This window comes from Microbacterium sp. Leaf159, from assembly GCF_001423615.1.
Lineage (GTDB): Bacteria > Actinomycetota > Actinomycetes > Actinomycetales > Microbacteriaceae > Microbacterium.
Window position 1 is genome coordinate 573328 of record NZ_LMOU01000001.1, and the last position, 56621, is coordinate 629948.

General features: G+C 67.7%; 54 protein-coding genes and 3 tRNA genes (1 of these 57 running past the window's edge). 25 read left to right on the top strand and 32 right to left on the bottom strand.

The window, feature by feature from the left end:
• Both ASF80_RS19215 and ASF80_RS02800 read right to left on the bottom strand, forming a co-directional pair.
• Nucleotides 1-517 (bottom strand): biotin carboxylase N-terminal domain-containing protein (locus tag ASF80_RS19215; protein WP_321163952.1); only part of this gene is annotated, 517 nt, incomplete at its 3' end.
• Between the two features lie 5 nt (nt 518-522).
• Nucleotides 523-2076, bottom strand: coding sequence for a carboxyl transferase domain-containing protein (locus tag ASF80_RS02800; protein ID WP_056311686.1), 1554 nt, complete (start codon nt 2074-2076; stop codon nt 523-525).
• Nucleotides 2077-2189: 113 nt separating this feature from the next.
• On the opposite strand from ASF80_RS02800, the gene ASF80_RS02805 reads away from it, so the two are divergent.
• Nucleotides 2190-2783 carry a TetR/AcrR family transcriptional regulator gene (locus ASF80_RS02805; protein ID WP_056307808.1) on the top strand — a complete coding sequence of 198 codons (594 nt, stop codon included), beginning with the start codon at nt 2190-2192 and terminating at the stop codon, nt 2781-2783.
• On the opposite strand, the gene ASF80_RS02810 is transcribed toward ASF80_RS02805, so the two are convergent.
• Genes ASF80_RS02810 through pdhA form a run of 3 tightly spaced genes read right to left on the bottom strand, consistent with a single transcriptional unit; the run spans nt 2776 to nt 6253 of the window.
• Nucleotides 2776-4128: a dihydrolipoamide acetyltransferase family protein gene (locus ASF80_RS02810; protein ID WP_056307809.1), complete on the bottom strand. Its 1353-nt coding sequence runs from the start codon at nt 4126-4128 to the stop codon at nt 2776-2778. The genes ASF80_RS02805 and ASF80_RS02810 overlap by 8 nt on opposite strands.
• On the bottom strand, nt 4125-5135 hold the full coding sequence (locus ASF80_RS02815) for an alpha-ketoacid dehydrogenase subunit beta (RefSeq protein WP_056307811.1): 1011 nt from the start codon (nt 5133-5135) through the stop codon (nt 4125-4127). Before ASF80_RS02815 ends, ASF80_RS02810 begins: the two co-directional genes overlap by 4 nt.
• Before the next feature lie 2 nt (nt 5136-5137).
• Nucleotides 5138-6253: a pyruvate dehydrogenase (acetyl-transferring) E1 component subunit alpha gene (pdhA, locus tag ASF80_RS02820; protein WP_056311689.1), complete on the bottom strand. Its 1116-nt coding sequence runs from the start codon at nt 6251-6253 to the stop codon at nt 5138-5140.
• 168 nt (nt 6254-6421) lie between these two features.
• Here pdhA and ASF80_RS02825 point away from each other — a divergent pair, with 168 nt between their 5' ends.
• Complete coding sequence (locus tag ASF80_RS02825; protein ID WP_056307813.1) at nt 6422-6895, top strand: Lrp/AsnC family transcriptional regulator; 474 nt, start codon at nt 6422-6424, stop codon at nt 6893-6895.
• On the opposite strand, the gene ASF80_RS02830 is transcribed toward ASF80_RS02825, so the two are convergent.
• Nucleotides 6867-7766, bottom strand: a complete 900-nt coding sequence (locus tag ASF80_RS02830) for an alpha/beta fold hydrolase (RefSeq protein WP_056307815.1) — start codon at nt 7764-7766, stop codon at nt 6867-6869. The two genes, ASF80_RS02825 and ASF80_RS02830, sit on opposite strands and share 29 nt — an antisense overlap.
• A gap of 80 nt (nt 7767-7846) precedes the next feature.
• On the opposite strand from ASF80_RS02830, the gene ASF80_RS02835 reads away from it, so the two are divergent.
• The 3 genes from ASF80_RS02835 (at nt 7847) to ASF80_RS02845 (ending at nt 9934) form a co-directional block, all read left to right on the top strand.
• Nucleotides 7847-8599 carry an exonuclease domain-containing protein gene (locus tag ASF80_RS02835; RefSeq protein WP_056311691.1) on the top strand — a complete coding sequence of 251 codons (753 nt, stop codon included), beginning with the start codon at nt 7847-7849 and terminating at the stop codon, nt 8597-8599.
• Complete coding sequence (locus ASF80_RS02840) at nt 8580-9515, top strand: helix-turn-helix transcriptional regulator (protein WP_056311693.1); 936 nt, start codon at nt 8580-8582, stop codon at nt 9513-9515. Before ASF80_RS02835 ends, ASF80_RS02840 begins: the two co-directional genes overlap by 20 nt.
• An 86-nt stretch (nt 9516-9601) precedes the next feature.
• Complete coding sequence (locus ASF80_RS02845) at nt 9602-9934, top strand: hypothetical protein (RefSeq protein WP_056307818.1); 333 nt, start codon at nt 9602-9604, stop codon at nt 9932-9934.
• A gap of 21 nt (nt 9935-9955) precedes the next feature.
• Here the strand turns inward: ASF80_RS02845 and ASF80_RS02850 are convergent, their stop codons facing one another.
• From ASF80_RS02850 to ASF80_RS02860, 3 genes are all read right to left on the bottom strand, one after another.
• Complete coding sequence (locus tag ASF80_RS02850) at nt 9956-10159, bottom strand: DUF6458 family protein (RefSeq protein ID WP_056307820.1); 204 nt, start codon at nt 10157-10159, stop codon at nt 9956-9958.
• Nucleotides 10160-10286: 127 nt separating this feature from the next.
• Nucleotides 10287-10360: transfer RNA gene (locus ASF80_RS02855), tRNA-Ile, on the bottom strand.
• 29 nt (nt 10361-10389) lie between these two features.
• Nucleotides 10390-10926 (bottom strand): gamma carbonic anhydrase family protein, encoded by a 537-nt coding sequence (locus ASF80_RS02860; RefSeq protein WP_056307822.1) that lies wholly within the window; start codon nt 10924-10926, stop codon nt 10390-10392.
• 141 nt (nt 10927-11067) lie between these two features.
• Here ASF80_RS02860 and ASF80_RS02865 point away from each other — a divergent pair, with 141 nt between their 5' ends.
• Nucleotides 11068-11553, top strand: coding sequence for a Dps family protein (locus tag ASF80_RS02865; protein ID WP_056307824.1), 486 nt, complete (start codon nt 11068-11070; stop codon nt 11551-11553).
• A gap of 62 nt (nt 11554-11615) precedes the next feature.
• Here the strand turns inward: ASF80_RS02865 and ASF80_RS02870 are convergent, their stop codons facing one another.
• Genes ASF80_RS02870 through ASF80_RS02890 form a run of 5 tightly spaced genes read right to left on the bottom strand, consistent with a single transcriptional unit; the run spans nt 11616 to nt 16481 of the window.
• Complete coding sequence (locus ASF80_RS02870; RefSeq protein WP_056307825.1) at nt 11616-13112, bottom strand: amidohydrolase; 1497 nt, start codon at nt 13110-13112, stop codon at nt 11616-11618.
• The gene (locus ASF80_RS02875) at nt 13109-13750 is read right to left on the bottom strand and encodes an FMN-binding negative transcriptional regulator (RefSeq protein ID WP_056307828.1); all 642 of its coding nucleotides are present in this window, start codon (nt 13748-13750) and stop codon (nt 13109-13111) included. The genes ASF80_RS02870 and ASF80_RS02875 overlap by 4 nt, the downstream gene beginning before the upstream one ends.
• A gap of 23 nt (nt 13751-13773) precedes the next feature.
• Nucleotides 13774-14772 (bottom strand): Fpg/Nei family DNA glycosylase, encoded by a 999-nt coding sequence (locus ASF80_RS02880; RefSeq protein WP_056307830.1) that lies wholly within the window; start codon nt 14770-14772, stop codon nt 13774-13776.
• Nucleotide 14773: 1 nt separating this feature from the next.
• Nucleotides 14774-15259: a ribose-5-phosphate isomerase gene (locus ASF80_RS02885; protein WP_056307832.1), complete on the bottom strand. Its 486-nt coding sequence runs from the start codon at nt 15257-15259 to the stop codon at nt 14774-14776.
• A 37-nt stretch (nt 15260-15296) separates the two neighbouring features.
• On the bottom strand, nt 15297-16481 hold the full coding sequence (locus ASF80_RS02890; RefSeq protein WP_056307834.1) for a ferrochelatase: 1185 nt from the start codon (nt 16479-16481) through the stop codon (nt 15297-15299).
• Between the two features lie 124 nt (nt 16482-16605).
• Between ASF80_RS02890 and pepN the strand changes: the two genes are divergently transcribed.
• The 4 genes from pepN (at nt 16606) to ASF80_RS02910 (ending at nt 22406) form a co-directional block, all read left to right on the top strand.
• Complete coding sequence (gene pepN / locus ASF80_RS02895; RefSeq protein ID WP_056307836.1) at nt 16606-19158, top strand: aminopeptidase N; 2553 nt, start codon at nt 16606-16608, stop codon at nt 19156-19158.
• A 73-nt stretch (nt 19159-19231) separates the two neighbouring features.
• Nucleotides 19232-20305 (top strand): mechanosensitive ion channel family protein, encoded by a 1074-nt coding sequence (locus ASF80_RS02900; RefSeq protein ID WP_056307838.1) that lies wholly within the window; start codon nt 19232-19234, stop codon nt 20303-20305.
• A complete protein-coding gene (locus ASF80_RS02905; protein WP_056307840.1) occupies nt 20302-20751 on the top strand; it encodes a globin in 450 nt (149 codons plus the stop codon). The genes ASF80_RS02900 and ASF80_RS02905 overlap by 4 nt, the downstream gene beginning before the upstream one ends.
• A complete protein-coding gene (locus tag ASF80_RS02910; RefSeq protein ID WP_056307842.1) occupies nt 20748-22406 on the top strand; it encodes an FAD-binding dehydrogenase in 1659 nt (552 codons plus the stop codon). Before ASF80_RS02905 ends, ASF80_RS02910 begins: the two co-directional genes overlap by 4 nt.
• A 31-nt stretch (nt 22407-22437) precedes the next feature.
• Here ASF80_RS02910 and ASF80_RS02915 read toward each other — a convergent pair whose 3' ends face one another.
• On the bottom strand, nt 22438-23103 hold the full coding sequence (locus ASF80_RS02915; protein ID WP_056307844.1) for a hypothetical protein: 666 nt from the start codon (nt 23101-23103) through the stop codon (nt 22438-22440).
• A gap of 51 nt (nt 23104-23154) precedes the next feature.
• On the opposite strand from ASF80_RS02915, the gene ASF80_RS02920 reads away from it, so the two are divergent.
• On the top strand, nt 23155-24042 hold the full coding sequence (locus ASF80_RS02920; protein ID WP_056307846.1) for an acyl-CoA thioesterase: 888 nt from the start codon (nt 23155-23157) through the stop codon (nt 24040-24042).
• Between the two features lie 112 nt (nt 24043-24154).
• Here ASF80_RS02920 and ASF80_RS02925 read toward each other — a convergent pair whose 3' ends face one another.
• From ASF80_RS02925 to ASF80_RS19220, 4 genes are all read right to left on the bottom strand, one after another.
• The gene (locus ASF80_RS02925) at nt 24155-24643 is read right to left on the bottom strand and encodes an acyl-CoA thioesterase (RefSeq protein WP_056307849.1); all 489 of its coding nucleotides are present in this window, start codon (nt 24641-24643) and stop codon (nt 24155-24157) included.
• Nucleotides 24644-24650: 7 nt separating this feature from the next.
• Nucleotides 24651-26330 (bottom strand): energy-dependent translational throttle protein EttA, encoded by a 1680-nt coding sequence (gene ettA, locus ASF80_RS02930; protein WP_056307851.1) that lies wholly within the window; start codon nt 26328-26330, stop codon nt 24651-24653.
• A 123-nt stretch (nt 26331-26453) separates the two neighbouring features.
• A complete protein-coding gene (locus ASF80_RS19150; RefSeq protein WP_200934736.1) occupies nt 26454-26951 on the bottom strand; it encodes a DUF6993 domain-containing protein in 498 nt (165 codons plus the stop codon).
• Between the two features lie 85 nt (nt 26952-27036).
• Nucleotides 27037-27591: a single-stranded DNA-binding protein gene (locus ASF80_RS19220; RefSeq protein ID WP_082488160.1), complete on the bottom strand. Its 555-nt coding sequence runs from the start codon at nt 27589-27591 to the stop codon at nt 27037-27039.
• Between the two features lie 205 nt (nt 27592-27796).
• Here ASF80_RS19220 and ASF80_RS02945 point away from each other — a divergent pair, with 205 nt between their 5' ends.
• A complete protein-coding gene (locus ASF80_RS02945; RefSeq protein WP_056307853.1) occupies nt 27797-28066 on the top strand; it encodes a hypothetical protein in 270 nt (89 codons plus the stop codon).
• A 20-nt stretch (nt 28067-28086) separates the two neighbouring features.
• Here ASF80_RS02945 and ASF80_RS02950 read toward each other — a convergent pair.
• Nucleotides 28087-28162, bottom strand: a tRNA-Arg gene (locus tag ASF80_RS02950).
• Nucleotides 28163-28221: 59 nt separating this feature from the next.
• Here ASF80_RS02950 and orn point away from each other — a divergent pair.
• The 7 genes from orn to ASF80_RS02985 all read left to right on the top strand — a co-directional run bounded on the left by orn (nt 28222) and on the right by ASF80_RS02985 (nt 32986).
• Nucleotides 28222-28848 carry an oligoribonuclease gene (gene orn / locus ASF80_RS02955; RefSeq protein ID WP_056307854.1) on the top strand — a complete coding sequence of 209 codons (627 nt, stop codon included), beginning with the start codon at nt 28222-28224 and terminating at the stop codon, nt 28846-28848.
• A 36-nt stretch (nt 28849-28884) separates the two neighbouring features.
• Nucleotides 28885-28960: transfer RNA gene (locus tag ASF80_RS02960), tRNA-His, on the top strand.
• 117 nt (nt 28961-29077) lie between these two features.
• A complete protein-coding gene (locus ASF80_RS02965) occupies nt 29078-31159 on the top strand; it encodes a heavy metal translocating P-type ATPase (protein ID WP_056307856.1) in 2082 nt (693 codons plus the stop codon).
• Nucleotides 31160-31194: 35 nt separating this feature from the next.
• Nucleotides 31195-31824: a LysE family transporter gene (locus ASF80_RS02970; protein ID WP_056307858.1), complete on the top strand. Its 630-nt coding sequence runs from the start codon at nt 31195-31197 to the stop codon at nt 31822-31824.
• A 36-nt stretch (nt 31825-31860) separates the two neighbouring features.
• The gene (locus tag ASF80_RS02975; RefSeq protein ID WP_056307860.1) at nt 31861-32208 is read left to right on the top strand and encodes a metallopeptidase family protein; all 348 of its coding nucleotides are present in this window, start codon (nt 31861-31863) and stop codon (nt 32206-32208) included.
• On the top strand, nt 32205-32498 hold the full coding sequence (clpS, locus tag ASF80_RS02980) for an ATP-dependent Clp protease adapter ClpS (protein ID WP_056311698.1): 294 nt from the start codon (nt 32205-32207) through the stop codon (nt 32496-32498). Before ASF80_RS02975 ends, clpS begins: the two co-directional genes overlap by 4 nt.
• Nucleotides 32495-32986: a DUF2017 family protein gene (locus ASF80_RS02985; RefSeq protein ID WP_056311700.1), complete on the top strand. Its 492-nt coding sequence runs from the start codon at nt 32495-32497 to the stop codon at nt 32984-32986. Before clpS ends, ASF80_RS02985 begins: the two co-directional genes overlap by 4 nt.
• A 4-nt stretch (nt 32987-32990) precedes the next feature.
• Here the strand turns inward: ASF80_RS02985 and ASF80_RS02990 are convergent, their stop codons facing one another.
• Genes ASF80_RS02990 through gatC form a run of 6 tightly spaced genes read right to left on the bottom strand, consistent with a single transcriptional unit; the run spans nt 32991 to nt 38542 of the window.
• Nucleotides 32991-33572 (bottom strand): hypothetical protein, encoded by a 582-nt coding sequence (locus tag ASF80_RS02990; RefSeq protein WP_082488161.1) that lies wholly within the window; start codon nt 33570-33572, stop codon nt 32991-32993.
• Nucleotides 33556-33873: a hypothetical protein gene (locus ASF80_RS02995; protein WP_056307862.1), complete on the bottom strand. Its 318-nt coding sequence runs from the start codon at nt 33871-33873 to the stop codon at nt 33556-33558. Before ASF80_RS02995 ends, ASF80_RS02990 begins: the two co-directional genes overlap by 17 nt.
• 37 nt (nt 33874-33910) lie before the next feature.
• Complete coding sequence (dinB, locus tag ASF80_RS03000; RefSeq protein ID WP_056307864.1) at nt 33911-35167, bottom strand: DNA polymerase IV; 1257 nt, start codon at nt 35165-35167, stop codon at nt 33911-33913.
• 47 nt (nt 35168-35214) lie between these two features.
• Nucleotides 35215-36729 (bottom strand): Asp-tRNA(Asn)/Glu-tRNA(Gln) amidotransferase subunit GatB, encoded by a 1515-nt coding sequence (gene gatB / locus ASF80_RS03005; RefSeq protein ID WP_056307866.1) that lies wholly within the window; start codon nt 36727-36729, stop codon nt 35215-35217.
• On the bottom strand, nt 36729-38246 hold the full coding sequence (gene gatA / locus ASF80_RS03010; RefSeq protein WP_056307868.1) for an Asp-tRNA(Asn)/Glu-tRNA(Gln) amidotransferase subunit GatA: 1518 nt from the start codon (nt 38244-38246) through the stop codon (nt 36729-36731). Before gatA ends, gatB begins: the two co-directional genes overlap by 1 nt.
• Nucleotides 38243-38542, bottom strand: a complete 300-nt coding sequence (gatC, locus tag ASF80_RS03015) for an Asp-tRNA(Asn)/Glu-tRNA(Gln) amidotransferase subunit GatC (RefSeq protein ID WP_042536743.1) — start codon at nt 38540-38542, stop codon at nt 38243-38245. Before gatC ends, gatA begins: the two co-directional genes overlap by 4 nt.
• Nucleotides 38543-38610: 68 nt before the next feature.
• Between gatC and ASF80_RS03020 the strand changes: the two genes are divergently transcribed.
• From ASF80_RS03020 to ASF80_RS03030, 3 genes are read left to right on the top strand one after another with little or no spacing between them, the layout of a single operon-like run.
• Nucleotides 38611-40311: a long-chain-fatty-acid--CoA ligase gene (locus tag ASF80_RS03020; RefSeq protein WP_056307870.1), complete on the top strand. Its 1701-nt coding sequence runs from the start codon at nt 38611-38613 to the stop codon at nt 40309-40311.
• A gap of 47 nt (nt 40312-40358) precedes the next feature.
• A complete protein-coding gene (locus ASF80_RS03025) occupies nt 40359-42203 on the top strand; it encodes a DEAD/DEAH box helicase (protein WP_056307871.1) in 1845 nt (614 codons plus the stop codon).
• An 11-nt stretch (nt 42204-42214) separates the two neighbouring features.
• Nucleotides 42215-42670, top strand: a complete 456-nt coding sequence (locus ASF80_RS03030; RefSeq protein ID WP_056307873.1) for a GNAT family N-acetyltransferase — start codon at nt 42215-42217, stop codon at nt 42668-42670.
• Between the two features lie 6 nt (nt 42671-42676).
• Here ASF80_RS03030 and ASF80_RS03035 read toward each other — a convergent pair whose 3' ends face one another.
• The 4 genes from ASF80_RS03035 to ASF80_RS03050 are packed head-to-tail and all read right to left on the bottom strand — an operon-like array spanning nt 42677 to nt 47799.
• The gene (locus tag ASF80_RS03035) at nt 42677-43162 is read right to left on the bottom strand and encodes a hypothetical protein (RefSeq protein WP_056307875.1); all 486 of its coding nucleotides are present in this window, start codon (nt 43160-43162) and stop codon (nt 42677-42679) included.
• Complete coding sequence (gene ligA / locus ASF80_RS03040; RefSeq protein WP_056307877.1) at nt 43159-45474, bottom strand: NAD-dependent DNA ligase LigA; 2316 nt, start codon at nt 45472-45474, stop codon at nt 43159-43161. Before ligA ends, ASF80_RS03035 begins: the two co-directional genes overlap by 4 nt.
• Before the next feature lie 42 nt (nt 45475-45516).
• A complete protein-coding gene (gene mnmA, locus ASF80_RS03045) occupies nt 45517-46614 on the bottom strand; it encodes a tRNA 2-thiouridine(34) synthase MnmA (RefSeq protein ID WP_082488164.1) in 1098 nt (365 codons plus the stop codon).
• Nucleotides 46615-46623: 9 nt separating this feature from the next.
• Nucleotides 46624-47799 (bottom strand): cysteine desulfurase family protein, encoded by a 1176-nt coding sequence (locus ASF80_RS03050; protein WP_056307881.1) that lies wholly within the window; start codon nt 47797-47799, stop codon nt 46624-46626.
• A 94-nt stretch (nt 47800-47893) separates the two neighbouring features.
• On the opposite strand from ASF80_RS03050, the gene glgX reads away from it, so the two are divergent.
• From glgX to glgB, 3 genes are all read left to right on the top strand, one after another.
• A complete protein-coding gene (gene glgX, locus ASF80_RS03055) occupies nt 47894-49966 on the top strand; it encodes a glycogen debranching protein GlgX (protein ID WP_056307883.1) in 2073 nt (690 codons plus the stop codon).
• A gap of 76 nt (nt 49967-50042) precedes the next feature.
• On the top strand, nt 50043-52106 hold the full coding sequence (locus ASF80_RS03060; RefSeq protein WP_082488165.1) for an alpha-1,4-glucan--maltose-1-phosphate maltosyltransferase: 2064 nt from the start codon (nt 50043-50045) through the stop codon (nt 52104-52106).
• Nucleotides 52103-54307, top strand: a complete 2205-nt coding sequence (gene glgB / locus ASF80_RS03065) for a 1,4-alpha-glucan branching protein GlgB (protein WP_056307885.1) — start codon at nt 52103-52105, stop codon at nt 54305-54307. The genes ASF80_RS03060 and glgB overlap by 4 nt, the downstream gene beginning before the upstream one ends.
• Nucleotides 54308-54325: 18 nt before the next feature.
• Here the strand turns inward: glgB and ASF80_RS03070 are convergent, their stop codons facing one another.
• Both ASF80_RS03070 and ASF80_RS03075 read right to left on the bottom strand, forming a co-directional pair.
• Nucleotides 54326-55258, bottom strand: a complete 933-nt coding sequence (locus ASF80_RS03070; RefSeq protein ID WP_056307887.1) for a tetratricopeptide repeat protein — start codon at nt 55256-55258, stop codon at nt 54326-54328.
• A protein-coding gene (locus tag ASF80_RS03075; protein ID WP_056307889.1) for a hypothetical protein crosses the window boundary here: on the bottom strand, nt 55255-56621 show its 3' portion. It continues 622 nt past the right edge of the window; only the last 1367 of its 1989 coding nucleotides appear in the window; its start codon lies beyond the right edge, outside the window; the stop codon is at nt 55255-55257. Before ASF80_RS03075 ends, ASF80_RS03070 begins: the two co-directional genes overlap by 4 nt.

Sequence of the window (56621 nt, forward strand, 5' to 3'; positions counted from 1 at the left end):
TGCCGCCTCCTCCTGCGCTCGGCTTGACCAGCAGCGGGAATCCGACGGCGACCGCTTCTTCGGCGATCTCCGCATCCGACAGACCGCGGGCATCGAACCCGGGAACGACCGGCACACCGGATCGCACCACGTGATCGCGCGCCTTGGCCTTGTCGCCCATGATCTGCAGCGCGTCGACCGACGGGCCGATGAAGACGATCCCGCTCTCCGCGCACGCTTCGGCGAGCCCGACGCTCTCCGAGAGGAAGCCGTAGCCGGGGTGGATCGCCTGAGCGCCGGCGGCGCGTGCGGCGCCGATCACGGAGTCGATGTCGAGGTAGGACTCCGCTGCGGGAGCCGCCCCGATCCGCACCGCGTCGTCGGCCTCCCGCACGTGAGGTGCATCCGCGTCAGCGTCGCTGTAGACGGCGATGCTGCGGATGCCGAGTTCTCGGAGCGTCCGGATGATCCGGCGTGCGATCTCGCCTCTGTTCGCGACGAGGACTGTATCGAACGTGTGAGTGTTCTGGAACGTCATGGCCATCACATCCGGAAGAGGCCGAAACGCGGTTCGGGCAGTGGGCTGCGGGCGACCACGTCGAGAGCGAGGCCGAGGAGGTCGCGGGTCTCGGCGGGATCGATGATGCCGTCATCCCAGAGACGTGCGGTCGCATAGTAGGGCTCGCCCTGCGTCTCGTACTGGTCGCGGATGGGGGTCTCGAACGATTCTCGTTCGTCGGTGCTCCAGTCCTCACCCCGAGCGGCGAGCTGGTCGGACTTGACGGTGGAGAGCACGGAGGCGGCCTGCGCCCCGCCCATCACGGAGATGCGGCTGGCCGGCCACGTCCAGAGGAATCTCGGAGAGTAGGCCCTGCCGCACATCGAGTAGTTGCCCGCACCGAAGGAGCCGCCGATGATCACGGTGAGCTTGGGCACTCGAGTGCTCGCCACAGCCGTCACCATCTTCGCGCCGTCCTTGGCGATCCCGCCGGCCTCGGCATCCGAGCCGACCATGAAACCCGTGATGTTCTGCAGGAACAGCAGCGGGATGCCGCGTTGGTCGCAGAGTTCGATGAAGTGCGCGCCCTTGAGCGCCGATTCGCTGAAGAGGACGCCGTTGTTCGCGACGATCCCGACCGGGTGGCCGTGGAGCCTGGCGAATCCCGTGACCAGGGTCTTCCCGTACTCCGCCTTGAACTCGCGGAAGCTGTCGGCGTCGATGAGCCGATCGATGACGAGGTGCACGTCGTATGCCGCGTTGACGTCGACCGGGACGACGTCGTACAGCGATCCGAGCTCGGCAGGGGCCCGGCTGTCGTGCACCTCCCAGGCGGCCTGAGGCGGGGCGGGGAGTGTGGCGACGATGTCCCGCAGGATCTCGAGGGCATGCTCGTCGTCCTCCGCGAGGTGATCGACGACGCCGCTGCGGCGGGCATGGAGCTCGCCGCCCCCGAGCTCCTCTGCGGACACGACCTCGCCGATCGCCGCCTTCACGAGAGGCGGGCCGCCGAGGAAGATCGTGCCCTGATCGCGGACGATCACCGTCTCGTCGCTCATCGCCGGGACATACGCCCCACCGGCCGTGCACGAGCCGAGGACCGCTGCGAGCTGCGGGATGCGCTCTGCCGACATCCGCGCCTGGTTGAAGAAGATCCGACCGAAGTGCTCGCGATCGGGGAACACCTCATCCTGCTTGGGGAGGAAGGCCCCGCCCGAGTCCACCAGGTACAGGCACGGCAGGCGATTCTCCAGGGCTATCTCCTGCGCACGCAGGTGCTTCTTCACCGTCAGCGGGTAATAGGTGCCGCCCTTGACCGTCGCATCGTTGCAGACGACCATGACGTGCCTCCCGTGCACGAGACCGATGCCGGCGATGACGCCCGCTGCGGGCGCCTCGCCCCCGTACAGGCCGTCGGCAGCCAGCGGAGCGACCTCGACGAAGGGGCTTCCCTCATCGAGAAGACGGGTCACGCGCTCGCGCGGCAGGAGCTTTCCTCGCGCGACATGACGCTCGCGAGAGGCCTCCGGCCCACCCTGCGCGACGATCTTCAGCCGGTGGTGCAGTTCGGCAGCGAGGGACTGCTGGGTTGCGGGCATCGTGTTGTCCTCCTCGACCCACGTGGCGCCGGCCACTTCGCTCTGGCGCACTCGATGCGTTCTCGGTTAGTGTTCACTAACCGATTGCATCAGGTTAGCGAGGATTAACTGAGATGACAAGCCCCGTCACCGCGCGAGATCGCGCCAAGGCAGAGCGCTCCGACGCGATCCTCCGCGAGGCCGCGAGGCTCTTCGCCGACAGCGGGTACAACGGCGTGAGCCTCGAGGACATCGGCACCGCCGTGGGCGTGTCCGGCCCCGCCGTCTACCGCCACTTCGCGGGAAAACAGGCTCTGCTCGGCGCGGTTCTCGTCAAGGTGAGCGACGACCTCGTCGCCGGCGGAACCAGGGTGGCGGCCGAAGGCGCGACGCCGGAAGAGCGGATGCGCGCGCTGGTCGCCTTCCACGTGGACTTCGCCCTCGGCCATGCCGACGTGATCCGCGTGCACGACAGGGAGGTCGCGCAACTCGATGCCCGCGATCACGCCGAGGTGCGGCGTCTGCAGCGCGCCTACATCGAGCTGTGGATCAGCACGCTGGCCCCGCTCGTCGATGCCGACGCTGACGAGCTGCGTCTGCGCGTGCAGGCGTGCTTCGGCCTCATCAACTCGACCCCGCACAGCACGCGCGCCGCTGCCCGCCAGCGATCCGCCACCGCGACAGTGCTCGCCGCGATGGCGGAGTCGGCGCTGCGCGCGACTATCTGAGCAGCATCGCCCGCCCCGGTTCTTCGAGCACGTCGGCAACGTCCTTGAGGAACCGAGCTCCTTCCGCACCGTCGACGAGACGGTGGTCGAACGACAGGCTGAGGGTCATCATCTGGCGCAGCGCGATCTCGCCGCGGTGCTCCCACGGCTGACGCCTGACCGCGCCGACCGCGAGGATGCCGGACTGCCCCGGCGGGAGGATCGGCGTGCCGGCGTCGATTCCGAACACCCCGATGTTCGAGATCGAGAACGTGCCGCCCGACAGCTCCGCCGGCGAGGTCTTCCCAGACCGCGCGGTCTCGGCGAGTGCCTTCAGCGCGTCTGCGAGGCCGACGAGGGTGAGCAGCTCGGCGTCGCGGATGTTCGGCACGATGAGCCCCCGTTCGGTGGCCGCTGCGATCCCGAGATCGACGTAGTGGTACTGGACGATCTCTCCCGCAGGCTCATCCCACCGGGCATTCAGCCCCGGCGTCCGTGTCAACGCCAGGCACACGGCCTTCGCGACCACCGCGAGCGGGCCGATCCTGTGCGCCGACAGACCGCGATCCTCCTTGAGCGAAGCGAGGAGGTCCATCGTCGCGGTGACATCCACCGTGTGGAACACCGTCACGTGCGGCGCCGTGAATGCGCTCTCGACCATCGCGGCCGCGGTGTGCTTGCGAACCCCGCGGATCGGGATCCGGGTCTCGCGAACGCCCTCGTGCAGCGCAGCCGCGGTGTCCGGGAGCGGGGCACTTCTCGGTGCCGCGGTCTCTTCGGCACGGATGCCGACACGCGCCGCATGCTCGTCGATGTCGTCGCGTGTGATGCGGCGATCCCCCACCGCTGCCGCGACGAGGACGAGATCGATCCCCAGGCGCTTCGCGTAGGCCCGCACGGGCGGAGTCGAGCGGGGACGTTCGACGACCGTCTCCACGCTCACGGCCGGCGATGCGTCGTGCGGTGCCGCTTCGAGCACCGCGGTGTCCGTGACCGGCGTCGCCCCTCCCGCGCGCCGAGCGCGCCGAGCCGGGCGTCCGGATGCCGACGGCGCAGCGCCGTACCCGACGAGGTTGGGCTGCGCCTTCTCCTCTCCAGGTGAAGTCGCGACGGGCGACTCCTCGGCTCCCTCCACGTCGAAGGCGATCAAGGGCGAGCCGACGGCGACGGTCTCCCCCGCCTCCGCGTGCAGTGTCGAGACGACACCCTCGTACGGCGACGGCAGCTCGACCACGGCTTTCGCGGTCTCGACCTCGGCGAGGGTCTGATTCAGCGCGACCGTATCGCCGGGAGCGACCAGCCACTGGACCACCTCGGCCTCGGCCAGCCCTTCCCCCAGGTCGGGAAGACGGAATTCGGCGATCATGCGTCCGCTCCCGTCAGGCTGTTCGGCCGATCGAGCACCCGATCGACCGCATCCAGCAGACGATCGAGATCCGGCAGGTGATACTTCTCTAGCTTCGCGGGCGGGTACGGCACGTCGTGGCCCGTCACCCGGAGAGGTGCGGATTCGAGGTACTCGAAGCAGAACTCCGTGATGCTCGCGATGACCTCTGCCGCCACCCCGGCCTCGCGCGAAGCCTCGTGAGCGACAACCACGCGTCCCGTCTTCCGGACCGAGGCCGCGACCGTGTCGTAGTCGACGGGCGAGAGCGAACGCAGGTCGATGACCTCGAGCGAGATCCCCTCGTCCTCAGCTGCCTCTGCGGCCTGCAGAGCTGTGGTGACCATGGCGCCGTACGAGATCAGGGTGGCATCCGTGCCGGATCGGACCACGCGCGCGAGGCCCATGGGCGCGGCATCCGCCAGCGGTGCGTCGAGGTCGACGTCGCCCTTGTGGTGATACAGCCGCTTCGGCTCGAAGAAGATCACCGGGTCGTCGGAGGCGATCGCCTGGCGCAGGCTCCGATAGGCGTCTTCGGGATTCGACACCGCGATCACGCGGAGACCCGCCGTATGCACGAAGTACACCTCGGGCGACTCGGAGTGATGCTCTGCCGCGCCGATGCCGCCTGCCCACGGGATGCGGATGGTGATCGGCATCTTCACACGCCCCTGAGTGCGATAGTGGAGCTTCGCGACCTGCGCGACGATCTGGTCGAAGGCGGGATAGACGAAGCCGTCGAACTGGATCTCGACGACAGGGCGGTAGCCCCGGAACGCGAGTCCGACCGCCGTGCCGACGATGCCGGACTCCGCGAGAGGCGTGTCGATGACTCGCGAAGCGCCGAACTCGTCGAGCAGCCCATCGGTGATGCGGAAGACGCCGCCGAGCTTCCCGATGTCCTCGCCGAGCAGGACGACCTTCTCGTCGTCGCGCATCGCCTGGCGCAGGCCCGCCCCCAAGGCCTTTCCGAGAGTGAGCTCCGTCATGGTCATACCTCGCCTTCGAACGACGCGAGGTAGGCGGCGTACTCGCCGCGCTGCCGCTCGAGAGCGGTATGCGGCTCGGCATAGACGCCGTCGAACACGGCGAGCGGAGGACGCGTGACCATGCCGAGGCACTCCGCACGCATCTCCCTGGCGACGACATCGGCGGCTGCCTGCGTCTCCGCGACCTGCTCGTCGCTCAGCTCGCCGATCGCACGCAGGTGCGCTTCCAGTCGGATGATCGGATCACGACGACGCCAGGCGTCGAGCTCGTCCTCCTTGCGGTAGCGAGTCGGATCATCGGCCGTCGTGTGCGGCCCCATGCGGTACGTCACGGCCTCGATGTAGGCGGGCCCCTTGCCCGAGCGGGCATGCGCGAGCGCCCACCGCATCGCGGCCATGCAGGCGAGGACGTCGTTGCCGTCGACCCGGAGGCTCGGGATCCCGAATCCGGGAGCGCGGCCGGCGATCGGATACTGCGACTGCACCGACACGGGCTCCGAGATGGCCCAGTGGTTGTTCTGGCACACGAAGACCACGGGCGCCTGATAGGACGAGGCGAAGATCATCGCCTCGTTGACGTCTCCCTGGCTCGTCGCCCCGTCGCCGAAGTAAGTGACGGCGACCTCGTCGGCTCCTTCGTGGCGGATGCCGAGCGCGTAGCCCACGGCGTGCAGAGTCTGTGCGCCGATGATGATCTGCAGCGGAGCGACCCGCAGTGCGGCCGGGTCGTGCCCCGCGCCCTCCTCGCCTCGCCACATGCGCACGTAGTCGCCGGGCTTCGCGCCGCGCGCGTAGATCACACCGGTCTCCCGGTAGCTCGGGAAGACGTAGTCCTGGGGCGCGAGCGCCCGGGCGGTTCCGATCTGCGTCGCCTCCTGGCCCTGGCACGGCGCCCAGAGTCCCAACTGTCCCTGCCGCTGGAGTGCGACGCCCTCGGCGTCGATCCGCCGGAGGATGATCATGTCCCTGTGGAGCGCCCGCAGTGATGCCGCATCGACGTCGGTGATGAACGCGTCGAGCTGGTGGTTCGCGATGCGCGTGCCATCGGGGGTGAGGATGCGCTCTGCGAGTTCGAGATCCTGTGCGGTGTCGGCGATCGGGGTGATCTGCGGTGACATCATCGTCCTCCTCATCAGTGGCCGTCGTCACGGGTTCTACGCGCGGCCCCGGCATCTTCGCCGGTTCACTCGAGCGTACGTCTGCTCAACACCTCGCTCAAGCAACCGTGATCGTCTTGAGCATGTTGCCCAATTCGAGGCCGTGCACCCCTGCTATGGTTTGGCACTATGGCTGGACTTGACCGCATCGATCTGGAACTTCTCGCAGCTCTCGCCGATGACCCGCGAGTCACGATCGTCGCTCTGGCGGAGAATCTCGGGCTCTCACGCAACACGATCCAGGCCCGCATGGCGCGACTGGAGCAGACCGGCGTGTTCATGTCGTACGAGCGCTCGTTCTCCACCGATGTCCTCGGCTTCCCGCTGCAAGCATTCGTCAGCATCGGGGTCCGTCAGACCGAGCTGCCTCGCATCATCAACGAGCTCGCGCGCATCCCGGAGGTCGTGCAGGCCCACGGGCTCAGCGGCTCGATCGACCTGCTCGCGCGAGTCGCCTGCCGCGACGCACGGCACCTGTTCGACACGGATGCCCGGATCCTGTCGATCGACGGCGTCGAACGCACCGAGACGTCGCTCGCGATGGGCGAGGTCATCCCGTTCCGGGTCGCCGGACTCATCGGCCTCGCGCGGCGGGAATCCTGAGGAAGCGGCGGATGGCGCCTGCCGCTTCGGCGGGCGTCTCGTAGTGGATCAGATGTCCGACGTGCGCGATCTCCACCAGCGTCCCGTCATCGAAGCGCTTCACCAGTTCGCGTTCCACCTCGATCGGCGTGATGTCGTCGCGCTGCGCGGCGATCAGCAGCGTGGGCACGTCGATCGCGGAAGCGAACTCGCTCACATCGTGTGAGACGCTCGCGACGAACGCGTCACGGAGCACATCACGGTCCGCGAAGCGCGAGAAGTAGGTGTCGTGCTGGTCGTGGATGAACCGGCGGAGTTCACGGTCGGACGTCTTGGCCATCGTCACGCTCATCACCCTGACGATGAGACGGTTGCGCAGCAGCGCGGTTCCCAGCTTCTCGGGCAGCCGGGCCCCCAGGGCGTAGTACAGGACCGCGAGACGGGTCATGATGCCCTTCGGCCCTTCGAGCGCCGGAGCGCCGATCGGGTTGATCAGGATGAGGCGCGGGGTCTCGAGGCCGCTCGCGACCGCTGCCGAGGTGACGATCGATCCGAACGAGTGTCCGAGGATGACCGCACCGGGCGCGACCGCTGCGGCGAACTCCGTGAGCCACGCGACATACTCCGCCAGGTCGTACGTGCGCCCCGGCACGGGATCGGTCTCGCCGAATCCGGGCAGGTCCGGCGCGATCACGCGCGCCTCCGGCAGGAACGCGAGGACGGACTCGAGGCCGTGGTGCTCACCGCGGAAGCCGTGGACGGCGATCACGGTGACCTCGGCATCCGCAGGGCCGTACTCCCAGTAGGCCGTGGTCCCCCCACGCACCTCCACCTCGCGGCGCTCGACCGCCAGGCGTTGCAGGCGGTCGGCGTAGGGCGAGAGCACGGTCATACTCCGATTCTAGGGTCGCCGAATGGATGCTCCCCGTGTGGCTCCACCCGGATGTCCGTACCCGGATCTACGGTGAAATCATGCCGCCGGCTCCTCCACTCCCGCACTGGATCACTCGCGTGGGCGTGTTCGACCTCGAGACGACGGGCGTCGACGTCGAGAACGATCGCGTCGTGACGGCTCACGTGGGATTGCTCGATGCAGAAGGCCGAGAGATCGCTGCGCGCGACTGGCTCGCAGATCCGGGCATCGCGATCCCCGAGGGTGCGACGGCAGTGCACGGCGTGACGACCGAGCACGCTCGCCGACTCGGGCGTCCCGTCGGCGAGGTCGTCGCCGAAGTGACGTCTGCTCTGCGTTCGCTGCTGTCGCAGGGCGTTCCGGTGGTCGCGTACAACGCCGCGTACGACTTCTCCCTCCTGGCGCATGAGGCCCGCAGACACGGGATCACCCCTCTCGAGAACCCCTCGCCGATCATCGACCCGCTCGTCATCGACAAGGCCTACGACCGCTACCGTCCGGGCAAGCGAACGCTCCAGGTGGTCGCCGCGCTCTACGCGGTGCAGCTCGAGGACGCGCACGAGGCTGCGGCCGATGCCGTCGCGGCGGGCCGTGTGGCCCAGGCCCTCGCCCGCCAGTTCACGCTGCCCGAGACGCTCGAGGAACTCCATACGCGGCAGGTGGGATGGGCGCGTTCTCAGGCTGCGAGCCTCACGGAGTACTTCATCCGCATCGGTCGCCTCGATCCCGACGATCGCCTCGACGGCACCTGGCCGGTTCGTGCCCGCCGCACCTCCGAGGGGGTGAATGCGGATGCGGTTCCGAACGGGTGATGTCGCACGCGTCGAGCGCACCTGGAAGCAGTTCGTGCCCTCGGCAGTCCTGCACGACGTGGATCCCCATCGCTTCTACTTCGACTGGCAGTCCGCCGACCTCGGTGCGGTGACTCTGGTCCGATACGACCTCGCCGCCGAAGTGCGGTCGACGGCAGAACCCGAAGATCAGCTCCTCGCCTGCCGCGTGGAGGGTCCCGATGCCCAGGTGCGCTCCGACAGATCCGAGCTCGACGCGAGTCGCCCCTGGCTGTCCGACGGGCCTCGCGTGCACGCGAAATGGGAACGCGGAGCCAGGGTCACCGCGCTCATCTTCGAACGCGCCTCCCTGCAGAGACTCGCCCAGCAGATCAGCGGAGACGACACGCTGTCGCTGCACGTGACCGACCTCTCGCCGCGATCGGCTCACGCCGCCGCCGCCTGGGATCGCATGTTCTCCTACCTCGAGCAGAGCGTCGACTCCCTCGACGACGGCGACGGCGACGCGGTGCTCAGGAACGAACTCGCTCGGCATGCCGCAGCGACCACGCTGGCCACGTTCTCGACGACGGGCCAGCTGCACAGGCATCGGCCCACTCAGACGACCCCCGCGCCGGCGACAGTGCGCCGAGCCCTGGACTTCATCGCCGAGAACGCGCATCGCCCCATCACCGTCGACGACGTCGCGTCGGCGGTCCACATCTCGACCCGCGGGCTGCAGTACGCGTTCCGACGCGCGCTCGACACGACCCCGGCCGAGTGTCTCAAGCGGGCGCGCCTCGACGGCGCCCACCGTGATCTCCGCTCCGGAGCCCCGAGCACCGTCGCGGCCGTCGCCCGCAAGTGGGGGTTCTCACATCCGTCCCGGTTCGCGGTCGCCTACCGGGAGAGCTTCGGCGTACTTCCCTCCGTGACGGCGGCGACGCACCGTCGATGACATCGCGCGAACAGAGTGTTCGCATGGTTCGCGCGCCGGGGCGGTCCTGACGGATCCGTTCCTTCGCGCATCGTAGATTCCGAGGTATGGGTTCCCTCTATTACGGCGCCTCGGAGCCGATCCAGATCGAAGATCGTGCGCTCGCCCACCTCAAGGTCGTCGTGGCCACCAAATTGCGCCGCAACGAGAGCTTCACTCTGACGTGGAAGCACCAGGACGGCCAGTCCGAGGGGCGCTCGACCGTGTGGTTGCACCCGTCCATCCCTCTCCGATTCGTCTTCGATGAGGCCGAGGCTCCCGAGCTGAGCCGTCGGTGGATCGAGGATCTGGCGCACTCGGCGAACTCGAGCGGCGGGATCATGCTCGTCGACGAGCTCCTCGAGCCGTCGGAGCAGCTCGCAGGAGTCGCCCCGCGCTGACCGGCGGAGGAGTCCGGCGCGTCAGAGGACCCGGTCGTCGACCGATCCACCGGTGCGCCCGCGGCGCACGATCAGTATGATCACACCGATGATGACGCCGAGCACACCCGCGGCCATCAGGATGTATCCGACCATGTTGAGGTCGATCCATGGGATCTGCACGTGCACGGCGAACGCGAGGATCGCCCCGATCACGAACAGCGCGATTCCGGTACCGATTGTCATGATGCCTCCTGAAGAGTGGCGGACATCCTGAGGATAGCCATGGCACGCCTCGAGCGTCACCCCTGGGGCTTCGCGCACGCTCGTTCGAACGTCAGCGACAGAGCGGCGAGCGAGAGGACTGCGGAAGTAGGGCGGGCGGGACTTGAACCCGCGATCGTTGGGTTATGAGCCCACTGCCTTAACCAGCTTGGCCACCGCCCCGTGAGCACCAGCCTACCGGTCGACCTCGGTCAGATCGGCGTGGCCTCGGCGTGGGTCTGCAGGTGCCCCAGGTAGATGTCCGCGTTCGCGATCAGTCCTGCGCGTTCCTCGTCGCTGAGCGTCCGCCGCACCTTCGCAGGCACCCCGGCCACGAGCGAGCCGTCGGGCACCTCGGTTCCCCCGAGCACGACAGCGCCGCCGGCGATGAGGCATCCCGCACCGATGATCGCGCCGCTGAGGATCACGGCTCCCATGCCGATGAGCGTTCCGTCTCCGATCGTGCACCCGTGGACCACGGCATTGTGGCCGATCGAGACCTTCGCGCCGACGGCGACGGGATGTCCGGAGTCGACATGGACCGACACGTTGTCCTGCACGTTGCTCCCGGCGCCGATCACGATGCCCGCCGAATCACCGCGGAGCACGGCGTTGTACCAGACGCTCGCTCCCGCAGCCAGCGAGACGTCGCCGACGATACGTGCGCCGTCTGCGACGAACGCATCTCCGTCGATCGAGGGAGTCTTCCCGGGGAGTACGAGAACGGAGGATCCGGCAGCGATGCTCATGAGGCGAGACTACCCTCACCTCCCCCGATTTCCGCGTGATTCCGGGGCACTAAGCCGAGCCTTCGCTTGCTTGCGGAATGTTTTCAAGTGAGTAGCGTTGTCTTCATCAGGTACGAGAAGAGCACTTCAGAGGAGCCGAAGATGAGCAAGGTACAGACCGTTTCCACCACCGCCAGCGACCCGACCGTGGCAGCTGCAGCGGCACAGTTCCTTTCGCCCGTCGTCCTCGGACTTCAGGCGCTCACGGTCAACGGCAAGCAGGCGCACTGGCACGTCCGCGGTGCGAACTTCGTCGGTGTCCACGAGCTGCTCGACACCATCGTCGCCCACGCCGGTGACTTCGCAGACACCGCAGCAGAGCGCATCGTCGCCCTGGGCCTCCCGATCGACGCGCGCATCAGCGCCGTGGCCGCGAAGGGCAGCGCGACCTCGGTCCCCGCAGGCTTCACGCAGTCCGACGAGCTCGTCCGCGCCGTCATCTCCGACATCGACGCGATCCTCGTCGACGTGAAGGCCGCGATCGACGGTCTCGACGAGGTCGACCTCACCAGCCAGGACGTCGCCATCGAGGTGATGCGCGGACTCGAGAAGGACCGTTGGTTCCTCGTGTCGCACATCGCCGCGTAAGCAGCACCTCATGAGAGAGGGCACCGGGTTCTCCCGGTGCCCTCTCTCATTCGTGCTGGATGTCAGGCTCCGTGCGTGACACGACCGGCGACCATCGTCGCGATGATCGGCATGCCCCGCAGGTCGCTGCCCGACGCGGTCAGCGGGTCGAACCCGCACAGCACGATGTCAGCGAGCTCTCCCGGTCGGAGAGCCGTGCGCACACTCGCCTGAAGGGCCTGCTCACGCGTCAGCCTCTCTTCGGGGTGCCACGGGTCGCGGTCGTCATCGGTGCGCGTCACGGCCGCGGCGATCGCCTGCCACGGGTCGAGGGGAGCGACGGGGGCATCCGAGCCGAACCTCAGCTCCACTCCCGCGTCGCGCAGGGCACCGAGGGGGTACCCGATCGACGTCTGCCCCGCCCAGTGCTTCCCGACGAGATCGCGGTCGTCGAGAGCATGCTGCGGCTGCACGCTGGCGATCACTCCGAGCCGGCCGAAGCGGGCGAGATCCGCATGCCTCACGAGCTGAGCATGCTCGATCGTGCCCACGGCCCCCGACACGGTGAAGGCATCGAGAGCGCCGGTGACCGCACGATCCCCGATCGCGTGCACGGCGACCGATAGCCCGGCTCCCGTGGCGACTGTGAGCAGCTCGGTGAGTTCTGCGGGCGGGACCGTGAGCACTCCGAAGTTCTCGGGATCGCCAGGGTAGGAGTGCGAGCACGCCGCGGTCCGCGTCCCCAGGGATCCGTCGCTGATGATCTTCAGCGGTCCGACGTGCACCAGACCGCGTCCGGCCTCCGGCGCGTCCGGCGCCTCGTGGAGTTCCCCGCTCCGCAGACCCGCCGCGATGGCGCGGGTCAGATCGAACGGATAGACAGCGAACTCGACGCGATGAGAGGCGAAGCCCGCCGCCACCCGCCGCGGCCAGGCATCGGCGTTCCATGCCATGTCGAAGTCGACGAGGCCGGTGACGCCGCGGGATGCTGCCCGCTCCCCTGCCGCCCGCACGGCGATGTCGCCACGATCGGGGTCGACGGCGTTGAGCCTGCGGGAGATCTCGAACGCATCCTGCTCGCGCAGCATCCCATCCGAGCTCGTGAAGCCTTCGAGTGACAGCGCCGCGGAGTTGAGCCACGTGCTGTGCACGTCGGCATTGATCAGATACGTGGGTATCGACCCTGTGGCGCCGTCGAGGAGCGCGAGGGTCGGCACATCCGGCCACATGGCGTCTCGGAATCCGCTGCCGACCTTGCGGCCGTCCGGCAACGGCGCGGATGCGGACATGATCGCCGCTGCCTCCGCCGCCGACGCCGCTCCGCCCAGAGCGACCCGCTCGGTCGCGAGTGCCCACTGCACGGTGTGCACGTGGTTGTCCCACAGGCCCGGCACCGCCCAGGCGCCGCGCCCGTCGAGCACCTCTCCCTGCAGGGTCATCGCGCCGGTGGGAGCGATGTCGCTGATGCGGCCGCCGTCGATGAAGATGTCGACCGGTTCGTCGTCGACCAGGAACTCCTGGCCGGGACCGGCGATCCGCACGCCCGTGATCGTCCCGACGCGGGCTCCGACGCTGCTCACCTGGTTCCTCCTGCGCGGGCCTGCTGGGCACGCCTCATCTCCGCGGCCAGTTCAGGCTGTGCGTACGGGCCGTCGCCCTCGAGTTCCGCGATCACGGTGTCGACCGTCTCGACCGGCTTGTTCTGGCTGAGCTTGCGCTTGGCGACCACGCGGGTGGGGGTGAGCCGGAAACCGACCGTCCCCGCAGCGAGTCGTGACACGAAAGCCGGGTCGTTCGGGCGCGCCCACATGCCCCGAGGGTCGGGCATCCGACCCTCGAACCGGTCGACGAGTCGATCGAGCACTGCGAGGTTCTCCTCGTCGGTGAGGATCTCGGGGACCCCCGCCAGGTGCACCGCGGTGTAGTTCCAGGTCGGCACAGCCTGGACATCGCCGTACCAGCCCGGCGAGATGTAGCCGTGCGGCCCCTGGAAGACGACGAGGAGCTCCCGCTCCCCCATCCCGTGGATCAGGTCGTCTGGCCGGCCGACATGTCCGACGATCGTCAGGTCGTCGTGATCGTCGTCGAGCAGAGCCACATAGTGCGATGACACGAGTCCGTCCGGACCGTTGCTCACGATCGTCGTCCATGGGTTCGCATCGATGACTCGCCGGATCTCGGCGACATCCGCGAGCGTGAAGCTGGGGTTCTGACGCATCGTCCCAGCCTATGGCCGCCGGCTCACGCCTGGCAGCGCGGACACCAGTACAGCTTGCGCGCACCGATCTCCTCGAGTGCGATCTCCGTGCCGCAGACGCGGCACGGGAGACCTGCCCGGTGATAGACCCAATGACGGTCGTCGCGGCTCGCCATCGCCGCGCGATACTGATCGGGCGAGAGATCGTCCATGGTCATCATCTGACCGGTCTCGACTCCGATCGCGAGCAGGCCCACCCAGTCGTGCCACAGCGCGCGCACGACGTCCTCCGGCACATCGCGCCCCGGCGTGTGGGGGTTCAACCGCTGACGGAAGAGCATCTCCGCGCGGTACACGTTGCCGATGCCGCTCACCACCGCCTGGTCCATGAGCAGAAGGGCGATCACGGTCTGCTTCTTGCGCACTGCCCGCACGAAGCGTTCCTCGTTCTGCGCCGGATCGCCCACGAGAGGATCCGGGCCCAACTTGGCGACGCTGGCCAGCATCTCCTCCGGAGTCTGAAGCACGCACGCGGTCGGCCCTCGCAGGTCGGCGGCCGTGATGTCGGTCATCAGGCGCAGTCGCACCTGACCCACGATCGGAGGCGGCCACTCCAGTCCCTCGTCGGCGAGACCCTTGGTCTGCTCGGACATCCGCACGTGCACTCGCGTGCGCCGCGGTGCGCCGATCGATGCGAGGGAGTTCTCCCCCGCATCGTCGAGGATCTCGTCGTCGACGACGGTGCCCCGCTGGTTGGTCTGCCCCATGCGCCCGTTCGCGGACGCGATCGTCGGGTCGACCAGGATCTCCCCGGCGAAGTCCCATGCCCCGTAGAGGCCGAGATGGACCCTCAGCCAGAGGTCGCCCTCCGCCTCGAGGAACATCTGCTTGCCGACGGCCTGAACGCTGAGCGCCTCACGTCCGTCGAGCACGGCCGCGCCTTCGGCGAATCGCCCCTGAGGGCTCGATGCGCTCATCGCTTTGCCGACGAAGTTCCGCTCGAACTGGCGCGCGATGCGGTGGACGGAATGTCCCTCGGGCATGTCAGGCTCGCGGGTCCGGAAGGAGGGAGCCGTCGCGCTCGAAGTCTGCGATCTGACCGATGCGGCGGACGTGGCGCTCGTCGTGCGAGAACGGCGTCGAGATGAAGGTGTCGATGAAGGAGGTGACCTCGTCGAACGTGTGCTGACGCGCTCCGATCGAGATCACGTTGGCATCGTTGTGCTCGCGGGCGAGCTCGGCCGTCGAGGTGTTCCACACCAGAGCTGCGCGGATGCCCTCGACCTTGTTCGCGGCGATCTGCTCGCCGTTGCCCGATCCTCCGAAGACCACGCCGAGCGTGTCGATCCCGGACTCCTGATCGGCGACCACGGCCTGCGCCGCGCGGATGCAGAAGGCGGGGTAATCGTCGACGGCGTGGTATTCCACAGGCCCGTGATCCACGACCTCGTGACCTGCACCGCGCAGGTGATCCTGCAGCTGCGTGGAGAAGTCGAGACCGGCGTGATCGGTGGCGATATGGATGCGCATGGCATCCATCCTAGAAGCGCCGAGCGTCAGCGGGTGCTCACGGGGCGACACCGGCCGCAGCCGGCTTGAACCCCGCTCGCACGTTCTCGCAGCATCCTGGGCGGCACACGTCGAAGGCGCCGGGAAGCGCGGTGACGTGCGGTCGCTCCTCGTTCGGTCGTCCCTCGAGACGCTCGATGATCAGATCCACGATGCCCGACACGAATGACGGGGCGACGCCAGGGGTCGGCGTCCGCGTGAACGCGAGCCCCGCCTCTTCTGCAGCCTCCGCGGCCTCGGTGTCGAGGTCCCACAGGACCTCCATGTGGTCGCTCATGAATCCGACCGGAACCACGGCGACGGCTTTCCGGCCACGCTCCGGCAGTTCACCGATCACGTCGCACACGTCGGGCTCGAGCCACGGCTGCGAAGCGGGGCCGGAGCGCGACTGATAGACGAGCTCCCATGAGACGTCCGCGGCCGCGGGAATGCTTGCGCGCACCCGATCCATGACCCAGGCGGCGACGGCGAGGTGCTGCGCGGCATAGGCTCCGCCCTCTCCCCAGTCGATGTCCCTGGCGCCCGAGCGCTCGGCGTCGGCGGTCGGGATGCTGTGGGTGGAGAAGAGGATCTGGATGTCCGCGGCGGCGATGCCCTCGGCGAGGAACGTCTCGACGGCTTCCCGCACGCCGGTCTCGAAGGACTCGACGAACCCGGGGTGGTCGTAGAACGGACGGATCTTGTCGATCGTCACCGTCTCACCGAGCTTCGTGTCCTCGAGGACGCGCGCGAAGTCCTCCCGGTACTGACGGCAGCTGGAGAAGGAGCTGTACGCGCTGGTGGCGAACGCGAGGAGCGTCGTCTTGCCGTCGGCCGCAGCCTCCGTCACGACCTCTTCGAGGTAGGGGCTCCAGTTGCGGTTGCCCCAGTAGACGGGAAGATCGATCCCGCGTCGCGCGAGTTCGCCCTCGAGAGCCTCTTTGAGGATGCGGTTCTGCCCGTTGATCGGGCTGACCCCGCCGAAGTGGCGGTAGTGGTGGGCGACCTCTTCGAGGCGCTCGTCGGGGATTCCTCGACCTCGCGTCACGTTGCGGAGGAAGGGGATGACGTCGTCCTGGCCCTCGGGCCCTCCGAACCCGGCGAGGAGGATGCCGTCATACGCGACGGGCGTCGTCATATAAGGGGCACCGGAGGCGGCGGCAGCAGAGGCAAAGGGGACGGTGTTCGGCTCGATCGCGGTCACCTCCCCATCCTTTCACCTTCGGAGAGTGAGACAGGCCGCCGTGCTGGCGTAGGCTGTCATGGTTGCCGTGGGCGCCAACTGCGCTGGGTTGCGGCAGCATCCCCTCACCCCTGGGAGTACCGCTGTGCCTGGAGAGAACCTCACCCGCATCGAAGCGCAGGAGCGCCGCGACGTCGTCGACACCCAGTCGTACGAGGTCTCGCTCGACCTGACGAAGGGTGCCGAGGTCTTCGGCTCCCGCAGCGTCGTGCGCTTCACCGCGACGCCGGAGAGCTTCACCTTCATCGATCTGATCGCCCGCGAGGTCCGCGAGATCTCGCTGAACGGCGAGCAGCTCGATCCCGACGAGGTCTTCGCCGACTCGCGCATCGCGCTCTCCGGCCTGCAGGCCGAGAACGTCCTCGTCGTCGACGCCGACTGCGAGTACACGAACACCGGCGAAGGCCTGCACCGATTCGTCGACCCGGTCGACGGCGAGGTCTACCTCTACTCGCAGTTCGAGGTCCCCGATTCCCGGCGTGTCTTCGCGGTGTTCGAGCAGCCCGACCTCAAGGCCACGTTCCAGTTCACGGTGACGGCACCGGCCTCCTGGAAGGTCGTCTCGAACTCGCCCACTCCCGAGCCGATCGTGCACGACGACGACACCGTCGCCACGTGGGGATTCGAGCCCACCCCTCGGATCTCCTCGTACATCACCGCCCTCGTCGCCGGCCCCTACGAGTCCACGTTCTCGGAGCTCACCAGTGCGTCCGGCCGCGTGATCCCTCTCGGCGTCTACGGTCGCAAGAGCCTGTGGCAGCACCTCGATGCCGACTACATCTTCGACAAGACGCGTGAGGGCTTCGCCTACTACGAGTCCAAGTTCGACGTTCCCTACCCCTTCGCCAAGTACGACCAGCTCTTCGTCCCCGAGTTCAACGCGGGCGCCATGGAGAACGCGGGCGCCGTGACGTTCACCGAGACGTATGTGTTCCGCAGCAAGGTCACCGACGCCGTCAAGGAGCGTCGAGTCGTCACGATCCTCCACGAGCTCGCGCACATGTGGTTCGGTGACCTGGTCACCATGAAGTGGTGGAACGACCTCTGGCTGAACGAGTCGTTCGCCGAGTGGGCATCCACGATCGCGACCGCCGAGGCCACCGAGTGGACCGAGGCGTGGACGACGTTCAACGCGATGGAGAAGACCTGGGCGTACCGCCAGGACCAGCTGCCGTCGACGCACCCGATCACCGCGGTGATCAACGACCTCGAAGACGTGCAGGTCAACTTCGACGGCATCACCTATGCGAAGGGCGGCTCGGTCCTCAAGCAGCTCGCCGCGTGGGTGGGCATCGAGGAGTTCTTCGCCGGCGTCTCGCAGTACTTCAAGAAGCACTCCTGGGGCAATACCGAGCTGAGCGACCTGCTCGTCGAGCTCGAGGCGACCAGCGGCCGCGACCTCAGCACCTGGTCGAAGAAGTGGCTCGAGACCGCCGGCGTCAACACGCTGGAGCCGGTCATCGCCGAGGACTCGGACGGAACGATCTCGCGCTTCGCCGTCACGCAGACCGCGCCGGCCGACTACCCGACGATCCGTCCGCACCGCCTGGGCATCGGCTTCTACAACCTCACCGACGGCGCGCTGGTGCGCAGCCACTATGCCGAGGTCGACGTCGACGGCGACCGCACCGAGGTGCCGGAGCTGCACGGCATCGCGCGCCCCGACCTCGTCCTGCTCAACGACAACGACCTCGCCTACGCGAAGATCCGCCTCGACGAGCGCTCGCTCGCCACGGCGATCGCGCACCTCGCGGACATCAGCGATCCTCTCGCCCGTTCCCTCGTCTGGGGTGCGGCCTGGGACCAGACGCGCGATGCCGAAACCGCCGCGACCGACTACATCGATCTCGTGCTCGGCAACATCGGTCGCGAGACCGAGTCGACCACGGTGCGCACGACGCTCGCCCAGCTCCGCACTGCGGCGACCCTGTACGTCACTCCCGAGACGCGTCTCGCGGCGCGTCAGAAGGTGGCAGACGGTCTCTGGGCGCTCGCCGAGGCCGCCGAGTTCGGCAGCGACCGCCAGCTGCAGTTCGTCACGGCCTTCGCCAACGCGCTGGTCACGCCGGATCACGCCGGCATCATCGGTCGACTGCGGTCGGGTGAGGAGACTCTCCCCGGGCTCGAGATCGACGCCGACCTCAATTGGCAGCTCCTCGTCGGTCTCGCCACCATCGGTGCCACCGATGCCGCATCCATCGACGCTGCCCTTTCGTCCGACAACACCGCGAAGGGCGGCGAGTTCGCCGCTCAGGCCCGCGCCGCACTTCCGGACGCCGCATCGAAGAAGGCCGGCTGGGCGTCGCTGATCGAGCGCGACGACGCTCCGAACACGATCGTTCGCTCCGCGGCCCTCGGGTTCGTGCACCCCGCGGGGGCCGAGTCGCTGCGCGCGTTCGTCCCTGCGTACTTCGACATGCTGATCCCGATCTGGGAGTCGCGCACGTACCAGATCGCCCAGTACCTGATCGTCGGTCTGTTCCCGACCGCGATCGCTGACGTCGAGCTCCGCGACTCCACGCGGGCGTGGCTCTCGGCTCACCAGGACGCCGCTCCTGCGCTGCGTCGCCTCGTGCTCGAGAACCTGGCTGACGTCGAGCGCGCACTCGCTGCACAGTCCCGCGACGCCGAGGACTGAGACCCGTCTCCCGATCAGGCCTCTGCGCGGTGCGTCCAGCCCGCGCAGAGGCCTGATCGCTACTCTGTAGGGGATGATGCAGCCAATCGAAGTCACCCCCGATCCCGCCGAGATCACGCTCCCCGACTGGTGGATGGGCATTGTCACCGTGCTCCGTGACATCGGCCTCCAAGCTCTCGGCGTCGTCGCGATCATCGCGGGATGTGTCCTGATCGCGTTGGTGCTCCGCGTCGTCATCCGCCGCATAGTGCATCGCATCGTCGACAGCGCCAAGAACAAGGCCGCCGTCGACGACACGCAGGCCCTCGAACGGTCGCCTCTGGCCGACATGCGCCTGGTCCAGCGCACGCGAACTCTCGGGACGATCCTGCAGAACATCGTCAACGTGATGCTCGTGGTGATCGCAATCGTCCTCGTCGTCAATCACCTCGCTCCGACGCTCCTCGGCTCGCTCACCCTGCTGACGGCAGCCGTCGGCGCCGGCCTCGGTTTCGGTGCGCAGAACATCGTCAAGGACGTGTTGAACGGGATGTTCATCGTCGCGGAGGATCAGATCGGCATCGGCGACGTCGTCGATCTCGGCCTCGCGTCCGGTGTGGTCGAGTACGTCAGCGTGCGCATCACCCAGGTCCGAGACGTGAACGGAACGCTCTGGTATGTGCGCAACGGCGAGGTCACCCGCATCGGCAACATGTCGCAGGGCTGGGCTCGCGCGATCATCGATCTCGGCGTGCCGGTGGATTCGGACCTCGAGAACGTCGAGAAGATCATGCTCGACACCGCGCTGAACCTCTCGAAGGACCCGAAGTGGCGCACGCGCATCATCGAGAAGCCGGAGCTGTGGGGCCTCGAGTCGATCGACGGCGACGCTCTCGTCGTCCGACTGGTCATCAAAGCCCGAGCGAATGCGAAGGATGACGTCGCGCAGGAGCTGCGCAAGCGTCTGCGCGCCGCCCTCCTCGAGAACGAGATCTCGTTCCCGAGCATGACCACCGTGATCCCCACCGGGCTCGACGGCGCTCGTCGGGTGCGCGGCGCAAATCCGCCCAAGACGCGTCCGAACGCCGTCACGGGCGTACCCGTCATCCCGGACCGCGGGATCTGGCGACGCAAGAAGACGAATGACGACGGGAGCCCCCAGAAGTGACCTTCTACGACGAGGTCGGCGGTCGCGAGACGTTCGCGAAGATCGTGTCGGTGTTCTACCGCGAGGTGGCACTTGATCCGGTCCTGAAGCCGATGTATCCCGAGGAGGACCTCGGCCCCGCCGAAGAGCGCCTGCTGATGTTCCTCGAGCAGTACTGGGGCGGCCCGACGACCTACGGCGAGACGCGCGGCCATCCGCGTCTGCGGATGCGTCACATGCCCTTCCATGTCGATCCCGACGCCCGCGATCGGTGGCTTCGTCACATGCGGACCGCGGTGGACGAAGCACAGTTGTCGCCGCTCCACGAATCCACGCTGTGGGACTATCTCGAGCGCGCCGCTTATGCCATGGTGAACACATTCGAGCCGTCAGGCATCGGCACCTCCGCCGCCGGGCGCCCCACGCTCGAGACGCGATCACGTCAGGAATCAACGGAGAGCACATGACGAACACGCCCCTGTCTGCAGACGTCCTGGTCATCGGATGGGGGCTCGCCGGGCTCGTCGCCGCCGGTGAGGCGCTGGATGCCGGCCGTCGCGTGATCCTGATCGATCAGGAGCCGCGCACGAACCTCGGCGGACAGGCGTGGTGGTCGTTCGGCGGCCTGTTCTTCATCGACTCACCCGAACAGCGCCGCATGGGCATCCGCGACTCGCTCGCTCTCGCCACGCAGGACTGGTTCGGAACCGCAGCCTTCGACCGCCCCGAAGACGACTGGCCTCGACGCTGGGCCGAGGCCTATCTGCAGTTCGCGGCGGGCGAGAAGCGGGCCTGGCTGCGCGAACGGGGCGTCTCCTTCTTCCCGGTGGTCGGCTGGGCGGAACGCGGCGGATACGGCGCTCTCGGGCCCGGCAACTCCGTACCGCGCTTCCACATCACCTGGGGCACCGGCCCAGGGGTCGTCGCCCCGTTCGCCGCGGCTGTCGAGCAGGGCGAGCGTGAGGGCCGCATCACGATCCTCCCCCGCCACCGGGTGACGGAACTCGTCACCACGGATGGGGCCGTGACCGGCGCGCGAGGCACGATCCTCGAATCCACCCCGGCCGCTCGGGGCGTCGAGACCTCGCGCGCGGTCGTCGGCGACTTCGAGATCTCCGCGGGAGCGACGATCATCTCGTCCGGAGGCATCGGAGGCAACCACGACCTCGTCCGTGCGGCCTGGCCGGCGAGTCTGGGCGTGCCGCCCGAGCAGATGCTGACGGGAGTGCCCGCGTACGTCGACGGCTCGATGCATGCCGTCTCCGAGGCCGCTGGAGCCCGCCTCATCAACGGCGACCGCATGTGGCACTACGTCGAGGGCATCAAGAACTGGGATCCGGTGTGGCCGTCGCACGGCATCCGTATCCTCCCCGGGCCGTCCTCTCTGTGGCTCGATGCGACGGGCAAGCGACTGCCTGTCCCGCTGTTCCCCGGGTTCGACACGCTGGGCACCCTGGCCCACCTGCGCACGACCGGGCACGACCACTCGTGGTTCGTGACGTCCCGCCAGATCATCGAGAAGGAGTTCGCGCTCTCAGGCAGCGAGCAGAATCCCGACCTGACAGGCAAGGACGTCGGGCTGCTGCTCAAGTCGAGACTCGCCAAAGGGCCGACAGGGCCGGTGCAGGCCTTCCTCGACGAGGGCGAGGACTTCATCGTCGAGAATGACCTCGAGTCCCTGCTGGAGCAGATGCGCCGCCACCCGGGCGGAGAGTCGCTCGACATCGATCACGTCCGTCGTGAGGTCGTGGCCCGTGACAGGGAGATGGACAACGAGTTCACCAAGGACGCGCAGATCGGGATGCTGCGCTCGATGCGGGGATACCGGGGCGACAAGCTGATCCGCACCGCTGCGCCGCACCGACTGCAGGATCCAGCCGCGGGCCCTCTCGTCGCCGTCAAGCTGCACGTCCTCACGAGGAAGTCGCTCGGCGGGATCAACACCGATCTCGACGGGCGTGCGCTCGGCGCTGACGGCGAGCCCATCCCGGGGCTGTTCGCCGCCGGTGAGGCGAGCGGCTTCGGCGGTGGCGGTCTCCACGGGTATCGCGCTCTCGAGGGCACATTCCTGGGCGGCTGTCTGTTCTCGGGTCGGCAGGCCGGCCGCGCTGCGGCGCGCTGATCCGATCGACGGATCGCCGCGTCGGTCTGTGCTATTCCGCCGCGCCGGTGCCTCGCACGGCTGTGAGACCGGAGGCGACGGGACCGCGGGCGAGGACATGACCGCGACGGAAGGCGAGACGCGTCCATCGCCCTGACGTCATGACGGGCACATCCTCTTCACCCGAGATGAAGCCGAAGGCGTCCGCGGCGAACGCCACGCCTCGCGGCAGACCTCCGAGATCGTCATCGGGCTCACCCCAGATCGCCGCGCGCAGCGCACGGACCGCTTCTTCTCCCGACCCCGGCGTCGCTCCTCGCGCGACGGCGCTGATGCCCCATTGCGCCCGCTGGGCGATCACGGATGCCGCGAGGCTCGACGTCGCCTGCCACTGGCCTCGCGGCGGGGCGACTCCTGCCCACGCGGGCGAGAGTCCCGTCTCGGGGAAGGTGAGCGCCCGCTCATCGTCGGTCGGGCTGAGCGATGCCACCACGACGTCGCACTCGAGCTCGGGATCGACCTGGACGATGCGCATCGCGAGCACGGTCGGCGTCTGATCGAACAGACCGTGGGTGGCGAGAGCGGCTCCTGTCAGTGCGAGAACCCCGTTCGCCGCCTGGAGCCGCACGCCTTCGTCGGAGATGCGCGTCGCTCGTCCGAGGAAGGTCAGGACGTCTTTCGACGTGGCGGAATCGGCGAGAAGGAGCTGGTGCGGCACACCCTCTAAACTAGCAACGCCAGCGGCATCCGCAGTCACGGGAAGGAAGTCATGACCGCCGACGCACACGCGATCCGCACCGTCGAACAGCTCCTGGAGGTGCTGGATCTCGACTCGACGCAGGCCCGTACGACCGAGGACATCTTCACAGGGTCGTCGCACGCGATGCCGTCGGGCCGGATCTACGGTGGACAGGTGCTCGCACAGAGCCTGCTCGCCGCCGAGAGGACTCTTCCCGAAGATCGAGCGGTGCATTCGATGCACGGGTACTTCCTGCGCCCCGGCGACGCGGGTCAGGGCATCACCATCGCTGTCGACCGCATCCACGATGGTCGTTCGTTCTCGACCCGTCGCTCGCAGGCATATCAGAATGGCGTCCCGATCTTCTCGATGATCGCGTCGTTCCAGGACGACGATCCCGGCGTCGAGCACGCTGTGACCATGCCTGAGGGCGTACCGTCGCCGGACTCCCTGCTGCCCGACGAGCAGCGAGTCGAGGGGCTGCCCCCGGGGACCGCCCGGATGCTGAGCGACCGAGCCGCCGACGTCCGTCACATCGACTCACCGCTGTTCCTGCCGAGCGATGACGCGCGCGTTCCTCAGCAGGCCGTATGGATGCGGCTGCGCGCTCCCCTGCCCGACGATCAGCGCATTCATCGTGCGGCTCTGGCCTACCTGAGCGACATGACCATTCAGGAGTCGATCCTGCGCGCGCACGGCGTGTACTGGGCTCTCCCCGGGCTGAAGGTCGCGAGCCTCGACCACGCGATGTGGTGGCATCGACCGGCTCGTGTCGACGAGTGGCTCCTGTACGTGCAGGAGTCGCCCAATGCCCGGGGCGGACGCGGCCTCGCACAGGGCCGGATCTACTCGCAGGCCGGCGAGCTGGTCGCCTCGGTCGCACAGGAGATCATGATCAGGGTTCCGTCGGACGACTGACGTCACCCGACGGGATCAGGTGGCGCTCTCGATCCGGTCGTACCGTCGGTTCAGTGCTGACAAACGATGCAGGTCGGCCGAACCAGGGCGTCGGTCAGGTCGACCGGTTCGCTCAGCGGTGCGCGTATTCGATCGAGGGTCCGACGAACGACTCCCACGCATCACGCATCTCCTGCGTGAGACGCGTCGGTCGCCCCGTCGCGGCGTCCACGAGGACGATGATCGCCGTGGATCGTGCGTAGATCGTGCGAGGCACGGCCTCGGGGTCATTGTGCACCTCGTAGCAGACCTCGACGCTCGAGCCACCGAGCTTGCCGAACCACATCTGCACCTCGAGCGGACGGCGCTGATACGGCACCGGGGCGAGGTACTCGATCTCCTGACGCGCGATCAGCGTCAGGATGCCCTCGTCGAGCCCCGAGTCGAGGACCGCGGTCGACGGCGCCTGCTCACCGGGGCCCGCACGCCAGAACGCGCGCACGCGTGCTTCCTCGAGCAGCTTGAGCATCGAGGTGTTGTTGACGTGGTTGAACGCATCCAGATCGCCCCAACGGAGGTGGATCGGGATGTGCAGGCGGGGCCCCGGTGTCAGGTCGGACATCGTCGGCTCAGTCGCGCGTGAGCTTGCGGTGCGTCGAACGGTGCGGCTTGGCGGCGTCAGCGCCGAGGCGCAGGATCTTGTTCTCCTCGTACGCATCGAAGTTACCCTCGAACCAGTACCACTGATCGGGCTTCTCGTCGGTGCCCTCGTAAGCGAGGATGTGCGTCGCGATGCGGTCGAGGAACCACCGGTCGTGAGTGATGACCACGGCGCAGCCGGGGAACTCGAGGAGCGCGTTCTCGAGGGAGCTCAGGGTCTCGACATCGAGGTCGTTGGTCGGCTCGTCGAGGAGGAGCAGGTTGCCGCCCTCCTTGAGCGTGAGGGCGAGGTTCAGACGGTTGCGCTCACCACCGGAGAGCACACCCGCCTTCTTCTGCTGATCCGGACCCTTGAAGCCGAACTTCGATACGTACGCCCGCGACGGGATCTCTGTCTTGCCGACGGTGATGAAGTCGAGGCCGTCGGAGACGACCTCCCACAGCGTCTTGTCGGGGTCGATGTTCGAGCGGGACTGGTCGACGTAGCTGATCTTGACGGTCTCGCCGATCTTGAGGTCACCGCCGTCGAGCGGCTCGAGGCCGACGATCGTCTTGAACAGCGTCGTCTTTCCGACACCGTTCGGGCCGATGACGCCGACGATGCCGTTCGGCGGCAGACTGAAGCTGAGATTGTCGATCAGCGAGCGTCCGTCGAAGCCCTTCTGCAGCTTCTTGGCGTCGATCACGATGCTTCCCAGGCGCGGACCCGCGGGGATCTGGATCTCCTCGAAGTCGAGCTTCCTGGTCCGCTCGGCCTCCGTCGCCATCTCCTCGTAGCGGGCGAGACGAGCCTTGGACTTGGTCTGACGACCCTTCGCGCTGGACCGGACCCACTCCAGCTCCTCCTTGAGGCGCTTGGCGAGCTTGGCATCCTTCTTGCCCTGGATCTCGAGGCGTTCGCCCTTCTTCTCCAGGTAGGTCGAGTAGTTGCCCTCGTAGCCGATCAGACGGCCGCGGTCGACCTCGGCGATCCACTCGGCGACATGGTCGAGGAAGTATCGGTCGTGGGTGATCGCGATGACGGCGCCCTTGTAGGCCTGCAGGTGCTGCTCGAGCCAGAGCACGCTCTCGGCGTCGAGGTGGTTGGTCGGCTCGTCGAGCAGAAGCAGGTCGGGCTTCTGGAGAAGGAGCTTCGCCAGCGCGACACGGCGCTTCTCTCCACCGGAGAGCGGCGCGATCGCGGCGTCTCCCGGCGGGGTGCGCAGTGCATCCATGGCCTGCTCCAGCTGCGAGTCGAGGTCCCAGCCGTCTGCGGCGTCGATCTCTTCCTGCAGGGTGCCCATCTCGGCGAGCAGCGCGTCGAAGTCCGCATCCGGGTCGGCCATCAGCATGGAGATCTCGTTGAACCGATCGACCTTCGCCTTGATCGCGATGCCGTCCTGGATGTTCTCCAGCACGGTCTTGGTCTCATCGAGCTCCGGCTCCTGCATGAGGATTCCGACCGAGAATCCCGGGGAGAGCTTCGCTTCGCCGTTCGAGGGCGTGTCCATGCCTGCCATGATCTTGAGGATCGTCGACTTACCGGCGCCGTTCGGGCCCACCATGCCGATCTTGGCACCGGGGAGGAAAGCCATAGTGACGTCGTCGAGGATGAGTTTGTCACCCACCGCCTTGCGCGCACGAACCATCGAGTAGATGTACTCAGCCACCGAAAAACGCTCCTTCTGTTGGCGTCGAAGATCGACACTCCAGCCTACCGGCCTCTGTGCCTGCCGCCGTCGAGACGAGCACAGGCACGGTGAACCATCAGAATCCGCCCCGAAGGGCAGGGGTCACCAGTCGATCGCGCGGGTCGCGCCGACCAGACAACGCCCCTCCGCGAGCTGCGGCATCACCGCCGTCACCGGCGCCCCCGTCGATGGGCCCACCTGGCCCACGAGACATTCCGCATCACCCCAGCGCACCGAGAACTGGATGCTCTCGGCCGGGTTGCCGACGGTCGAGACATCCTGAGTCACCTGCATGGCTGCCCGATCGAAACCCGCGGCGATCAGCGCGTCGATGTAGGCACGGCCAGACACGTTCTGATCCGAGCCCCACACCTGAGCCGTCACCGCCGCGAACAGCGGCAGGTTGTCCTCAGCTGCTCCGTCCGCGACGTACGCGGGTGCCGCGGGGCTTTCCGTCGGGCTCGGCGAACCGCCGGCATCCGTCGGTGCGGGCGTCGGGGAGGCAGTGGGACCGCACGAGGTCAGCAACAGGATCAGCGTGGCCGCCGCTCCCGTCACGAGAGCCGCACGCGATGCAGAGGAGTCCGGTCGTCGAAGCACGCCCCGAGTCTACGGTCGGACTCCCCCGCTCAGGCGAATGGCGGCGGCGACACCGCGCGCGTGATCGCCGGTGCAGGCCCGCGCGTCAGTACGTGAGGCTCTCGGACTCGTCCGACCGGCCCGCGAGAGGACCGTCGGAGGGGGTGAGTGCATCCCCGGCCGCCCATGAGGTGTCGATGTCGACCGGGTCGCCGGACGACTCCGAGGGTTGACCATCGTCCGCGGCGTCCCCGGCGTCCCCGGCATCTCCGGCCCTGCTCCGTGCGGGAGGCTCCGGCGTGGAGCGTGTGCTGCGGCGATAGGCGGTGGTACCCCAGCGGAGATCATGGCCGATCGCATCCGCATCGATGTCGACACTTGTGCCCTGCTTGCCGTTGTTCTCCCAGGCGCGGATCTTCATCCTCCCTGTCACGATCACGCTGTCCCCTGAACGCAACGATGCTTTCGCGTGCTCGCCGAGCTGGCGAAACGCAGCGACCGAGTACCAATTGGTAGCGACGTCGACCCATGTCTGGGTCGCGTCGTCGAAGCGCCGATGGGTGCTCGCCAACCGGAAGTTGGTGACGGTGATCCCACCTGCCGTCCGACCCTGCGTGGGATCGGTGGCGACGTTGCCGACGATGGTCACGGTGTCATGCATGTTCTCTCCTCTGTGGCCCGGAACACGTGCCCGGATCGCTCCAGAGTGAGCCCCACGACCACGGTCCGGAGAGCCGCAGAGCAGGGATCGTGCACAACTCCGCCACCGGAGCTGCCGTGCAGAGGTGGTGGTGACAGGGCTCCGAGGACCCGGCACCGCAATGTCGGTGGTCGGTCATATGTTCGAACCACGAAAGGAGCCACTCATGTCCGACACCCAGATCACGTCCCTGCCCGAGGTCCCGTACGCCACGCCCCGCCTGTCATCGCCGAAGGAGCACCTCGTGCGCGCCTCGGCTCATCTGTGGCGGGTGCAGGACGTCAGAGGCCGCGTCCTCGGCCACCTCCGACTGCTGCCCGATCCTCTCGGCATGCGATATCGAGCAGAGCGACTGCACCTCGCGACGGCGTCATTCCGACTGGTCGGCGACTTCTGGAGGGCCGATGACGCTGTCGCCGCTCTGCGGAACGGATGACGACCGGCGCCGTACGGCTGTGGTGCCCCCGGCAGGATTCGAACCTGCGACCAAGAGATTAGAAGGCTCCTGCTCTATCCCCTGAGCTACGGAGGCGGGCAGATCTACCGTACCGCGCCAGGCTCGGATGTCGGTGCCGTCGATAGTATGGCCACATGGTATCTGCGTCAGAAAACGACCGCCTCGTCTGGATCGATTGCGAGATGACCGGGCTGGATCTCTCAGTCGATGAGCTCGTCGAGATCGCCGTCGTCATCACCGATTTCGAGCTGCGCCCCGTCGATCCCGGTTTTCAGGTCGTCATCCGTCCCAGTGACGCGGCGCTCGAGAATATGAACGACTTCGTCACGAAGATGCACGAGACCTCGGGGCTCATCACTGAGATCCCCGACGGTGTCTCGCTCATCGAGGCCGAAGAGCAGACTCTCGCGTACATCAAGCGCTTCGCCCCTCTCGAACGCAAGGCGCCACTGGCCGGCAACACGATCGGCACCGACCGGATGTTCCTCGCGAAATACATGCCTCAGGTCGACCACTGGCTCCACTACCGCAACGTCGACGTCTCGAGCATCAAAGAGCTCTCCCGCCGGTGGTATCCGCGGGTGTTCTTCCAGGCGCCCGCCAAGGACGGCGGCCACCGAGCCTTGGCCGACATCCTCGAATCGATCCGCGAGCTGCGCTATTACCGCGAAGCCGTGTTCGTCGACGAGCCGGGACCCTCGAGCGATGACGCTCGCGACATCGCGACGCGCACGGTGTCAGAGTTCACTCCGAACATGTAATAGACTCATCTGGTCGCCAACTCCGGTTGGTACATGGTGGGTATAGCTCAGCTGGTAGAGCGCTGGCTTGTGGTGCCGGATGTCGCGGGTTCGAGTCCCGTTACTCACCCCATCAAGAAGAGGTCCGAGTCGAGAGACTCGGGCCTTTTCTGCATTCCTGGGCGGCGGCAAGGAATACCCCCCTGGGGTATCGGGTTGACTTCAGTGAACGCACCGAAGGGACCAGCAGATGACTCACTCGGATGGATCGACACCGATCGATCACTCTTCTCACAGCACGACGCCCGAGACAGCGGCTCACGCCGGGCACGATGCCCATGCCGGGCATGACACCCACGCAGGGCACGCAGACCACGTCTCGAGGTTCCGGCGACTGTTCTGGATCATGCTCGTCGTGGCGATCCCCGTGATCTTCGCATCGCCGATGTTCAGCATGATCATCGGGTACGACGTGCCGGGCTGGGCGCGGTGGCTGGCCCCCGCACTCGGCACCGTGATGTACGTATGGGGTGGAGCGCCCTTCCTCACCGGCGCGGTGAGTGAACTCCGTGCCCGCCGGCCAGGGATGATGATGTTGATCGGACTCGCGATCACGGTCGCCTTCCTCGCGTCGTGGGGAGCGACTCTGGGGGTGCTGCATCATGAACTGGAGTTCTGGTGGGAGCTGGCGCTGCTGATCGTCATCATGCTCCTGGGCCACTGGATCGAGATGCGCTCCTTGGCGCAGACCACCTCAGCGCTCGACTCCCTCGCAGCCCTTCTGCCCGACGAGGCCGAACGCATCGAGCACGGCGAGACCGTGCGAGTCTCCCCTGCCGACCTCGGAGTCGGTGATGTCATCGTCATCCGCCCGGGCGGGCGCCTTCCGGCCGATGGGCGCATCATCCGCGGCGCCGCGAGCGTCGACGAGTCGATGATCACCGGCGAATCCAGGACCGTGGCTCGAACCGTCGGCGATACCGTCGTCGCAGGGACGGTGGCCACCGACTCCGGGCTGCGGGTCGAGATCACCGCCGTAGGCACGGATACCGCGCTTGCCGGCATCCAGAGACTCGTCGCCGACGCCCAGGCGTCTTCATCGCGAGCGCAGCGGATCGCCGACCGCGCCGCCGCATGGCTCTTCTGGTTCGCGCTCGGGGCCGCCGCCATCACCGCCGTCGTGTGGTCGGCAGCTGGGTCGCCCGACGACGCCGTCATCCGCACGATCACCGTGCTGGTCATCGCGTGCCCGCACGCACTGGGCCTCGCGATCCCCCTGGTCGTCTCGATCGCGACCGAGCGTGCGGCACGCGCCGGCATCCTCGTGAAAGACCGCTTGGCTCTCGAGACCATGCGCGCGATCGACACGGTTCTGTTCGACAAGACGGGAACACTCACGAAGGGAACTCCCTCGGTCACCGCCGTCGAGGCGGTCGCTCCATTCACGACCGACGACGTCATCTCGCTCGCGGCAGCGGCCGAGCAGGACTCCGAGCATCCGCTGGCGAAGGCGATCGTGAGCGCCGCCGGTGATCGAGGGCTCGAGAGTCGCGCTGCCGAGGAGTTCCGTTCGTCTCCGGCCGTCGGCGTGAGCGCGCGCGTGGGCGGTCGACGAGTGCAGGTCGGTGGCCCGCACCTGCTCACGCAGACCGGAACCGAGGAGCTTCCGATCGCCGAGGCATGGAGAGCGGAGGCTGCGATCATCTTGCACGTTCTCGTCGATGACCACGTCGTCGGCGCCCTGAGGCTCGCCGACGACATCCGCGCCGAATCGATCTCGGCCGTCGAGGCGCTGCGCGCACGCGGGATCGACGTGGTGATGATCACCGGAGACGCATCGGCTGTCGCAGAGAGCGTCGCGGCGCGGGTCGGGATCGACCGGGTTTTCGCCGGTGTGCGCCCGGAAGACAAGGCAGCCAGAGTCCGAGCGCTCCAGGCAGAGGGACGCAAGGTCGCGATGGTGGGCGACGGTGTGAATGATGCACCCGCACTCGCCCAGGCCGATGTGGGCCTGGCGATCGGAGCCGGGACCGACGTGGCGATCGCGTCCGCCGGTGTGATCCTCGCCGGCGACGACCCGCGTGCGGTCATCTCGGTCATCGAACTCTCCAAGGCCGGGTACCGCAAGATGACTCAGAACCTGTGGTGGGCGGCCGGCTACAACCTGCTGTCAGTGCCTCTCGCCGCAGGCGTCCTCGCACCCGTCGGGTTCGTGCTCCCGATGTCCGTCGGCGCGGTCCTGATGTCTCTGTCGACGATCGTCGTGGCGCTGAACGCGCAGCTGCTCCGCCGACTCGATCTGCGGAATCCGAGTATCGCCGTGGCCGACTGAACGCCGGGAGGGAGCGAGAGCCCTAGTATTGCGAGGTGTCACTCGCCGTGTGGTTCTCGCTCCTGACCGCCTGCGTGGTGATCAGCTTCACGCCGGGCGCCGGCGCGATCAACACGATGTCGAACGCGCTCAGCCAAGGATGGCGCCGATCGATCTGGGGCATCGTGGGCCAGCAGCTCGCGTTGATCGTCCATGTCGTGATCGTGGCGGCCGGCCTCGGACTCGTCGTGTCGCAATCCGAAGTGCTGTTCAACGTCATCCGATACGCCGGAGCCGCCTACCTCGTCTTCCTCGGAATCCGACTGATCCTGACGAAACCCGCATCCGCAGAGCTCGAGGACGAGACCGGTGTCGATCTGCGCGAAGGACACTGGTCCATGATCCGACGGGGCTTCTGGGTCAACCTCCTCAATCCGAAGGCGATCGTCTTCTTCCTCGCGTTCATCCCCCAGTTCATCCGCCTGGACCAGCCTCAGCTGCCCCAGTACCTCACCCTGATCGTCACGGTCATGGTGGTCGATGTCCTCGTGATGTGGGGGTTCTTCGCGACTGCGGCCCGTCCGTTCCGTCGTCTGTCCCGGTCGGTCAAGGGGCAGCGGATCCTGAACAGCGTCTTCGGTGCGCTCTTCATCGCGGTCGCCGCACTCCTGGTGTTCCTCCACTGACGCCGCGCCCGCGCTCGCGGCAATAGGCTGGAACCGATGGAGATGGATTCTGCGCCGTTCGAAGAACTCGTGATCGACGAGCTCGACAGGTTGCCCGATGAGATGGTCGACGGACTCGAGAACGTCGTCTTCGTGGTCGAGGACCGCCCTGAGGACGGGAGCCTCGACCTGCTCGGACTGTACGACGGTCTCGCGTTGACCGAGCGGACGCAGTACGGTTCCGGAGAGCTGCCCGACCGGATCGTCGTCTACCGCGAGCCGCACCTCGCCGCCTGCGAGGACGAAGACGAGCTCCGCGACGAGGTTCACACGACCCTTGTGCACGAGATCGCCCACTTCTACGGCATCGATGACGCGCAGCTGCACGAGCTGGGGTGGGCATGAGTCCACTCGCCACGCCTGACGTCGAAGAGATCGTCGAGCTCACGGCCGCGCCTCTCGTGCCCTGGGAGGTCGTCGTGTGGAATGACCCCGTCAATCTGATGAGCTACGTCGTACGGGTCTTCCGCACCTACTTCGGGTACTCGCAGGAACGGGCGACTCAGCTCATGCGCGCAGTCCATCACGAAGGCCAGGCCATCGTCGCCACAGGCCCCCGCGAGACGATGGAGGTGCACGCCCAGGCGATGCACGACTACGGCCTGTGGGCGACGGTGCGAAAGGCCGCACGATGACCGAGCTATCAGTGCACGTCCGGATGGCGAGAGTGGAAGGCGCACAGCTCGCACAGCTCGTCGACGACTTCCGCGAGCTGGTGGGGGCCGACCGTGATGCCACCGATCCGGCCATCGGGCGTCTGGCTCCCGACCCGTACCCCGACGACGAAGACGCGTCGCGCTCGTTCAGAGACGCCACACGCGAGGAACTTCTCGACCGGCGCGCGCTCGACGCCGATGTGGTCAGGGCGGCTCTCGCCGAGCTCCGTGGCGATCTGGACTCCATGTCTCAGAGCGAGGCGTTCACGGAGCATGACCTGGTGATCCGGCAGTCCGATGTCGACGCCTGGCTGCGCACGCTCACCGCGTTGCGTCTGGTGATCGCGGAGCGTCTCGGCATCGAGAGCGATGACGACCATGATCCTGACGACGCGCGGTTCGGCGTCTACGACTGGCTCGGATACCGCCTCGAACTCACCATCGAGGCAGCAGACGAGCTGCTGTGAGGCGTCAGGGGATCTCGACGACGCGCGTCGCGAGGGCTCGCGGATCGTCCCGCGCGATGTGAGCCTTCTCCTGCGCTGCCCAACGATCCCAGTGCGGGCGATAGGTCTCACCGTCGCGATTCAGCGCTCGCGCCTTGCGGCCGGGTTCCGCGGACTCGAGCCAGACGCGAACGTCGGCGATCGCCGCTGTCGCGGGCGTCAGGATTCCGCTGCCTTCGATCAGCACCCCGAGCGCCGGGTCCACCGCGTGACTCTCGGCCTCGGCATCCCGTTCCCAGTCCCAACGGCGCCATTCCCCGAGGTATCCGCGGCCGTGCGGGCGGAGTATCCCGTTGAGGGCGTGCTCCACTCCGCTCTGGAGGCCGTCCCATCCGGGATAGATCGAGTCGAGGGCGACCAGCTGCACCCTCCCGACGATCGGCCATCGCTCGACCAGCATGCGCGCAAGCGTCGTCTTGCCCGCTCCACTTCGACCGTCGATGATGACGACAGGGTTCGCCGCCGCGAGGGCACGGATGTCCTCGACGATCAGCGTCGCGGCGCGCGCGAGCGCTGCCGCGACGGGGTCGTCACTTCTTGAGGGCACGGATGATGCGGGAGACAGCTCGTCCGGCGACCCAGACGAACGGCACAGCGACGACGAGCAGGGTCACGATGTTGGGCTCGAACCGGAGTCCCTCCTCGCGACGCACGTAGACGCCGACCGGCACGGAGATCCCTCCGCCGCCACCGCCTTCTGCACCGTCACCGCTTCCGCCGCCGAATCCCGAGTACGTGAAGGCCACCGGGGTGATGCTCACGCCGTCGACGTCCTGCGGCTCTCCGTACGCGCTCTTCACGCCGAACGACGCGGCCTGTTTTCCGAGTTCCAGTGCAATGTTGGGCATGGCTCCACGCTAGCTCAGGAAACGAGCCGCAGAGAGGTCAATCGAGACCGTGCGCCTTCGGATGCTGCGCTGCACCGCGTCCGTCGCCTCGGCCGAGGTGCCTGGCGCGCCCGATCATGGCCGAGCCGAATCGCGCGACCGCATCGTCGACCGCACCCTCGACGCGTCGCCAGTCCTCGTCGTCGTCCCACAGACCGATGCCTCCTCCGCCCGCCGGCCGGAGCTTCTCGGCACGCACACCGACGAGCCGCACGGGGTCGCGGCGCTCGATCTGCTCGAACAGCGCCTGCGCCGCTTCGCCGATCCTCTGGCCGACGGCGGTCGGCTCCGCGAGCGTCTGCGACCGGCTCAGTGTGCGGAAGTCGTCGAACCGGATCTTGATCGCGACCGTCGACGTCTCCCATTGGGCCTTCCGCAGGCGTGCGGCCACGCGATCGGCGAGCCTCAGGAGCTCTGCCCGCAGGTAGGCGCGATCGGAGATGTCGGTCTCGAAGGTCTCCTCGTGGCCGATGCTCTTCTCGATACGCTCGGTCTCGACCGCCCGCGCATCCTCACCCCGAGACAGCTGCACGAGACGGGCGCTCAGCGCCGGGCCGACCGCACGGTCGAGCATCTCGGTCGACGACGTGCGGATGTCGCGGATCGTGCGGATCCCCCGCCCTTCGAGAGCCTCGGCCGCCTTCGGACCCACGCCCCACATCGCCCGAACCGGTCGGGGATCGAGGAACGCCTGGGTGTCGGATGCGGCGATGACGAGCATGCCGTCCGGCTTGGAGATCGTCGATGCCATCTTCGCGACGTGCTTGGTTGCAGCGACTCCGACGCTGCAGGTGATGCCGACCTCTTCGCTCACCCGTTCGCGCACGAGCTGGGCGATCTGCGCGGGACTCCCCCACAGCCGCCGGACCCCCCGGACATCGAGGAACGCCTCGTCTACCGACAGCGGCTCGACCAGCGGAGTGATCGACTCGAAGATCGCCATCACCTGGCGAGACACGGCCTGGTAGCGGTGGAAGTGCGGCGGCACGATTTTCGCTGACGGACACAGGCGGATCGCCTGGGACACCGGCATCGCAGCACGGACACCGTAGCGACGGGCCTCGTACGAGGCGCTCGACACGACGGAGCGGCCGTCGGGCGCCCCGATGATCAGCGGGAGTCCGCGAAGACTGGGATCGTCGAGGACCTCGACCGCCGCGTAGAACGCGTCCATGTCGACGTGCAGGATGCTGGTGCCGGAGTCATCGGCATCGACGGACGACACGATGCGCCCTCTGCCGTCACCGTGTCCCATGAGACCATTCTCCCCCGGACCTCCGACACGAGGTCCGGGGGATGCGGTTACTGCGCAGCGCGCTCGAGGACGAGTTCGCGGACCCTGGCGGCATCCGCCTGGCCCTTCATCGCCTTCATCACCGCACCGATGACGGCGCCGGCGGCCTGGACCTTGCCGTCCTTGATCTTCGCGAGCACGTCGGGCTGAGCCGCGAGCGCCTCGTCGATCGCGGCGATCAGCGCGCCGTCATCCGAGACGACGGCGAGGCCGCGGCTGTCGACGACCTCCTGCGGCGTGCCTTCGCCGGCGATGACTCCCTCGAGCACCTGACGAGCCAGCTTGTCGGTGAGCGTTCCGGCGTCCACGAGCTTCTGGAGCGCGGCGACGTTCGCGGGCGATACCAGCTCGGTGGCGTCCTTCTCCTGCGCGTTGGCCTGACGGGTGATCTCGCCCGTCCACCACTTGCGCGCGGTGGCAGGGGTCGCCCCGGCACTGATGGTCTCTTCGACGACGTCGAGCAGGCCACCGTTGCGCACATCCTGGAACTCCAGGTCGGTGAAACCCCACTCGGTCATCAGTCGGCGGCGGCGGGCGACCGGCTGCTCGGGGAGTTCCGCACGCAGTGCTTCGATCAGCTCGGCGGCGGGCTCCACGGGAACCAGGTCCGGCTCCGGGAAGTAGCGGTAGTCGTCGGCATCCGACTTCGGACGACCGGGCGAGGTCGTTCCCGTGTCCTCGTGCCAGTGCCGCGTCTCCTGCGTGATCGACCCGCCGTCGGCGAGGATCTGCGCCTGACGTTGGATCTCGTAACGCACCGCACGCTCGACCGAGCGCATGGAGTTGACGTTCTTCGTCTCCGTGCGCGTCCCGAGCTTCTCCTGGCCGCGGGGACGCAGCGACACGTTCGCGTCGCAGCGGAGGTTCCCGCGCTCCAACCGGGCCTCCGAGATCCCCAGGCTGCGCACGATGTCACGGATCGTCGCGACATAGGCCTTGGCGACCTCGGGAGCACGGTGCTCGGTGCCGAAGATGACCTTCGTCACGATCTCGACCAGCGGAACACCCGCGCGGTTGTAGTCGACGAGCGAGTACTCGGCGCCCTGGATGCGACCGGTCGCGCCCCCCATGTGGGTGAGCTTGCCGGCGTCCTCCTCCATGTGAGCGCGCTCGATCGGGATCTGCACGATCGTTCCGTCTTCGAGCTCGACCTCGACGGATCCCTCGAAGGCGATCGGCTCGTCGAACTGCGAGATCTGGTAGTTCTTGCCGAGATCCGGGTAGAAGTAGTTCTTCCGCGCGAATCGGCTCGACGGAGCGATCGAGCAGCCGAGCGCGAGACCCAGGCTGATCGACGACCTGATCGCCGTCTCGTTGACCACGGGGAGCGCGCCCGGAAGACCGAGGTCGACGGGTGCGATCAGCGTGTTCGGCTCGGCGGCGTGGTACAGCTCGTTGGCCGGGTTCGGCGCGTCCGAGAACATCTTGGTGTTGGTGTTGAGCTCGACGTGCACCTCGAACCCGAGTACGGGCTCGAACAGCTCGAGAGCCTTGTCGAAGTCCATGAGCTTGGCGGTGGCCATCAGCGGTTCCCTCCTGCGAGCTGGGGTGCACGGGTGAGGAGCGGCGCACCCCACGAGTCGACCAGCAGAGTCTCGACGGCTGCGCCGACCTTGTACAGGCGCGCGTCCTCCCGTGCCGGTGCGATGAACTGGATGCCGACGGGGAGACCGTCTTCCGCGGCCAGTCCGCTCGGGATCGAGATGCCGGGAACGCCGGCGAGGTTCACCGGGATCGTCGTGATGTCGTTGAGGTACATCTGCAGCGGGTCGTCGATCTTCTCGCCGATCTTGAACGCGGTCGTCGGAGCCGACGGCGTCGCGATGACGTCGACCTCGGCGAACGCGTTCGCGAAGTCCTGCTGGATGAGCGTGCGGACCTTCTGAGCGCTGCCGTAGTAGGCGTCGTAGTATCCGGCCGACAGCGCGTAGGTTCCCAGGATGATGCGGCGCTTGACCTCGTCGCCGAACCCGGCGTCACGGGTCGCGGACATGACGTCCTCGACCGTGGGGTTGCCGTCGGGGGTCACTCGCAGTCCGAAGCGCACCGAGTCGAACTTCGCCAGGTTGCTGGAGGCCTCGGCGGGGAGGATCAGATAATACGCGGCCACGCCGTACTCGAAGTGCGGTGCGCCGATCTCGACGATCTCCGCTCCCTGCGCCTCCATCAGTGCGAGTGCGCTGCGGAACGACTCGGCCACGCCGGCCTGGAAGCCGCTGTCGGGGAGCTCGCGGATCACACCGACCTTGAGCCCCTTGAGGACGTCTCCGCGAGCGCCCTCACGAGCGGCATCCGCGAACGAGGGCCACTCTTCGCGGAGCGACGTGGAGTCCTTCGGGTCGTGGCCGCCGATGGCGTCATGCAGCAGACCGGCGTCGAGCACCGTGCGGGTCACGGGTCCGACCTGGTCGAGGCTGGAGGCGAGGGCGATCGCGCCGTAACGGCTCACGCCGCCGTAGGTGGGCTTCACGCCCACCGTGCCGGTCACATGTGCGGGCTGACGGATCGAGCCGCCCGTGTCGGAGCCGAGCGCCAGGGGCGCCTCGAACGCGGCGACCGCAGCCGCGGATCCGCCGCCCGAACCGCCGGGGATCCGGTCGAGGTCCCACGGGTTACGGGTGGGTCCGTACGCGGAGTGCTCGGTGGAGGACCCCATCGCGAACTCATCCATGTTGGTCTTGCCGAGCGGGATCAGGCCGGCTGCACGAGAGCGGGCGACGACGGTCGCGTCGTAGGGCGAACGGTAGCCCTCGAGAATGCGCGAACCGCTCGTGGTCGGCTGGTCGTTCGTGACGAGCACGTCCTTGATCGCCAGCGGCACGCCGGCGATCGGTCCGAGCTGCTCTCCCGCCGCACGTTGCGCGTCGACGGCCGCGGCGGCATCTAGCGCGCCCTCGTTCACATGCAGGAAGGCGTGGACGTCGCCGTCGACCGCGGCGATGCGGTCGAGATGAGCGCGTGTCGCCTCGACGCTCGAGATCTCACGGCTCGCGAGCTTGTCGGCAAGCTCGGCCGCGGTCATGCGGATGATGTCGCTCACTGCTCTTCTCCCAGGATCGCGGTGACGCGGAACCGGCCGTCCGCCTGGTCCGGCGCGTTCTGGAGCACCTGCTCATGCGTGAGGGTCTCGCCCACCACGTCGGGGCGGTAGACGTTGCTCAGCGGGATCGGATGACTCGTCGCGGCGACGTCGGGGCTTGCGACCTCCGACACCTTGGCGATGTTGTCGACGATGGCGTCGAGCTGGCCCGTGAGCCTCGTCACCTCGTCGTCGTTGAGCTGGATGCGCGCGAGCACGCCGAGATGGCGCACAAGATCAGGGGTGATTTCAGACACACCCTGAGTCTAGTTGCCGTGCCCGCCGAGTCCCTGCAGTCCGTCGGGGCCAGCCCTATGCTGGGCGGGTGAGCTCGTATCAGCCTCCTCGTCCGTGGGTCGCCAGTTATGCCGAAGGCGTCCCGGAAGACCTCTCCCCCGTCACCGGATCATTGGTCGACATCGTCGCCGCATCCGCTCGCGACTACCCGGATGCCCCCGCGCTGCAGTTCTTCGGTCGCGAGACGACCTACTCGGAGCTGCAGGAGGCGATCGACCGCGCCGCCGCAGGACTCCGCGACCTCGGCGTGCGCGCTGGCGACCCGGTCGCGATCGTCCTTCCGAACTGCCCGCAGCACATCGTGGCGTTCTATGCCGTCCTCCGACTGGGCGCCGTCGTGGTCGAGCACAATCCGCTCTACACGCCGCGCGAGCTGCGCAAGCAGTTCGAGGACCATGGCGCGAAGCACGCGATCGTATGGAACAAGGTCGTCTCGACCGTGCAGGAGTTCCCGAGCGACCTCGCGGTGCAGAACCTGATCTCGGTGGATGTCACTCGCGCGATGCCCCTCCTGACGCGATTCGCACTGCGGCTTCCTGTCGCCAAGGCCCGTGAGTCGCGAGCGGCCCTCACCGAGAGGGTACGGGGAACGATCCCGTGGGATTCGCTGGTGCGGTCTGCGCCTCTCCCGGCCTCGCACCCGAAGCCGACCACCGACGACCTCGCCATCATCCAGTACACCTCCGGGACCACGGGCACGCCGAAGGGTGCGGCTCTGACGCACCACAACCTGCTGGCGAATGCCGCACAGTCCCAGGCGTGGGTGCCGTCGATCCAGCGCGGCAAGGGTTGCGTCGTCTACGCGGTGCTGCCGATGTTCCACGCGTACGGTCTCACGCTCTGCCTGACATTCGCGATGTCCATGGGTGCGCGGCTCGTGCTCTTCCCGAAGTTCGACCCCGATCTGGTGCTGGATGTGATGAAGAAGCACCCGGCGACCTTCCTGCCTCTGGTGCCTCCGATCGCCGACAGACTACTCTCGGCCGCGAACGCCAAGGGAGTCTCGCTCGACGGCATCGAGGTCGCGATCTCGGGAGCGATGGCGCTGCCGCACGACCTGGTCGTTCCGTTCGAGGCGGCGACGAACGGGTTCCTCGTCGAGGGCTACGGGCTCAGCGAGTGCTCCCCCGTCCTGATGGCCAATCCCGTCGCAGACAACCGCGTACCCGGTACCGTCGGTCTCCCCCTGCCGGGAACCGAGTGCCGCGTCGTCGATCCTGAGAACCCGACCGCAGACGTCCCTGACGGCGCCGCAGGCGAGTTGCTGGTGCGCGGACCCCAGGTGTTCTCCGGGTATTACGGCAAGCCAGAGGAAACCGAGGCTGTCTTCGTGGACGGATGGTTCCGCACCGGAGACATCGTCACGGTCGACGACGCGGGCTTCATCCGCATCGTCGACCGCATCAAGGAGCTCATCATCACGGGCGGCTTCAACGTGGCCCCCACCGAGGTCGAGAACGCACTGCGACAGCATCCTCAGGTGTCGGACGCCGCCGTCGTCGGACTCCCGAGCGATCACTCCGGCGAGGAGGTCATCGCGGCGATCGTCGTCGACGGCGATTCGGATGTCGATGTCGAGGCGATCCGAGAGTACGCGCGCAGCATCCTCACGCCCTACAAGGTCCCCCGCCGCGTCTTCATCGTCGACGAGCTGCCTAAGTCGCTGATCGGCAAGGTGCTGCGCCGCCAGGTCAAGGAGAGGCTGCTGGCCCTCACCTCCGGCTCCTGAGGGCGCCCTCACAGGCGCGGAATCCCGTGAAGCGCTACCCTTGGTCAGTGACTCCTGAAGACGCTGTGCCCACCGACGCCCCCGAGACCCCTGGATTCGAGGAGCTCGGCATCACCGGCCCCGTCCTCAAGGCCATCAAGGACCTCGGCTACGAGACCCCCTCCCCCATCCAAGCCGCGACGATCCCGACCCTGCTGTCCGGTCGCGATGTCGTCGGTATGGCGCAGACCGGAACGGGAAAGACCGCGGCCTTCGCGCTCCCCGTGCTCGAGCGCCTCGACGTTTCACAGAAGACCCCGCAGGCCCTCGTGCTCGCACCGACCCGCGAACTCGCCCTGCAGGTCTGCGAGGCCTTCGAGTCCTACGCCTCGAAGATGAAGGGCGTCCACGTCCTCCCCGTCTACGGCGGTCAGGGCTACGGCGTGCAGCTGTCGGCGCTGCGCCGCGGAGTGCACGTGATCGTCGGAACCCCCGGCCGCATCATGGACCACCTCGCCAAGGGCACCCTCGACCTGTCCCAGCTGCAGTACCTGGTGCTCGACGAGGCCGACGAGATGCTCAAGATGGGCTTCGCAGAGGACGTCGAGCAGATCCTCGCGCAGACGCCTGAAGAGAAGCAGGTCGCCCTGTTCTCGGCCACCATGCCCCCGCAGATCCGCCGTCTCGCGCAGAAGTACCTGCGCGAGCCCGAAGAGATCAGCATCAAGTCGAAGACCGCGACCGGCACGAACATCACCCAGCGCTATCTCGTGGTGTCGTACGCGCAGAAGGTCGACGCGCTCACCCGCATCCTCGAGGTCGAGAACTTCGACGGGATGATCGTGTTCGTCCGCACGAAGAACGAGACCGAGACGCTCGCCGAGAAGCTCCGCGCCCGCGGGTACTCCGCTGCGGCGATCAACGGCGATGTCCCCCAGGTGCAGCGCGAGCGCAGCGTCAACCAGCTCAAGGCGAGCAAGCTCGACATCCTCGTCGCGACCGATGTCGCGGCGCGCGGTCTCGACGTCGAGCGCATCAGCCACGTCGTCAACTTCGACATCCCGACGGACACCGAGTCCTACGTGCACCGCATCGGTCGCACGGGACGCGCCGGCCGCAGCGGAGACGCGATCAGCTTCATCACGCCGCGCGAGCGCTACCTGCTGAAGTCCATCGAGAAGGCCACGCGTCAGCAGCCCACGCAGATGCAGCTGCCGACTCTGGACGATGTGAACACCACACGTCTCACCAGGTTCGACGACGCGATCACGGCGGCTCTCGGCGATGCGGCACGGATCGAGAAGTTCCGCGACGTCATCGACCACTACGTGCGCAATCACGACGTGCCGGAGGCCGATGTGGCCGCTGCTCTCGCGGTCGTCGCACAGGGCGACACTCCGCTGCTGCTCGACCCGGCCGATGACCCGCTGTCGAAGGCCGTCGAGTACGACAATCGTCCGCCGCGTGAGAACAACAAGGGCGATCGTCGAGAGACCCGGGAGCCCCGCGAGCGTCGTGGGCGCGGCGACTACAAGCCGTACCGCATCGAGGTCGGCCGTCGTCATCGTGTCGAGCCCCGCCAGATCGTCGGCGCGCTCGCGAACGAGGGCGGTCTCGGCCGTGACGACTTCGGCGCCATCAACATCCGCCCGGACTTCACCGTCGTCGAACTGCCCGCGAACCTCGATTCGTCGGTGCTGGACAAGCTGAAGGACACCCGCATCTCGGGTCGCCTGATCGAGATCAAGCCCGACCGCGGACCGGGAGCCCGTCGCAACGACGGTCCTCGCGACGGCGCCCGTGGTGGGTTCGACCGCCGCGACGACCGCCCGCGATACGACCGGGACGAGCGCCCGGCTCGCAGTGATGAGCGAGGCGAGAAGCCGTTCCGCAAGCCCCGCCACAAGGACTGACAGGCACGCACGTGCACATCGAGCGCGCAGGCCCCGACGATGTTCGGGGCCTGGCGCGCGTGAAGTGGATCGACAGAGCCGCTGACGATGCCGGCGATGCGGAGTTCGACTCGTTCGTGACGGCTCTCTCATCCTGGTGGGACGACCACCGGGCCACGCACTCCGCGTTCGTCGCGCGGACGATCGACGACGAGATCGTCGGAGCCGCATGGGTCGCATTGCTCCCCCGCGTTCCGAGCCCTGGTGCGAGCAACCGCCTGTCGGCAGACATCCAGAGCGTCTTCGTGCTTCCCGAGCACCGTGGCGAAGGTGTGGCAACCGCTCTCGTCGATGCGGCGACAGCCCACGCGCACGGTGCCGGCGCATCCAGGGTCACCGTGCACTCGAGCGAACGCGCTGTCCCGGTCTATCGGAGGCTCGGGTTCGCCGGGTCGCCGAAGCTGCTCCAGCGCATCTCCGAAGCGTAGGCGTGGTCAGGACCCTGACGATCCGGTCGCCGCGCTGCGGGCGAGACGCGCCGCGACCTCGATGAGCGGTTCGGGCCGAGCCAGCAGGGATCGCTGGTCAGGGTGATCGATGAGGTGCTGCAGCAGCCTGTGGGCGCCGTCGACGGTGGGAGCCCAGTACCCGCCGACATGATGGCGGCTCAGCGGCGTGGTGGTCGACTCGCCGTCGATCACCACGTCGACCGTGCCGTCTTCCGGGTCCATTCCGAGATCTGAGAGAGCGAGGAACGTCAGCGCACCGATCACGATCGTGCTGACGAGACCCGGCAACCGGAAGCGCGTCACAGGGACGTCGAGAAGCACCCGCTCGATCTGGCCCCACGGAACGATCCCGCGGTTCTCGGTGCCGTCACGGAAGAGCACCGCGTCCGGTGTGAGACGCAGGTGGTGTCTTCCCGGATCGCCGACGGCCAGTGCACCCGGAACGACGATCAGCGGTCCGTAGCGCCTCATCCGAGCGCGTCCGGTCCTTCGGTCACGAGGATGTGGAACTGCGCCGCGTCGAGGATGCGGATGCCGAGCTCCTCCGCCTTGCCGAGCTTCGATCCGGCACCCGGCCCCGCCGCGACGAAGTCGGTCTTCTTCGACACGCTCGACGCCGCTTTGCCACCGGCCTTGATGATGGCCTCCTGTGCTCCGTCGCGCGTGTACCCGTCTAGTGAGCCGGTCGCCACGATCGTGAGCCCGTCGAGAACACCACCCTCGGCGATCGCAGCGCCCGGGCCAGGGTGACCCGGGGTCGCCCACTGCACGCCGGCTTCCGCCCACTGCCGCACGATCTCCTGATGCCAGTCCACGTCGAACCAGGCGAGCAGCGAGTCGGCGATTATTCCGCCGACCCCTTCGACGGCAGCAAGCTCTTCACGGGACGCCGCGCGGATCGCGTCGAGCGAACCGAACCACTGCGCGAGAGCTCGGGCGGCGACAGGCCCGACGTGGCGGATGTTCAACGAGACGAGAAGACGCCAGAGCTCCTTGGTCTTGGCCTTCTCGAGCTCGGCGAGAAGCGTGAGCGCCTGCGACGACGGCTGCGGACCCTCGAGACCCGACTTCTTCTCCGCCGCGCTGGGATTCCGGCGGAACGGTGCGCGCGTCTTGACGAGACCGTCGTCGTCTTCCTTGGGCAGACCGGTCTCGGCGTCGCGCACGAACAGCTCGATCGGCACGATCTCATCGAGGGTGAGGGCGAACAGACCCGCCTCGGTCTCGAGCGGAGGGACTTCCGGGAACGTCGGCTGCGTCAGAGCGGCGGCTGTGACCTCGCCGAGCGCCTCGACGTCGAGAGCGCCTCGTGATCCGATGTGCTCGACGCGCCCGCGTACCTGGGCGGGGCACGATCGCGCGTTCGGGCAGCGCAGATCGATGTCCCCCTCTTTCATCGCGCGGAGTGGCGTGCCGCACTCGGGGCAATCGACCGGCATCACGAACTCACGTTCGGTGCCGTCGCGTTTCTCGACGACCGGGCCGAGCACCTCGGGGATCACGTCGCCCGCTTTGCGCAGCACGACGGTGTCGCCGATCAGCACGCCCTTCGCCTTCACGACGTCTTTGTTGTGCAGAGTCGCCTGCCTGACCACGGATCCGGCGACGTGCGCAGGCGCCATCACCGCGAACGGCGTGGCGCGTCCCGTGCGCCCGACGGACACGACGATGTCGAGCAGCGTCGTCTGCACCTCTTCTGGCGGGTACTTGTACGCGATCGCCCAGCGAGGAGCGCGGCTCGTGGCACCGAGCTCGTCATGCAGCGAGAGTTCGTCGACCTTGACGACGATGCCATCCAGCTCATGCTCGATGTCATGGCGGTGCTCGCCGAAGTACTCGACGAACTCCGCGACCTCGTCGATGCTCGTGCAGACCTTGGTGTGCGGGCTCGTGGGCAACCCCCACTCGGCCAGCTGCTCGTATACCGCACTCTGCGCGGCGACCGGCGGGTTCTCCCACGCGCCGATGCCATGCACGTAGAGCGCGAGGGACTCGATCCGCAGCATCCCCGCTTCGAGCTCGAGCCCGTCCTTCTTGTCGATCTGCTGGCGCAGCCCGCCGCTCGCAGCGTTCCGAGGATTCGCGAACGCGGGGAAGCGTCGTGCCGCTGCTGTGCGCGCCTTCTCTTCGTCGAACGGCTTCTTCGTGCCGCCGCGCGCATCCCAGCGGGCCAGCGCGTCGGCATACGCGCGCTCGCGGAACGAGGCCTGCGCGGCGTTGAGCCGTTCGAAGGCGGCCACGGGGATGAAGACCTCACCGCGCACCTCGACGATCTCCGGGTGCCCCTCGCCTCGGAGTTCGAGGGGGATCTCGGGGAGACGCAGGGCGTTCTCGGTGACGATCTCGCCGACGCGTCCGTCGCCCCGTGTCGCCGCCGACGTCAGGCGTCCGTTCTCGTAGCGCAGATTGATGGCGAGGCCGTCGATCTTGAGCTCGGTGAGCCAGTCGACATCTCGCCCCGCCGAGGCGCGCGTCTTCGCCGCCCACTCGCGGAGTTCGTCGATCGAGAACACGTTGTCGAGACTCAGCATGCGCTCGGCGTGCTCGATGGTCGCGAGCCCTGTCGCCTCGGCCGCGCCCACCATCTGCGTCGGCGAATCCTGGCCCTGAAGCTCGGGATGCAGCCGCTCGAGCTCCTCGAGCCGGTGCATCCACCCGTCGTAGGTGAAGTCGTCCACGACGGAGGTGTCACGCCCGTAGTACGCGTCCTTCGCCTCGAGGATGCGAGTGGTCAGCTCGTCGGCTTCGATACGGGCGTCTTCCAGCGAGATGTTCTCCGGCACTCCGCCAGTCTACGAGCGGCCACCGACATCCCGAGGGAGGCGCTACGCGTCGACCGGTACCGCGGACACTGTGCGGTCGATCGTGAACTGGCCCAGCACGCGAGTGCCGACGTAGAGCACAGCCGTCTGGCCCGGAGCGACACCGTTGAGGGGCTCCTCGGGGACGACGCGCACGCCCTCGGCTGTGACGAACGCTCGAGCGGCCTCGGGCTCGGCGTGAGCGCGGATCTGCACCTCACAGTCGAACTCCGCCTCCACGGGCCCGGCACCAGCCCAGCTGAACCGCTCGCCCGAGATCTCGCGGATCGCGAGCGCCTCTTTGGGCCCCACCACCACCGTGTTCGAGACGGGGCGCACTTCGAGCACGAATCGCGGCTTGCCGTCAGCGGCCGGAACACCGAGCTTGAGTCCGCGACGCTGCCCCACGGTGAAGGCGTGCGCGCCCTCGTGCGCACCCACGACCTCGCCGGTCCGATCGACGATCTCACCGGTCGCCGTGCCCACCTTCTCGGCGAGCCAGCCGCGGGTGTCTCCATCGGGGATGAAGCAGATGTCATGACTGTCGGGCTTCTGCGCGACTGTCAGCCCGCGCTCCGCGGCCTCAGCCCGCACGACGGCCTTCGAGGGAGTCGTGCCGAGCGGGAAGTACGTGTGGGCGAGCTGCTCTGCCGTCAGCACTCCGAGCACGTACGACTGGTCCTTCGCGTTGTCCGCTGCGCGGTGCAGCTCGAGGCCGGCATCCGTCGGAATCAGGGTGGCGTAGTGCCCGGTGCACACCGCGTCGAAGCCGAGCTCGATCGCGCGCTCGAGCAAGGCGGCGAACTTGATCTTCTCGTTGCAGCGCATGCAGGGGTTCGGTGTGCGACCAGCCTGGTACTCGGACACGAAGTCGGCGATGACGTCTTCGCGGAAGCGCTCCGAGAAGTCCCAGACGTAGAAGGGGATGCCGAGGAGGTCGGCAGCACGTCGGGCATCGAGTGCGTCCTCGATGGTGCAGCATCCTCTGCTGCCCGTGCGCAGAGTCCCCCCGGCGCGGGACAGCGCGAGGTGCACGCCGACGACGTCGTGTCCGGCATCTACCGCGCGCGCGGCTGCCACGGCGGAGTCCACCCCACCACTCATGGCCGCAAGAATCCTCATGGATCCAGTCTACGAGCGTGCGGCTGAGCCGGAGCCGGATGCGCGGGAGAACGCCTCAGCGATCGATGAGAGGACCGCATCGACGTCGGCCTCGGTGGATGTGCGTCCGAGCGAGAAGCGGAGCACGCTGCGCGCATCCTGTTCGCTGCGGCCCATGGCCATGACCACGTGCGAAGGCTCTGCCACACCCGCCTGACATGCGGATCCGGTCGATGCCGCGATCCCTGCCATGTCGAGCAGGAAGAGCAGGCTCTCCCCCACTGCGCCGGGGAACAGGATGTGCGCGTTGCCCGGGAGCCTCTCCGCCCGGTCCCCGAGGACTTCGGCGGTCGGAACACGGGCGAGGATGCCGTCGACCAGTCGATCGCGCATCCCGCTCAACCGAGTGTTCTCCGTCAGTCGCTCCGCCTCGGCGAGCTCCAGTGCGACGGCGAACGCGGCGGCGCCCGCGACATCCTGGGTCCCCGCGCGGAGGCCGCGCTGCTGTGCGCCTCCGCGGAGGATGGCCGCGAGGCGCGCGGTGCGCGAGGTGACGAGGGCGCCGACACCGACGGGCGCGCCGATCTTATGACCGGCGACGCTCATCGCGACCAGTCCGACGGCGTCTGCGGCATCGCCGCGCAGGGCACGGAAGGACAACGGAACGTGTCCGAGTGCCGACACGGCATCGAGGTGCAGCGGAACCCGCGCGGCCGCGGCCGCTGAGGCCAGCACCGCGGCATCGTTGATGGTCCCGGACTCGTTGTTGGCGACCAGTGCGGTGGCCAGCGCCGCCCCCGGAAGCTGTGCGGCGAATGCGGCCGGATCGATCGCCGCCGTGCGATATACCGGAACAGCGCGCAGCAACGCTCCCGCCGCGACCAGCGCCTCCACCGTGTCCATGGTCGCGTGATGCTCGGCATCCGGCATCACGATCGCGTCGGTCCCAGCGGGGCGCGCCTGCCACAGCCCCTGCAGCGCGAGGTTGATCGACTCCGTTCCCCCGGACGTGAAGACCACCTCGATGGGATCGGACCCGAGCACCGCGGCGGCACGCTCCCGCGACTCCTCCAGCAGGCGCCTGGCGTCCTGCCCCGCTCCGTGCGTCGACGACGCGTTGCCGACGATCGCGCTCGCGTCCAGCCACGCCTCGCGCGCCTCCGGGCGCAGCGGGGTCGTGGCCGCGTGATCGAGATAGTGCTGCATCCCTCAACTCTCCCCCATTTTCGCCCGCTGGAGCGCACCTGGAACTGAGTGCATCGTGTCCTGAGACCCGAGCGCAGACCCCTATGGTGTATTCATGCCCGCGATCCGAGACATCACCGTGCCCGGCGGTACTGCACTCGACGACCTCGGCGTTCGCCTTCACGACGGCGTCGGAACCCTCCGCGTCTGGTCGCAGAACGCGTCGTCCATCGAGCTCGTCGTCTTCGATGCCACAGACCTCGACTGGGTGACCGATCAGGTCGACCTCGAGCGACTTCCCGGCGGTGTCTGGGAGGTCACGACCGAGCTGCTGCAGCCGGGCACCCGCTACGCGATCCGCGTCGGCGGACCGCACGGCCCCGGCAACACCTTCAACCCCGAGACCCTCCTCCTCGACCCGTATGCGCGCGGCCTCGCCCAGGGCGACGGCTACGAGGAGTGGCGATCCGTCGTGATCGTCGACGGCTTCGACTGGGGCGACTCGGTCAAGCCCCGCATCCCCCTCGATCGCACGGTCATCTACGAGGGTCATCTGAAGGGCCTCACCAAGCGTCAGCCAGACGTGCCCCCTGCACTGCACGGAACCTATGCGGGTCTCGCCCACCCCGCGATGATCGAGTACTTCCATGAACTCGGCATCACCTCGATCGAGTTGCTTCCGGTGCACGCGTTCGTGCCGGAGCCTCGTCTGCTCGAGCGCGGACTCACCAACTACTGGGGCTACAACACCCTCAACTTCTTCACTCCCCACAATGCGTACGCGACCGAGGACGCGCGAAAGGGCGGCCCCGAGGCCGTGCTCGCCGAGTTCAAGGGGATGGTGCGGCTGCTCCACGAGGCAGGGCTCGAGGTCATCCTCGACGTCGTGTACAACCACACATCGGAAGAGGGACTCGGAGGCCCTCGCTCGAGCCTGCGCGGGATCGACAATGCGGGCTATTACCGTCAGGATGCGTCCGGGGCGTACATCGACACCACCGGATGCGGCAACACGCTCGACACCTCGACGGATGCCGGCGCCCGCCTCGTACTCGACTCGCTGCGCTACTGGGCCCAGGAGATGCAGATCGACGGGTTCCGGTTCGATCTCGCCGCTGCCATCGCTCGCGACGGCTCGCACACCTACACCCCCGAGCACCCGCTGCTCGCGGCGATCGCCGACGATCCGATCCTGAAGGAGACGAAGCTCATCGCCGAGCCGTGGGACGTCGGTATGGGCGGGTGGCAGACGGGCAACTTCCCGAAGGGCTGGCTGGAGTGGAACGACCGCTACCGCGACCGCGTGCGCAACTTCTGGCTGAGTGACATCGACTATGCGCGCAGAGCGTCGGCGCCGGTCGGCATCGGTGGTTTCGCGACGCGTCTCGCCGGATCCTCGAACACCTTCGCCGACGAGCGCGGGCCGCTCGCGAGCATCAACTTCGTGACGGCGCACGACGGCTTCACCCTGCACGACCTCGTCTCGTACGACGTCAAGCACAATGAGGCGAACGGCGAGCACAACCGCGACGGCGCCGACATGAACCGTGCCTTCAACCACGGGATCGAGGGTCCGACGGACGATCCGGCCATCCTCGCGCCGCGACGCAAGGCGATGCGCAACCTGCTGGGCACGCTCCTGCTCTCAGCCGGTATCCCGATGCTCACCGCGGGCGACGAGGTCGGCCGCACGCAGCGGGGCAACAACAACGCCTATGCCCAGGACTCCGCGATGACCTGGCTCGGCTGGGACCCGGAGCCATGGCAGGAAGACCTGCGCGCCCACGTCAGCAGACTGATCGAGCTGCGCTCGGAGAACCCCGCTTTGCGACCGAGCAGGTACGCGCGACTGGGCGAACACATCCCGAACGCCTCCGTCATGGACTGGTTCGACCAGAACGGCGAGACGATGGAGAGCGAGCAGTGGACCGACCCGGGCAACCGCACGCTGCAGTATGTCGCCGCCTCCACTCCGGACCGTGAAGCGGCCAATCGCATCCTCCTGATCGTGCACGGCACGGAGTCGCCGATCGACGTGCGACTGCCCGAGGAACTCGAGGATGCGACCCGGTTCGTGTCGCTGTGGTCGAGCGCCGACGAGCGCCCCGGAGCCGACGGCGAGACGTTCGCGCCGGGGGACATCCTGCCGATCCCGGGAACCTCGATGAGGCTCTTCCGCGTCGAATGACGTGCGGCGCGCCGAAGCCTTCCGCTCGCTACCCGCGGTGCGTCGGTAGCGGTACATTCGGGGGGTGGCCGCACGAATGAGCAGCACCAGTCCTCAGGCTCTCCGGAGTCCCGCTCAGATCCCTCTGCGTCCGCTGGGCGTCGTGTCGGACGGTGACTCGCTCCGCGCCACGCGCATTCCGCTGGTGGACGGGAGACCTGCTGTTCCCGGCGGGTTCTCACCCAAGGCCTTCGTGGGAGAGGTCGTACCCTTCAGCGTCGTCGCCTTCCGCGAGGGTCACGACCTGATCGGTGTGCAGCTGCGGCTGACGTCGCCTGACGGCGAGGAGTCGCTCCATCGCCTCTCCCCGCTGCTGGACGGAACCGACCGGTGGAGTGCCGAGGTCGCGCTCGACGCCCAGGGCAGATGGACGTTCCGCTTCGAGGCGTTCTCCGACGACTTCGCGACCTGGGCCCATGCCGCCGAGCTCAAGGTGGCCGCCGGTGTGGACGTGCCGGTCATGGCCGCACTCGGTGCCGAGCTCCTCAGCCGCGCCGCCGCGGAGAAGGACCGCCCTCTTGCACAGCGCAAGCGCCTCGCCGCTGATTCCACCGCGCTTCTGCAAGGAGACGGTGCGACCACGATCGCCCTGTCGACGGACGCGGAGCTTGCTCGGGTATTCCTCGAGCGGCCGCTGACGACGCTGCGCTCGATGTCCGCGGCGCATACCCTGCTCGTCGAGAGGACCGCCGCGGGGGTCGGCGCCTGGTACGAGTTCTTCCCCCGCTCCGAGGGCGCCAGACGGCTGAAGGACGGCACGATCAAGAGCGGCACGTTCCGCACCGCGACGAAGCGGCTTCCGGCCGTCGCCGCGATGGGGTTCGATGTGATCTACCTGGTCCCGATCCATCCGATCGGGATCACCAACCGCAAGGGGCGCAACAACACCCTGACCACCGAGCCCGAAGACCCCGGCTCCCCCTACGCGATCGGTGCCGTGGAGGGCGGTCATGACGCCATCCACCCCGATCTCGGCAAGCCGACCGACTTCCGCGCCTTCGTGCGTGCGGCCCGGGGCGAGGGGCTGGAGGTCGCCCTCGATCTTGCTCTGCAGGCGTCTCCTGACCACCCGTGGGTCGCCGAGCATCCGGAGTGGTTCACGACCCTCCCCGACGGAACGGTCGCGTATGCCGAGAATCCGCCGAAGAAGTACCAGGACATCTACCCGCTGAACTTCGACAACGACCCGGCCGGCATCTACCAGGAGATGCTCCGGATCGTGCAGCACTGGGTGCGAGAGGGCGTGAAGATCTTCCGTGTCGACAATCCGCACACCAAGCCGCTGCAGTTCTGGGAGTGGCTGATCGCCACCGTGAACGCCGCCGACCCCGATGTGATCTTCCTCGCCGAGGCCTTCACCCGACCCGCCGTCATGCGAGCCCTGGCCGCGGTCGGTTTCCAGCAGAGCTACAGCTACTTCACGTGGCGCAACACCAAGGCCGAACTCGAGGAGTTCCTCACGACCGTGTCGCAGGAGACCAGCGATTACATGCGGCCGAACCTCTTCGTGAACACCCACGACATACTCACCGAGTACCTGCAGTTCGGGGGGCGTGCCGCATACCGCATCCGCGCCTGCATCGGTGCGACCGCTGCCCCCGTGTACGGCGTGTACGCCGGTTACGAGCTCTTCGAGAACGTCGCCCGTCCGGGGTCCGAGGAGAACATCGACAACGAGAAGTACGAGTACAAGCTTCGCGACTGGGAGGGAGCCGAAGCCGCCGGCGACTCGCTCGCTCCCCTTCTGCGTCGCCTGAACGAGATCCGACGCGTGCACCCGGCTCTCCGTCAACTGCGCAATCTCTCGGTCCACTGGAGCGATGACGACTCGGTGCTCGTCTACAGCAAGCATCTCGATGCCGCGTTCACGGGGACGGGCGTCGCGGACACCCTCATCGTGGTCGCCAACGTCGATCCCCACTCGGTGCGGGAGACCACGGTCCACCTCGACACCACGATCTGGGGCGTTCCTCTGGGCGAGTCCTTCGAAGTCGAGGACCTCCTCACCGGAGCCGTCTGGACATGGGCAGATCACAACTACGTGCGGCTCGACGCCTTCGCCGAGCCGGTGCACATCCTGAAGGTGAGGAAGCGTTCATGAGCTACCTGGAAGATGCGACGACGTCGTCGGACTGGACCGCGGTGGCGGCAGGCTCCCACCACGACCCGCACTCGGTGCTCGGGTCGCACCCGTTCACCGACGCGAGCGACCGCACCGTCACCGTGATCCGCGCTCGTCGTCCGCTCGCGGCATCCGTGGCTGCAGTGTTCGGCGACGGCACCCGCCTGGAGTTGAACCACGTAGCACACGGCATCTGGGAAGGGCATCATGACGGCTCCCCTGTGCCGTACCGGATCGCGACCGCGTACGGCGACGACGCCGAGACCGTCAGCGGCGACCCGTACCGGCATCTCCCGACGCTGGGCGACATCGATGTGCATCTGATCGCCGAGGGGCGCCATGAGCGCCTCTGGCAGGTGCTGGGCGCGCATCCTCGCGTCGTGGAGGGCGACGCAGGCGTGGCCTTCGCCGTGTGGGCTCCCAATGCCACCGCCGTTCGCGTGGTCGGTGACCACAACGGGTGGAACGGCGAGCCCCACGCCATGCGCTCGATGGGTGTGAGCGGGATCTGGGAGCTGTTCATCCCGGATCTCCCGGTCGGCACGACCTACAAGTACGAGATCAGGACGCGCGACGGTGCGTGGATCTTCAAGGCGGATCCGATGGCCCAGGCCGCGCAGGTCCCGCCGGAGACCGCATCCGTGGTCACCGAGTCGACCTACGCCTGGTCGGATGGCGCCTGGATGACCCGCAGGGCGGCGACCCATGCGGTCGCTCAGCCGCTGTCGGTGTACGAGGTGCATCTGGGCTCCTGGCGAGGCGGACTGAGCTATCGGGATGCTGCTGAGCCTCTCATCGCCCACGTCGAGGAGGCCGGCTTCACCCATGTGGAGTTCATGCCGCTCGCCGAACACCCGTTCGGCGGCTCCTGGGGCTACCAGGTGAGTGGCTACTACGCGGCGACGAGCCGCTTCGGCAGCCCGGACGATCTGCGCTACCTGATCGACCGCCTGCACCAGGCCGGCATCGGCGTGATCATGGACTGGGTCCCCGGCCATTTCCCGAAGGATGCGTTCGCGCTGGCGCGATTCGACGGCCAGCCGCTCTACGAGCACCCGGATCCCCGACGGGGCGAGCACCAGGACTGGGGCACGCTCATCTTCGACTACGGGCGCCCGGAGGTGCGAGGATTCCTCGTCGCGAACGCGCTGTTCTGGCTGAGCGAGTTCCATGTCGACGGTCTTCGCGTCGACGCCGTCGCCTCGATGCTCTACCTCGACTACTCCCGTAACGACGGCGAATGGGAACCCAACATCCACGGCGGGCGCGAGAACCTCGAGGCGATCCGATTCCTGCAGGAAGTCAATGCGACCGCCTATCGCGTGCACCCCGGCGTGCTGATGATCGCCGAGGAGTCGACGAGTTTCCCCGGTGTCACCGCTCCGACCGATCATGCCGGTCTCGGCTTCGGTTTCAAGTGGAACATGGGCTGGATGAACGACTCGCTGCAGTACATCGAGCGAGACCCGATGTATCGCGCGCACCATGAAGGCGAGATGACGTTCTCCTTCGTGTACGCGTTCGGCGAGAACTACCTGCTGCCGATCAGCCATGACGAGGTCGTGCACGGCAAAGGCAGTCTGCTCGCGAAGATGCCAGGGGATCACTGGCACAAGCTCGCGAACGTGCGCGCCTACCTGGGGTACATGTGGGGGCACCCGGGCAAGAAGCTGCTGTTCATGGGACAGGAGTTCGGCCAGCTCGCAGAGTGGTCCGAGTCACGTGAACTGGACTGGTGGCTGCTCGATCAGCCGTCCCATGCCCAGCTGCAGAGCTTCGTCGGGCAGCTCAACCGCACCTATCGTGCGCAGGCTCCGCTCTGGGAGCGCGACAACGACGGCTCGTCGTTCTCGCGCCTCGGTGCCCCCAGCTGGGATCCGAACGTGATCGCGTTCGAACGCCGCGACGCCCACGGCGGCCGACTGGTCGTGATCAGCAACTTCGCCGGCGTCGAGCGCAGCGGATATCGCCTCGCTCTGCCCAGCGCGGGAATCTGGCAGGAGATCCTCAACACGGATGCCGCAGAATACGGCGGACGAGGTTCAGGCAACCTGGGCGTGGTCGTCGCCGACGCCGCAGACGGCGGCACCCCGACGGCGACGATGACGCTCCCTGCGCTGTCGACGATCTGGCTCCGCCATCAGAGCGACCCGCACGTGCCGACGATCAGCCACGGCTGACCGCAGCGCGCCGGGCGGTCAGAACAACAGCGACGAGAGCCGGTTGCGTGCCGCGATGACACGCGGATCGGCCGTGCCGATGAGACCGAACAGTTCGATGAGCCGCTCACGAACCGGCGTGCGCTGGTCCGAGGGAAGCTGAGCGAACAGGTCGAGAAGGCGTCCGAATGCATCGTCGACATGCCCGCCCGCGAGATCGAGATCAGCGACATCGAACTGCGCCTGCACGTCGAGCGGACCGGCTGCGGCGGCTGCCCGGGCGTCCTGCAGATCGAGCTTCTGCACACGATCGAGCAGACGCACCTGGCCGAGACCGGCGATCGCGTCCTCGTCACGAGGATTCTCGGCGAGGGCCTTCTCGTAGGCGACGATCGCTGCAGCGTAGTCGCCGAGCTCGATCGCGGCAAAGGCCTCCGCGTGCAGCGGCGGCAGGGGCGGCTCCTCGGCGGACTCCTCGGTCGCCGCAGGTGCCTCTCCGACGTCGAGCGAGCCGGTGACACCGTTCTGCGCGGCGAGCTGGAGCAGCTGCGCGAAGACTTCGCGGACCTGCTGCTCGGGAACGGCTCCGGTGAACATCGGAACCGGCTGCCCCGCGATGAGGGCGACCACCATCGGGATCGACTGTGCACGGAAGCCCTGCGCGAGCTGTGGATTCGCGTCGACGTCGACCTTGGCGAGCAGCACCTTGCCGCCGAGCTCGCGCGTCACCTTCTCGATGATGGGGCTCAGCTGCTTGCAGGGTCCACACCACTCGGCCCACAGGTCGACGACCACGGGAACGGTGCGCGAGAGCTCGAGGATCTGACCGAACGATTCGTCGGTCGCATCGACCACCACATCAGCGACACCCGCCGCGGGAGCGGGCGCTCCGGCCGGGGGCGCCGCCGGCCGGTTGCGGAGCGTGGAGAGGTCGACGGCTCCTCGGAGCGCGGCAGGAGAGATATCGGTCACTTGATCACCTCGACGGAGAGAAGGTCCTGGCGCACGGCCAGGAGCCGGATCTGCTCCGTCGAGCCCTGGGCGGGGACGGAGAAGAACAACTGGAATTCGTACTTGGTCGTCACGCCCTTGGCGGACTCGGTGACACCGGTCAGCGCCTTCGCCTGGGCGTTGTCACCGAAACGGATCACCGCATCCGCAGATGTCGGCGTGACCGTCTCGGTGTCGACCAGAGAGACGGCCACGATGGCACCGCTGCCCAGAGTGGTCATCGACACGGGGGCGGAGTCCGCCGGTGCGATGTCGAAGGCCGTCTGCGACGTCGCGGCCGCGCCGTTGTCCGCGAGGTTCTGCACAACAGCCTGGCGGCTGTCGCGGATCGACTTCGCGAGGTTCTGCGAGATCTCGTCGAACAGCCCGTACGACGCGCTCTGCTCTCCTGCATCGACGACGTCCGAGAACGTCGCGGCCAGTTCACCCGGCGGCAGACTGAGGAAGGCGGAGTCGTCCGGGACCAGCGAGGTTCCGAGCCACGGAGCAGCCACCTCGGGGAAGACGGCGTCGGCCGACATCTCGGCCATGTTGTTGACCTTGTAGTTGGACCAGGGGTCCTGCTGGGTCATCGTCAGCACGACCGGGGGAACCGTGTCATCGCCGTCGCTCTTCGAGAGGAGAAGGACGGTACGAGGCCAGCGGTCGGTCGCCTCGGGCAGAATGACCTCGACATCATCGGTCGGGATGGCCGCGGGCACGGCGGTGTCGGGAACCGCGGTGCGGAGGGCGTACTCGGTCTTGCGAGCCGTCAGCGCCGGACCGTCGAGACGCGTTCCCGCCAGATCGATGTCCATGGCTGCATCGGCATCCGAGAGCGTCGCCGAAACATCCTGAAGGATGCGCTTGGCCTGGGCCTCGGTCACTGCCGGAGGCTTCTGGTTCTCGGGAGCGATCACGGTCGCGCTGGGCGAGGGACTGGGCGTCCCTTCACCGAACTGCGGCCAGGAGTCGGCCGAACATCCGGTCGCCAGAAGCGCGGTCAGCGCGAGAGCCGGGATAGCGATCATGCGTCGTCTGCGGGGCGGCGGCGTGGCGCGCATCTCGGTCTTGCGGTCACCGGCTGCGTCATCCTCGGTCGCCGAGCCACCCGCTCCGTTGCCCTGCACGGCCTCGGCATCCTCGGAGTGATCAGCGGGAGCGGTTCCCGTGTCTGATGCCTTCGACGAGGATTCCTCGATCGCCTTCCGCTCCGACGGCGGCAGCTGGGCCACATCGATCGGCTCTGTCGCGGGAAGAGGCCCTGGACCCTTGCGCCGGGGGCCGCGGCCGCGACGCTGGTGGCGGATGCCGAGCACGTACAGGACGAGCCCGACCAGGAGCA

What these genes read in the sequence shown, in the direction of transcription:
- ASF80_RS02800 (WP_056311686.1), bottom strand. Translation starts at nt 2,076, where the DNA reads ATGCCCGCAACCCAGCAGTCCCTCGCTGCCGAACTGCACCACCGGCTG.
- ASF80_RS02805 (WP_056307808.1), top strand. Translation starts at nt 2,190, where the DNA reads ATGACAAGCCCCGTCACCGCGCGAGATCGCGCCAAGGCAGAGCGCTCC.
- ASF80_RS02810 (WP_056307809.1), bottom strand. Translation starts at nt 4,128, where the DNA reads ATGATCGCCGAATTCCGTCTTCCCGACCTGGGGGAAGGGCTGGCCGAG.
- ASF80_RS02815 (WP_056307811.1), bottom strand. Translation starts at nt 5,135, where the DNA reads ATGACGGAGCTCACTCTCGGAAAGGCCTTGGGGGCGGGCCTGCGCCAG.
- pdhA (WP_056311689.1), bottom strand. Translation starts at nt 6,253, where the DNA reads ATGTCACCGCAGATCACCCCGATCGCCGACACCGCACAGGATCTCGAA.
- ASF80_RS02825 (WP_056307813.1), top strand. Translation starts at nt 6,422, where the DNA reads ATGGCTGGACTTGACCGCATCGATCTGGAACTTCTCGCAGCTCTCGCC.
- ASF80_RS02830 (WP_056307815.1), bottom strand. Translation starts at nt 7,766, where the DNA reads ATGACCGTGCTCTCGCCCTACGCCGACCGCCTGCAACGCCTGGCGGTC.
- ASF80_RS02835 (WP_056311691.1), top strand. Translation starts at nt 7,847, where the DNA reads ATGCCGCCGGCTCCTCCACTCCCGCACTGGATCACTCGCGTGGGCGTG.
- ASF80_RS02840 (WP_056311693.1), top strand. Translation starts at nt 8,580, where the DNA reads ATGCGGTTCCGAACGGGTGATGTCGCACGCGTCGAGCGCACCTGGAAG.
- ASF80_RS02845 (WP_056307818.1), top strand. Translation starts at nt 9,602, where the DNA reads ATGGGTTCCCTCTATTACGGCGCCTCGGAGCCGATCCAGATCGAAGAT.
- ASF80_RS02850 (WP_056307820.1), bottom strand. Translation starts at nt 10,159, where the DNA reads ATGACAATCGGTACCGGAATCGCGCTGTTCGTGATCGGGGCGATCCTC.
- ASF80_RS02860 (WP_056307822.1), bottom strand. Translation starts at nt 10,926, where the DNA reads ATGAGCATCGCTGCCGGATCCTCCGTTCTCGTACTCCCCGGGAAGACT.
- ASF80_RS02865 (WP_056307824.1), top strand. Translation starts at nt 11,068, where the DNA reads ATGAGCAAGGTACAGACCGTTTCCACCACCGCCAGCGACCCGACCGTG.
- ASF80_RS02875 (WP_056307828.1), bottom strand. Translation starts at nt 13,750, where the DNA reads ATGCGTCAGAACCCCAGCTTCACGCTCGCGGATGTCGCCGAGATCCGG.
- ASF80_RS02880 (WP_056307830.1), bottom strand. Translation starts at nt 14,772, where the DNA reads ATGCCCGAGGGACATTCCGTCCACCGCATCGCGCGCCAGTTCGAGCGG.
- ASF80_RS02885 (WP_056307832.1), bottom strand. Translation starts at nt 15,259, where the DNA reads ATGCGCATCCATATCGCCACCGATCACGCCGGTCTCGACTTCTCCACG.
- ASF80_RS02900 (WP_056307838.1), top strand. Translation starts at nt 19,232, where the DNA reads ATGATGCAGCCAATCGAAGTCACCCCCGATCCCGCCGAGATCACGCTC.
- ASF80_RS02910 (WP_056307842.1), top strand. Translation starts at nt 20,748, where the DNA reads ATGACGAACACGCCCCTGTCTGCAGACGTCCTGGTCATCGGATGGGGG.
- ASF80_RS02920 (WP_056307846.1), top strand. Translation starts at nt 23,155, where the DNA reads ATGACCGCCGACGCACACGCGATCCGCACCGTCGAACAGCTCCTGGAG.
- ASF80_RS02925 (WP_056307849.1), bottom strand. Translation starts at nt 24,643, where the DNA reads ATGTCCGACCTGACACCGGGGCCCCGCCTGCACATCCCGATCCACCTC.
- ASF80_RS19220 (WP_082488160.1), bottom strand. Translation starts at nt 27,591, where the DNA reads ATGCATGACACCGTGACCATCGTCGGCAACGTCGCCACCGATCCCACG.
- ASF80_RS02945 (WP_056307853.1), top strand. Translation starts at nt 27,797, where the DNA reads ATGTCCGACACCCAGATCACGTCCCTGCCCGAGGTCCCGTACGCCACG.
- orn (WP_056307854.1), top strand. Translation starts at nt 28,222, where the DNA reads ATGGTATCTGCGTCAGAAAACGACCGCCTCGTCTGGATCGATTGCGAG.
- ASF80_RS02965 (WP_056307856.1), top strand. Translation starts at nt 29,078, where the DNA reads ATGACTCACTCGGATGGATCGACACCGATCGATCACTCTTCTCACAGC.
- ASF80_RS02975 (WP_056307860.1), top strand. Translation starts at nt 31,861, where the DNA reads ATGGAGATGGATTCTGCGCCGTTCGAAGAACTCGTGATCGACGAGCTC.
- clpS (WP_056311698.1), top strand. Translation starts at nt 32,205, where the DNA reads ATGAGTCCACTCGCCACGCCTGACGTCGAAGAGATCGTCGAGCTCACG.
- ASF80_RS02985 (WP_056311700.1), top strand. Translation starts at nt 32,495, where the DNA reads ATGACCGAGCTATCAGTGCACGTCCGGATGGCGAGAGTGGAAGGCGCA.
- ASF80_RS02995 (WP_056307862.1), bottom strand. Translation starts at nt 33,873, where the DNA reads ATGCCCAACATTGCACTGGAACTCGGAAAACAGGCCGCGTCGTTCGGC.
- dinB (WP_056307864.1), bottom strand. Translation starts at nt 35,167, where the DNA reads ATGGGACACGGTGACGGCAGAGGGCGCATCGTGTCGTCCGTCGATGCC.
- gatB (WP_056307866.1), bottom strand. Translation starts at nt 36,729, where the DNA reads ATGGCCACCGCCAAGCTCATGGACTTCGACAAGGCTCTCGAGCTGTTC.
- ASF80_RS03035 (WP_056307875.1), bottom strand. Translation starts at nt 43,162, where the DNA reads ATGAGGCGCTACGGACCGCTGATCGTCGTTCCGGGTGCACTGGCCGTC.
- mnmA (WP_082488164.1), bottom strand. Translation starts at nt 46,614, where the DNA reads ATGAGGATTCTTGCGGCCATGAGTGGTGGGGTGGACTCCGCCGTGGCA.
- ASF80_RS03050 (WP_056307881.1), bottom strand. Translation starts at nt 47,799, where the DNA reads ATGCAGCACTATCTCGATCACGCGGCCACGACCCCGCTGCGCCCGGAG.
- glgX (WP_056307883.1), top strand. Translation starts at nt 47,894, where the DNA reads ATGCCCGCGATCCGAGACATCACCGTGCCCGGCGGTACTGCACTCGAC.
- ASF80_RS03060 (WP_082488165.1), top strand. Translation starts at nt 50,043, where the DNA reads ATGAGCAGCACCAGTCCTCAGGCTCTCCGGAGTCCCGCTCAGATCCCT.
- glgB (WP_056307885.1), top strand. Translation starts at nt 52,103, where the DNA reads ATGAGCTACCTGGAAGATGCGACGACGTCGTCGGACTGGACCGCGGTG.